This is a genomic window from Pseudomonas sp. P7758, from assembly GCF_013386485.1.
In the GTDB taxonomy this organism is placed as follows: domain Bacteria; phylum Pseudomonadota; class Gammaproteobacteria; order Pseudomonadales; family Pseudomonadaceae; genus Aquipseudomonas.
This window is the reverse complement of sequence record NZ_JACARS010000110.1, coordinates 1-46206: the sequence shown is the minus strand read 5'-3', so window position 1 is coordinate 46206 and position 46206 is coordinate 1. Positions and strand designations below refer to the sequence as shown.

The window sequence follows — 46206 nt, the reverse complement described above, 5'->3', positions numbered from 1 at the left end:
GGCCTCTTCGCGAGCAAGCCCGCTCCCACATTTGATCGCATTTCAACTGAAGAAACTCGCTCGAATGTGGGAGCGGGCTTGCTCGCGAAGAGGCCCGAGCGCGCAATAAAAAACCCGCGCCTGTCACCAGAACGCGGGTTTCTTATTACCAGCAGCGATTACCGCTCCAGCAAGATCCGCAGCATGCGACGCAACGGCTCAGCCGCGCCCCACAGCAGTTGGTCGCCGACGGTGAACGCGCCCAGGTACTGCGTACCCATGTTCAGCTTGCGCAGACGGCCAACCGGCACATTCAGGGTACCGGTCACCTTGTTCGGGCTCAGTTCCTGGATGCTGATATCACGGTTGTTCGGCACCAGCTTGACCCAAGGGTTGTGCTGGCTGATCAGCCCTTCGATATCGGCGATCGGCACGTCTTTGTTCAGCTTGATGGTCAACGCCTGGCTGTGGCAACGCATGGCGCCGATGCGCACGCAGATACCGTCCACCGGGATCGGGCTCTTGAAGCGACCGAGGATCTTGTTGGTCTCGGCCTGGGCCTTCCACTCTTCACGGCTCTGGCCGTTAGGCAGTTCCTTGTCGATCCACGGGATCAGGCTGCCGGCCAATGGCACACCGAAGTTCTCGGTCGGGTAGGCCTCGCTGCGCATGGCCTCGGCCACACGGCGGTCGATGTCGAGGATCGCGCTGGCCGGGTCAGCCAGTTGATCGGCGACAGCGGCGTGGGTCGCGCCCATCTGCTTGATCAGTTCACGCATGTTCTGCGCGCCGGCACCGGAGGCCGCCTGATAGGTCATGGCGCTCATCCACTCCACCAGGCCGGCTTCGAACAAGCCGCCCAGGCCCATCAGCATCAGGCTGACGGTGCAGTTGCCGCCGATGTAGTTCCTGGTGCCCGCGTCCAGTTGCTGGTCGATCACCTTGCGGTTGACCGGGTCCAGCACGATCACCGCGTCATCCTGCATGCGCAGGCTGGAAGCGGCATCGATCCAGTAGCCCTGCCAGCCGGCTTCGCGCAGCTTGGGGAAGACTTCGCTGGTGTAGTCGCCACCCTGGCAGGTCAGAATGACGTCGAGGGTCTTCAGTTCTTCAATGTTGTAGGCGTCCTTGAGCGGAGCAATGTCCTTGCCCACGGACGGCCCTTGACCACCTACATTGGAGGTGGTGAAAAACACCGGCTCAATAAGATCGAAATCCTGCTCTTCCAGCATCCGCTGCATGAGCACGGAACCGACCATACCGCGCCAACCGATCAGACCTACACGTTTCATCGCAACTACACCTTGTTCAAAAGTGGGCCGCCTTGCAGCAACATCTGCAAGCGGGCCCGAGAGATTACAGATTCCGCAGCGCGGCGACTACTGCGTCGCCCATTTCTTGCGTACCGACCTTGGTGCAACCCTGGGACCAGATGTCGCCAGTGCGCAGGCCCTGGTCGAGCACCAGGCTCACGGCCTGCTCGATGGCATCCGCGGCGTCGGTCAGGTTGAAGCTGTAACGCAGCATCATCGACACCGACAAAATGGTCGCCAACGGGTTGGCAATGCCCTGCCCGGCGATGTCCGGCGCCGAACCGTGGCACGGCTCGTACATGCCCTTGTTGTTGGCATCCAGGGAGGCCGACGGCAGCATGCCGATGGAACCGGTAAGCATCGAGGCCTGGTCGGACAGGATGTCGCCGAACAGGTTGTCGGTGACGATCACGTCGAACTGCTTCGGTGCACGCACCAGCTGCATGGCGGCGTTGTCGACGTACATGTGGCTCAGCTCGACGTCCGGGTAGTCCTTGGCGACCTCCTCGACGATTTCACGCCACAGCTGGCTGGACGCCAATACGTTGGCCTTGTCCACCGAGCAGACTTTCTTGCCACGCACACGGGCCATGTCGAAACCGACACGGGCAATACGGCGGATTTCACTCTCGCTGTACGGCAGGGTGTCGTAGGCCTGACGCTCGCCATTTTCCAACTCACGCACGCCCCGTGGCGAGCCGAAGTAGATACCGCCGGTCAGTTCGCGGACGATCAGGATGTCCAGGCCCGCGACGATTTCCGGCTTGAGGCTGGAAGCGTCCGCCAGTTGCGGGTAAAGGATCGCCGGGCGCAGGTTGCCGAACAGGCCCAGTTGCGCACGGATCTTCAGCAGGCCGCGCTCAGGGCGGATGTCACGTTCGATCTTGTCCCATTTCGGGCCACCCACGGCGCCCAGCAGCACGGCGTCGGCTGCGCGGGCACGCTCCAGGGTTTCGTCGGCCAGAGGCACGCCGTGCTTGTCGATGGCCGCGCCGCCGATCACGTCGTGGCTCAGTTCGAAGCCCAGGCTGTACTTGGCGTTAGCCACTTCCAGCACCTTGACCGCTTCGGCCATGATTTCCGGACCAATGCCGTCGCCAGGGAGAATCAGAATCTGCTTGCTCATGGGTTCCTCATTTCATCAAGCGACCCGCCCGTGGGCAGGTCGGGAAAAATTAATCAGCGTTCGGCCCACACCACCAGCACGTCGGTGCTGAAGGTGCCGTCGGCTTGAATCTCGAAGTAATCGCGCACTTCCTGGCCCATTGCCTTTTGCAGCTCCAGGATCGCGGCACGCAATACCTCTGGGGTGCGCATGCGCTCGACCCACGAGGTGTATTCCAGGCGCAGGCGCTGGCGGCTGCTGTTGCGCACATGCAAACCGGCTTCGCTGAGCTGGCGCATCCACTCGCCGGCGGAATAGTCACGCACATGGCTGGTGTCGCGCAGCACTTCGACGGTTTGCAGGTAAGTGTCCAACAGCGGGCTGCCCGGTGACAAGACGTCCACGAAAGCGGCCACGCCACCCGGCTTGAGCACCCGGCGCACTTCACGCAGGGCCAGGCCCAGGTCGCTCCAATGGTGCGCCGAGTAGCGGCTGAACACGAAGTCGAATTCGCCATCGGCAAACGGCAGGCGCTCGGCGGCGCCGTGCACGGTGCGGATGTTGTCCAGGCCACGGTCCACGGCAGCGGCGGCGACCACGTCAAGCATCTGCCGGGACAGGTCGTACGCCACCACTTCTTTAACCAACGGTGCAACGTTGAAACTCACGTGACCGGCGCCGCAACCCAGGTCCAGCAGTCGTGCAGCGCCCTGCCCGGCCAGTTCGGCCTGGAGCAACGCGAATTCGGTGCCTTGAGCATGTACTGCGCTGCTCAGGTAGGCCGAGGCCTGTTCGCCGAATTGTTTTTGCACGACTTGGGTGTGGGCAGTGCTGGTCATGATGATGTCCCTGGTTTTTGTGTTGCTGTTGCTGGCCCTTTCGCGAGCAAGCCCGCTCCCACATTCGACCGAGTTCCTTCAGTTGAAATGCAATCAAATGTGGGAGCGGGCTTGCTCGCGAAGGGGCCAGTCCGGTCTACATGGAATCAAGCGTCGCGAAACAACCAAGGCTGGCTGGCCCGGTGTTTGGTTTCAAACGCGGCAATCGCATCGCCGTCCTGCAAGGTCAGGCCGATGTCGTCCAGGCCATTGATCAGGCAGTGCTTGCGGAAGGCGTCCACTTCAAAGTGATACACCTTGCCGTCCGGACGGGTCACGGTCTGCGCCGCCAGGTCGATGGTCAACTGGTAGCCCACATCGGCTTCCACCTGCTGGAACAACTCATCCACTTCGGCATCGCTCAAGATGATCGGCAGCAAGCCGTTCTTGAAGCTGTTGTTGAAGAAGATGTCGGCGTAGCTCGGCGCGATGATGCTGCGAAAGCCATATTCTTCCAGGGCCCACGGCGCGTGCTCACGGCTGGAGCCGCAACCGAAGTTTTCCCGGGCCAGCAATACACTGGCGCCCTGGTAACGCTCGGCGTTGAGCACAAAGTCCTTGTTCAGCGGGCGCTTGGAGTTGTCCTGGTAGGCGTAGCCCACGTCCAGGTAGCGCCACTCGTCGAACAGGTTCGGGCCAAAACCGGTGCGCTTGATCGATTTCAAGAACTGCTTGGGAATGATCTGGTCGGTGTCCACGTTGGCACGGTCCAACGGCGCGACTAAACCGGTGTGTTGAGTAAAAGCTTTCATCGGGTATTCCTCAGATCAATTCGCGAACGTCGATGAAACGACCGTTGACGGCAGCCGCAGCAGCCATGGCCGGGCTGACGAGGTGGGTACGGCCACCGGCGCCCTGACGCCCTTCGAAGTTACGGTTGGAGGTGGACGCGCAATGCTCGCCCGACTCCAAACGGTCCGGGTTCATCGCCAGGCACATCGAGCAACCCGGCTCACGCCATTCAAAACCGGCTTCGAGGAAAATCTTGTCGAGGCCTTCGGCTTCAGCCTGGGCCTTGACCAGGCCCGAACCTGGCACCACGATCGCCTGCTTGATGGTCGAGGCGACTTTGCGGCCCTTGGCGATCACCGCCGCAGCGCGCAAATCCTCGATCCGCGAGTTGGTGCAGGAGCCGATGAATACGCGATCCAGCTGGATGTCGGTAATCGCCTGATTGGCTTTCAAGCCCATGTACTTCAAGGCGCGCTCGATGGAACCACGCTTGACCAGGTCGGTTTCCTTGGCCGGGTCCGGCACGTTCTGGTCAACGGCCAACACCATTTCCGGCGAGGTGCCCCAGCTGACTTGCGGCTTGATCTGGGCGGCGTCGAGGGTGACCACGGTGTCGAATACGGCATCGGCGTCGGACACCAGGTCTTTCCAGGCTTCGACTGCGGCGTCCCAATCGGCACCGCTCGGTGCGAATGGGCGACCCTTGACGTAGGCAATGGTCTTTTCGTCCGCCGCTACCATGCCCACACGGGCACCGGCTTCGATGGACATGTTGCAGATGGTCATGCGGCCTTCGATGGACAGGTCGCGAATCGCGCTGCCGGCGAATTCGATGGCGTGGCCGTTACCGCCGGCGGTGCCGATCTTGCCGATCACCGCGAGGACGATGTCCTTGGCAGTGACGCCGAAAGGCAACTCACCTTCCACCGACACCAACATGTTCTTCATTTTCTTGGCAACGAGGCACTGGGTGGCGAATACGTGCTCCACCTCGGAAGTGCCGATGCCATGCGCCAAAGCGCCAAACGCCCCGTGGGTAGAGGTGTGGGAGTCACCGCAGACCACGGTCATGCCGGGCAAGGTGGCGCCCTGCTCCGGGCCGATCACGTGAACGATGCCCTGGCGCACGTCATTCATCTTGAATTCGGTGATGCCATATTCGTCGCAGTAATCATCGAGGGTCTGCACCTGGAGGCGCGACACGGTGTCGACGATGGCGTCGATCCCGCCTTTACGCTCCGGGGTGGTCGGCACGTTGTGGTCCGGGGTGGCGATGATCGAGTCGACGCGCCAAGGCTTGCGCCCGGCCAGTCGCAGGCCTTCGAACGCTTGGGGCGAGGTCACTTCATGGATGATGTGACGGTCGATGTAGATCAGCGACGACCCATCATCGCGCCGTTTCACTTCATGGGAATCCCAAAGCTTGTCGTAAAGCGTTTTGCCGGCCATCACGCGGTCCTCATCAGGTGTTTCTATGCCCCGGGCCTTGAACGATTCAATAACCCTTTGGCTTGTGAGGCTGATGGTATGGCGCTACATTAAATAACTCAAATTCATATTTTTTATGCTTTGGATTACCAACTGGAATAGCACAATGGACCTGGCCAACCTCAATGCCTTTATCGCCATCGCCGAGACCGGCAGCTTCTCCGGTGCCGGTGAACGCCTGCACCTGACCCAACCGGCCATCAGCAAGCGCATCGCCGGCCTGGAGCAACAATTAAAGGTGCGCCTGTTCGACCGGCTGGGGCGTGAAGTCGGCCTCACCGAAGCCGGACGGGCGCTGCTGCCCCGGGCGTATCAGATTCTCAATGTACTGGACGACACCCGCCGCGCCCTGACCAACCTCACCGGCGAAGTCAGCGGGCGCCTGACGCTGGCCACCAGCCATCACATCGGCCTGCACCGCTTGCCACCGGTCCTGCGCACGTTCACCCGGGAATACCCGAATGTCGCGCTGGACATTCAGTTTCTCGATTCGGAAGTGGCCTACGAAGAAATCCTCCATGGCCGCGCCGAAGTGGCCGTGATCACCCTGGCGCCGGAACCCCACACGCTGGTGCGGGCCACCCCGGTGTGGGACGACCCACTGGATTTCGTGGTGGCGCCGGAACACAGCCTGATCAGCAACGGCAGCGTCAGCCTGGCGGACATCGCCCGGCACCCGGCGGTGTTTCCCGGCGGCAACACCTTTACCCACCATATCGTGCAGCGGCTGTTCGAGGCCCAGGGCCTGACGCCAAACATCGCCATGAGCACCAACTACCTGGAAACCATCAAGATGATGGTCTCCATTGGCCTTGCCTGGAGCGTGTTGCCGCGCACCATGCTCGATGACCAGGTGGCACGCATCGCTTTGCCGGGCATACAGCTCAGTCGCCAGCTAGGCTATATCGTGCACACCGAAAGGACGCTGTCGAACGCTGCGCGGGCTTTCATGAGCCTATTGGATGCACAGGTCGATCTGCCAGGGAATCAGGCTTGAATCGCCGTGGCCCGTAGACCGTGGAACCCGCGCCGAACGCCCATCGAGCCAAGGCCCTTTGATAATGCGCAACCCCGTCGATACCGTGCCACCCCTGCCCCGCATCTACGCCCTGGACCCACAGGAGGCGGAGCAAAGCTGGGACAGCGCGCCGCAACTGCTGGCGGCGCTCAACGCTGCCCGGCTGGGCGCCTGGAGCTGGGAAATCGATACCGGCCGGATCAGCTGGTCCCGAGGCACTCAGGCCCTGTTCGGCTTCGACCCGCGCCAGCCGCTGCCTGAAGACCTGGAGTACCTGGACCTGCTGGCCCCCGAGGACCGCGCCAAGGTGGTCCGGGCCTTTCATGCGGTGCTGGCCGGCGAACCCGCTGTCCAGGCCATGCACCACCGTATCCAATGGCCCGATGGCAGCCTGCACTGGCTGGAAATCAACGGCAGCCTGCTACCGGACAAGGCCGGGCGTCGGCGAATGATCGGGGTGATCCGCGAAATCACCCACCAGCGCGAGCGCGAACACGCCCTCAGCCATTCGGAAAAGCGCTTCGCCACCCTGTTCCATTTGTGCCCGCTGATGGTCCTGCTGACCCGCCAGGCGGACGGCCTGATCAGCGAAGCCAACCAGTATTTCGAAAGCCTGTTCGGCTGGCCGTTGGCCGATGCCATTGGCCGCAGCACATTGGAGCTGGGCCTCTGGGTACACCCGGAACAACGCGCGCATCTGGTCAAGGCCACCCAGCGCAAAGGCGCCCCCATCACCATGGAAGTGCAGTTTCGCGCCAGCAACGGGCAGGTCCACGATGGCACCCTCAGCGCCCAGAAAGTCGAGCTGGACGGCGAGGACTACCTGATCAGCACCTTCCTCGACACCACCGAGCGCAAGAATGCCGAGCAGGCCCTCAAGGACAGCCAGGAACGCCTGGACCTGGCCCTGGACTCGGCGCAACTGGGCACCTGGGACTGGCACATCCCCAGCGGCATGCTCTATGGCTCGGCCCGCGCCGCCCAACTGCACGGACTGGAACCCCAACCGTTCCACGAATCCTTCGAGGCCTTCTTTGAAGGCATGCCCCAGGAAGAGCGCGAGAGCATGCGCAACGCCTACCGCACCCTGCGCGAAGGCCCGGCGGGCAACTACCAACTGACCTACCGCGTGCAACTGGAAGACGGCAGTTCGCGCTACCTGGAAAGCCGCGCCCGCCTGTATCGCGATGACACGGGCGTACCGTTGCGAATGGCCGGGACCCTGCTCGACATCACCGACCAGGTTGAACGTGAGCAGCGCCTGATCGCATCCGAAGAAAAATTCGCCAGCCTGTTCCTCGCCAGCCCCGACCCGATCTGCGTGACGCGCCTGGAGACCGGCCAGTTTATCGAGATCAACCCGGCCTTCACCCAGACCTTCGGCTGGACCGCCGCCGAGGTGCTCAACAACAACGCCGAGCAGATCGGCTTGTGGGAGGAGTCCAGCCAACGCCTGCAGCGCATCGAGCAGGTGATCCGCGAACAATCCCTGAGCAACGTGGCAATCACCGTTCATCACAAGAACGGCCAGACCCTGAACTGTGTGATATCCAGCCGCCTGATCCAGGTCAGCGACCAACCCTGCATCGTCACCACCCTGCGGGACATCACCCAACAACAGCGCTCGGAAGCGGCGCTCAAGGCCAGCGAAGAGAAGTTCGCCAAGGCCTTTCATTCCAGCCCCGATGCGGTGTCGATCACCGAGCGCGATACCGGGCGCTACGTGGAGGTCAATGACGGTTTCTGCCGCCTCACCGGCTACCGCGCCGAAGAAGCGATCGGCCTGACGCTGTACCAGATCGGCATCTGGGCCGATGAAAACCAGCGCGCGGCGTTATTGGCCGAGTTGCAGATCAAGGGCCGCATTCATCACCTGGAAATGCTCTGGCACAACAAGCGCGGCGAAGTGCTGGCGGTTGAAGTGTCGGTGGAGCCCATCACCCTCAATGAAACCCCCTGCCTGTTGCTGACCGCCCGGGACGTCAGCCTGCTGAAAAACGCCCAGGCGCAGATTCGCCACCTGGCCTATCACGACCCCCTGACCAACCTGCCCAACCGCGCCCTGCTGATGGACCGCCTGAGCCAGCAGATCGCCCTGCTCAAGCGCCACAACCTGCGGGGCGCCCTGCTGTTTCTTGACCTGGACCATTTCAAGCACATCAACGATTCCCTCGGCCACCCGGTCGGCGACACGGTGCTGAAGATCGTCACTGCACGCCTTGAAGCCAGTGTGCGCATGGAAGACACCGTGGCACGCCTGGGCGGCGATGAGTTTGTGGTGCTGCTCAGCGGCCTGGAAGGCACGCGCCCGCAAGTCAGCACTCAGGTCCAGGAGCTGGCCGATACCCTGCGCGAACTGTTATCCGAACCGATGTTCCTGGATGGCCACCGCCTGCAAGTCACCCCGAGCATTGGCGTGGCGCTGATCCCCGATCACGGCTCAACCCCGGCCGATTTGCTCAAGCGCGCCGACATCGCCCTGTACCGGGCCAAGGATTCAGGGCGCAACACCATCCAGATGTTCCACAACAGCATGCAGAAAACCGCCAGCGAGCGGCTGCGCATGGAAACCGACCTGCGCCTGGCCCTGTCCCGCGGCGAGTTCAGCGTGCATTACCAACCCCAGGTGGATGCGCGCGGCAACACCATCGTCGGCGCCGAGGCCCTGGTGCGCTGGCAACATCCGCAGTTGGGCGCACAGTCCCCGACGGAATTCATCAAGGTCCTGGAAGACAGCGGCCTGATCCTTGAAGTGGGCACCTGGATCCTCGACGAAGCCTGCAGCACCTTCGCGCAGTTGATTGCCGAGGGGCTGGTAGATCCGCTGAACTTCAGCCTGTGCGTCAACATCAGCCCGCGGCAGTTTCGCCAGAATGATTTTGTCGAACGGGTAGAACGCAGCCTGCGCAACCACCACCTGCCTTATACCCTGCTGAAGCTGGAAATCACCGAAGGCATCGTGATCCAGAATCTGGACGACACCATCAGCAAAATGCGCCGCCTGAAAAAGCTCGGCGTGAGTTTTGCGATGGATGATTTCGGCACCGGCTATTCGTCGCTGACCTACCTCAAGCGCCTGCCGGTGGATGCGCTGAAGATCGACCAGTCGTTTGTGCGCGACGCCACCCATGACCCCAACGATGCGGAGATCATCCGTGCCATTGTGGCCATGGCGCGCAGCTTGAACCTGGACGTCATTGCCGAAGGTGTGGAAACCCCTGAGCAACTGGCGTTTTTGCAGGGGCTTGGGTGTCATTTGTATCAGGGGTATCTGCACAGTCGGCCCTTGCCGGTGGAAGGGTTCAGGCAGGTACTGAAGCGAATGCCTCAGGCCACTTCATCGGAATAAGTTGCACCGGATTTTCCTGATGGGCAGCTGCTTTTTGAGCCTGTAGGTTCAAGTGCTTTCCATTTTCGGACGCACCGACCATGCAGGATGCAAAGCACTCCCCGGCGCTGCTGGGCGGCGCGACGCGTATGCCTGCGGTGCAACGGATGGTTACCGCATTGTTTGGCCGTCTCCCCTACCGTCACCCATTGATGGTAGGCCTCGTTGAGGTGACGTGCATGGCCGTTGTCCGCCAGGGACAACATGCCGAACAACTGGTCGCGATCATTGATTCCCCAGCTGCCGTCGAGATCAATAGGGGAAGGACCCGCATAGAAAGCCGGCTCGAGATAACCGGCGCCAGGGTTGATGGACACCATGGGAGCAGACAGGGCATACAGCCAATGCTGTTGAATTTCATCCATGAGCAGGAGGTTCCAGAGTCGATGAGAGTAGCCGAGGCCAACTACGTATGCGGACACAGATTGCAAGGCATATGCAGCCGGCCACCATCGGACTTGTCTTTTCTGCGCGCAGAAAAAAGACCACGAGATCTCGTGGCCTGTGTTTCTCAAACTTTGCACCTTTGAACCTAAACCAGCGTTAGCGCGGTGCCCTCTTCATCCATCCAGCTTGATGATTTCAGTGGGTGTTTATACCCGTAATCATCAAAAGCCCCATCAACGACGACAACAGAATGCATGAAGTTCGCCAACGTGCCGGTTGCACCATCTGCCAGCGCCTGGACGCTGCTGCTTCGGGTAAAGGCGAACAAACCCAGACGCCGCAGTGCATCACCGGGGGTCTCGCCATCATTGAGCGTACTCATCGCCGCTTCAAAGCTCTCGCCGGCACGAAACTCGTGGTTCTCCATTTGCGCCCGCTTGGCGCTGACGGCGTACAGGAAATTCGCATCCTTGAGCAGGCCGGCGTCGGTGCCTTTGAAATTCGAGTGTTCCCGGGCTGTTTTCAGTTCTGCATGGGTCAAGCTGACCTTGCTGGAATCGCGCATCGTCACGGTGTAACCGTCGCGGGTCTCGGTGATGTTTTTATAGATGCCCCGGGGACTTTGCCCATACTTCATCATCGCCGCCTTGATCGCCGATACCGTGACACAGTTCCCCTCGACACCTTGATAGAATCCACGCCAGATATCCCCAGGCTTGACCCCGACCGGTACATTGGAAATAGGCGGGGGCCGCGAGCTTGAACCAACGGGCACTCCGTCCGGTACCTCCTCGGCGAGCATGTAGCCATAAGATTTGACGATCGATGGCTTGTCACCATTGCTGTGCTGCAGGCCATCCAGTACCAAGGCACTCGAATAGCCAAAAGTACTGACCACCCCCACCGCGCCCTGCTCCTGCATCTTGGCGGGTGGCACGATGCGCAAGAAGCCAGTCATGCCCAAGCCCTTCAACACGCGGTATTCCGTATCGCCTTTGAGCGTGTTCGATAAAACCTTTTGAAACGATGCCCCAGGGTCCTGGTCACCGCGGGTCATCTGCTTGCGCTTCGTGTACGCCGCCAGCATGAAGTTGGCCTGCTTCACCGCGTCGGGGTTGTTCCCAGCGAAACGCGAGGCCGTGGTCGCTTGCTGCAACTCTTGCCGGGAAAAATGCAGTTCGAAACCGTCCTTCATCGTGATGTCATAACCGTCTCCCGCCGGGGTGACTTTCTCGAACATATCCGTGGCGTCTGGACCAAACCTCATCATCATCATTTTTATGACGCAGGCATGGCTGCTGCCATCAACAACCTCACCGAATCCTCGCTCGGCCGCGTTAAATCCGCTGAGAATGTCAACGGGATTGCGGCCACGCCGGGTGGACGGCGTATCGACGTGGGGAACATCGACCGGAGCAACCGGCACATCTCGCTTGACCGGCTTAGCCGTTTGCCCCTCCTTGTCCAGCACGTAGACGTAGGGACGGTCGGGGCGATATTGACGGTCAAACCGATGCGCCACCCCATCCCGAATCAACGCGGCACCGAAGTTATGCGCCTCCATGACGCCGACGGAGTTCCTGCCGACGAGTTGCTCCGAAGGGATCTGCTGCATAAAACGGCCCATGCCCATGCCCTTGAGCAGGTTCGATGCAGTCTCACCCTGTAAGGACGTGGTCAAGGCCTCGTTAAAGCTGCTGCTGATACGGCTGTCGGAACTGGACAATTGTTTGCGCTTGACGAAGACAGCCAATGCGAAATTCGCGTTTTCCACTGTATTGGCATCACCACCGACAAATCTCGACGCTGAGGCAGTGCCATGCACTTCATGATCGGAAACATGCAACTTATAACCGTCTTTCAGCGTAACGTCATACCCCGAGCCAACGCGCCTTACTTCATCAAATAGATCAGCGCGCGCAGGACCGAAGGTCGATATCATCATCTGGATAACAGCAGAATGGCTGCTCGTATCAAAATGCTCACCGAACTGTCGCTCGGTAGAATTCAAAGTACTTACACTGTCGACGGATTTATTTTCACCCCCGTATACACGCGCAGGATGATGGACCGCCGTACTCATTGCATAACCCGTATTCATCGCAATCATGGAGCACTCCTTTAAAGGGCGAACACACAATAGCCCGTGGTAAACGCTGCCACCTGCACGTTGTGTTCAGGCATAAAAAGAAAGTGCATGAACACGGCATACAGTATTTTCTGCACGCCATGAACTGCACTCAGTCAGATAATAAGTTCAACAAGATCTAGTTATAGATTTAACGTGTTGCGCAGCAACGATCATCTTCTTATTGTTTTATGGACGCCCCGTTAGCCAACCAATGCAATAGCCCGTCCAAACCGCGGTCTTCCCGCTTTAGTCCCATACATCTCCTCACACCCATCAACCACTGCTACAGAGTGCCTGCTCCTGTTGACCATACCGATCAATGATTTATCAGCAAACGCACTGACCGGAACTTCTTTCATATGCTGGCGCAAGCCCAGACGCTTGAAGCCTTCCCCGGGGCCCGTTTCGTCTTCACCGTCGTTGAGGCTGTTTATTGCGGATTGAAAGCTCCTGCCTGCAGTCCCGTCATTGTTTTCCAGCATCGCTCGCTTGGCGCTGACGGCAAATAGAAAGTGCGCATCCTTGAGCATGCCGGGATCGCGCATCGGGACAAACTTCGAGCCACGCCTGGCCTGGGCCAATTCATCCTTGCTCAAATCCAGCGCGTACCCGTCACGCATGACAACGTGATAGCCATCACCCTTGGCTTGAACAGACTTGAAGATATCGGTCGGGCTTTGACCGAACTTCGCCATCGCCGCCTTGATCGCCGAAATGGTCACGCAATTACCGTCAGGGCCCTGGCGAAAGCCGTTCCATATATTTGCCGGCTTGGCGCCGTTGCGCTTATCGGACAGATCAGGAAGCGGCTGCGGTGTTGGATCCGGCAGGGGGGCATCCGGCTTGGGCAGCACTGCCGGCGGGGGCGCAGGCGTTACCTTGGTCGCAACTGTATTCGCCAGTTCCTTGCCCGCCAGCAGGCCTTGCAACTGTGTAAAAAACTGGGTGAACAGTTCGAGGAGCTTTGCTAACAGCGGGGTGTCGCTGGCTGTGTTCCCAACGGTACTTTGATCGTTATTACCGAACGATGAGAGGACTTGGTTATTAACGAATACCGGCTGCACGGGAACCGATCGTCCTGGTGTGTTGCCGGTTTGCGAATGTTGATAATAGTTTCTGACCGCGCCCGCATTATTGATTTCTGAACAAGACATATAACCATCCTTCATCAAGGGCCCCCGACGTTTTTTATCGGGAGCGCCTTGTTGAAAAAAACTGAGGAAGTGGCCGACTTACCTGCTTATCCGGCGGCCGGGATTAAACCGCCAGTCGTTGTCGAACGCTCGACGCCTGCCGCTGGTTTCGAACTCAAAGAAATCCTCAGACGGCCCTGGCGAAGTGATGTCCGGCTCCGGCTTATCCGGCTTCGGAGTATCTGGTTTAGGCGCATCCGGCTTCGGTGGGACCGGAGCGTCTGGCTTCGGCGGGACCGGTGCATCGGGCTTCGGCGGAACCGGCACATCTGGCTTCGGCGGGACCGGTGCATCGGGCTTCGGCGGAACTGGCACGTCTGGCTTCGGCGGGACCGGTGCATCAGGCTTCGGCGGAACCGGCACGTCGGCCTTCGGCGGAACCGGTGCATCTGGCTTAGGCGGAACCGGCACGTCCGGCTTCGGCGGGACCGGTGCATCGGGCTTCGGTGGGACTGGCACGTCTGCCTTCGGCGGAACCGGTGCATCGGGCTTCGGCGGAACCGGTGCATCAGGCTTAGGCGGGACCGGTGCATCGGGCTTAGGCGGAACCGGCACATCTGGCTTCGGCGGAACCGGCACGTCGGGCTTAGGCGGGACCGGCTTCGTTGCATCCGGGTGAGGACAATGGCAGTTCATCACTTGGACCGTGACGTTCACGTCGGAACTGCTCCGGCTGTTCGGCTGCACGTCCTTGCCCGATGCGGGGTCTGGCCTGCGGGGTTCTGGCAGGGGTTTAGGCGTTACCTTAACCTCGGAACTCGGGACCGCTGGATTGTTTGCTGGCTTGTCTTTCTGTACCGACACCTCAGAATTGGTCCCGGACTTGTCCTTGAGTGCAGTGTTCAATACCGGCGAGTTGGTCTCGGCTTTGTCCTTGGCTACAGTGTTCGGCACTTGCGAGTCAGTCCCCGCCTTGTCCTTGGCCGGAGTGTCCGGCACATTCGATTTACTGTCCGCCTTATCCTTCACCGGAGTATCGCTACTCTTCTCGGGTTTAGGCAGCGGGCCAGCATCGGGTACCAACTTGGGCATCCCGCCCTGTCCGGACAGCATGTTCCGTATGGCCTTGAATGCATATTCAAACAACTCGAACAACTTCTCGAGTGCATCCTTGTTGAAGGTGACGGTTCCATCCGTCACTACGGCGGGATTGTTTTTCAATACTGTGCCGGGCGTATTCGCCCGGATTTCGCCGGCGCTCTTGTCGACAGACTTTGGCAGGTCTGCATTCTGCTGATTGAAGTCATTAGTCAAGCGAGGGAAATTATTGACCGACAAATTAGACATAAACAAATCCTTATTCAGTGATTGCCAAAACTCCTTCAGCGGTCTGCAAACAGACCGTCCAGGTTCTGGACTGGAAACAAACCCGAGTGCTGCACACTCCCTACTTTCGTGGGTGTTGCGAGCATCGGGTTCCGAAAATCGGCCTTCACATAAGGAAATCAAATGAAAATAGAGACTTTATCCTATGGACTTTCCGTAAAACATCATGCTTACCCGGTGGTCGCCGTGGGCAAAATGGATATATCAGGCAACAGTCAGCCGTTAAGGCAAATTGATGAAATCACTCACCCACGCCAGTCATTCATATCTGTGTTATTGCGCGCGCCCCTCATACTCCAACTAACAAAACTTAAAAATATGCGCCGCTGACACCGCAAGACTCTGTAGCAAACAAGAAACTTGCTCACATATATAAAGCAATCAAAAAGCTCTAGTCACGTGCCCACAAACACTCGCGGTTAACGATCCGTGGCCTTATTTCAAGCAAAAAAAAGGGCGCCCACGGCACCCTTTCCTACTGAATTGAAACGCTTATATATATGTACTCAATTTTGCAGCGCAACCGAATCAGGCACCCCTAACAATCGTCCTACCTGCTCCAGGTCGGTTTCCCGCCGCATCAGCGTAAATAGTTCAACTGCTTCGGGATAGTTGCGGGTCAGCATCGCCAGCCATTGCTTCAAGCGTCCCGGCGCCTGGCGCTCGGTCAATTGCTCAACGGATTGCCGCCAGAATTCCTGGAGCATGGGTTGCATCTGCGCCCAAGTCATCTCGACCACCTCTTCCCCGGCCCGCGCGGCAGCAATCTGCCGGGCCAGGTCGGGACGAGCCACCAGGCCGCGACCGAGCATGATGTCTTCGACACCACTGATTTCGCGACACCGCCGCCAGTCTTCAACGCTCCAGATATCACCGTTGGCGAACACTGGCACCTTGACCACCTCTTGCACACGCGGGATCCACTCCCAGTGCGCCGGAGGTTTGTAGCCGTCAGCCTTGGTGCGGGCATGCACCACGATATGCGCTGCGCCGCCTTCGGCCAGGGCCGTGGCGCACACCAGGGCACCGTCGGGGCTGTCGAAGCCCAGGCGCATCTTGGCCGTGACGGGAATATGTGCCGGCACCGCACGCCGTACGTGTTCGACGATCTGGTTAAGCAGCTCCGGCTCCTTGAGCAGCACCGCACCGCCACGGGACTTGTTCACGGTCTTGGCCGGGCAACCAAAGTTGAGGTCAACCACCTGAGAGCCCAGCTCACACGCCAGGGCGGCGTTTTCCGCCAAACACACCGGGTCTGAACCGAGTAACTGCACACGCAGCGGCACGCCGGCAGCGGTCTTGGCACCGTGCAGCAACTCAGGGGCGAGTTTGTGGAAATAGGCAGGCGTCAGCAGGCGGTCGTTGACCCGGATGAACTCGGTCACGCACCAATCAATACCACCGACCCGGGTCAGCACGTCCCGCAGGATGTTGTCGACCAACCCCTCCATGGGCGCCAAAGCAATTTGCATGGAAAACACTCAACGAAAAACGTGGCGCAGTTTACTGGTTTCAGACGCTGGCAGGTAATTCGCCTTGCAGCGCAGGGCCATAACCCTCAAGAAATTCCGACGGCATGCGCTTGGGCTTGCCGCTGGACAGTTCGATGCAGACAAAGGTGGTTTGCGCTCGCAGCAAGGTAGCGCCATCACGCGGGCGTACCAGCTGGAAGCGTCGGGTCATTTTCAGGCGCTGGTCCCAGTCGACGATCCAGGTCGCCAACTGCAGCTCATCGCCCTCGTAACCGGCGGCGAGGTAATCGATCTCATGACGCACCACGGCCATCGCGCGATCCAGCCTGCGGTACTCGCTAAGGTCCAGCCCCAGGCGCTGGGAATGGCGCCAGGCGCAGCGTTCGAGCCAGGACACGTAAACGGCGTTGTTGGCGTGCCCCAGACCGTCGATGTCGTCGGCACCGACCTGCAGATCAATGATAAACGGCGTTGCCAAATCCCAGCCCATGGGGTGCTCCCGGTCGATTAATGTCGGCGGCGAGCAGTGTAACCCATGGCTCAGGCGGTTTGGCGCTCCGGCACGTGGCGGCCGGCCAGCAGCGCCAGCACGCCCTCGATCACACGCGGATCCGCCAGCACTTTCTGGTGCCCGCCCTGCTCCAGGCGCAGCAGGCGGCTGTCGAACCAGGCGTCATGGATGACCTGGCAAGCCTTGACCGAGACGAAGGTATCGTCTTCGGCATGCACGATCAGGCCCGGGATATTCATTTGATAGTGGGCGACATCGAGGTGCTTGAGGGGCATGCCCATCGTCAGCTCGACCTCCTGGATAAACGCCGAACGTGCTCGCGCCGGCAAACCGACCATGCCGGCAAAGCCGCGCAGTACGTCGAGAAACCGCGAGGGTGCGGCGATGCTGACCAACGCCTTGGTGCGCAAGCCCAACTGCACCGCCAACATCGCGCTGGCCCCACCCATGGAGTGACCGACAACCGCATGCAGCGGTGGCAGTTCGGCAGCCGCTTCCAGCATGGCACGGGCAAACAGCAGCACATGGGCTTCGCGCCCCGGCGAACGCCCGTGAGCCGGACCATCCAGCGCAACCACCGAATAACCCGCCTCCACCAATGCGCTGATCAGGCTGGCGAATTGCGTTGGGCGCCCTTCCCAGCCGTGCATCAACAGCACCGCAGGGCCCTGGCCCCACTTCAGCGCCGACAGGCCGAAACGCAAAGTGATGCGCTCGGACTGCGCCAGCAGCGGCAGCTCCCAGTCACGGGGCGGCAAATCGCGAGGCGTCATGAACACCCGACGCATCTTGCTAGCCACCGTTTGCGGCGCCAGCCGGCCCAAGGTGCCATTGACGCCACGAATCCATTTCAACGTGCCCATCGCTCATCCCTCAGGCCAGAAGCCGTTCTTAACGCACTGCGGACTTGGCCGCACGCAACACACGATCCGATAACTCACCCGGGCCCAGGGCGCGGGCCAGCGACAAGCCACCGATCATCAGTGCCATGTCGGCCAAGGCCTTGTCGGTGTCTTCCGGGCTGGCGGCCAGCTGTGCTGCCATCAGTTCGCAGTGTTCGTTCAAGGCCTGGCGAAATTCGTCCGGCAGGCGGCTCATCTCGCCCACGGTGGACGGGATCGGGCACGCCTGGCTGGTGGAGTCACGGTGTTTACGCGACAGGTAGAACGCTGCGACCAGCGCGCGACGCTCTTCACCGGTCAGCGAGGAGTCCATGTCATCGACGGCGGCGCGACGCCGGGCCAGCAACTCGGTGAAGGCCTCCAGCATCAGTGCGTCCTTGCTTTCAAAGTGCGCGTAGAAACCGCCGACGGTAAGCCCCGCCGCGCCCATGACTTCGCCCACACTCGGCTCGGCCGGGCCGCGTTGTACCAGGGCGGCGCCGGCCGCTTGCAGAATGCGTTCGCGGGTTTGCGCTTTTTTATCGTTCATCGTTGCCTCCGAATCTCATGCTTCGAATATTATTACCATAATAATATTTCGCAAGCCACAGGCATGACCATTGGTCAGAAGAACATTCAGGGAAAAAGGAAGGAGGGTTGGCCAAACGCCAGACAAACAAAAGGGCCATTCAATAATTGAATGACCCTTAAAAATCCCGCAGAGCGGGTAATCGTGGCGTCCCCTAGGGGACTCGAACCCCTGTTACCGCCGTGAAAGGGCGGTGTCCTAGGCCACTAGACGAAGGGGACACAAACCTTCTGTACAACTGATCAGCGCTGAGGACTGATCGAATTCAAGGACGGTGTGGCCAGACCTTGAACCTGTAAATTGGTGGAGCTAAACGGGATCGAACCGTTGACCTCTTGCATGCCATGCAAGCGCTCTCCCAGCTGAGCTATAGCCCCGGATTTTTCGCCTCGCGGCGCAGCAGACCTTTCGAACTGCTTGTTGAAACTGGCGTCCCCTAGGGGACTCGAACCCCTGTTACCGCCGTGAAAGGGCGGTGTCCTAGGCCACTAGACGAAGGGGACACAAACCTTCTATACAACGTGATCAGGCTGAGTCTGATCGAATTCAAGGACGGTGTGGCCAGACCTTGAACCTGTAAATTGGTGGAGCTAAACGGGATCGAACCGTTGACCTCTTGCATGCCATGCAAGCGCTCTCCCAGCTGAGCTATAGCCCCTCGTCGGTGAGGACGGGGCGAATCTTAATGGCGTATTCGAAACGTGTCAAATTTATTTTCAACAATTTTCAAAATTTTTTGCCGAGATAACAATCACTTACCGAGCAAACCCCGGAAAACCGGGGTTTGGCCGTTACAACAGCGTGCTTAAGCGATAGCGCCCAGCAGCTTTTCCCATTCCTTGTTTTCTTTCTTCGACACACCACCAAGCAAATCAAGGGCTTGGCGCAGACGGAAGCGAGTCAGGTCCGGGCCCAGAATTTCCATCGCATCGAGCACCGACACCGAACTCGCCTGCCCGGTGATCGCGGCAAACATCAGCGGCATCGCATCGCGCAATTTCAGTTCCAGGGATTCAACCACCGCCTGGATAGTCGCGGTAATCGCATCCTTCTCCCACTGGCGCAGGCTTTCGAGCTTCCACAGGATCAACTGCATCAACTGGCGAACCTGGTCACCCGAGAGTTTCTTCGACTCAAACAGCTTCACGTCCGGGTTCACGCCACCGGCAAAGAAGAAACTCGCCAACGGTGCGACCTGGCTGAAGGTCTCCACCCTGCCCTGCACCAGCGGCGCGATCTTCATCATGTACTCGGGGTTCAACGCCCACTGCTGCACGCGGCTGGCGAACTCTTCCACCGGCAGGTCACGCAGCCACTGGCCGTTGAGCCACGAGAGTTTCTCGATATCGAAGATCGGCCCGCCCAGGGACACACGAGACAGGTCGAAGTTATCGACCATTTCCTGCAACGAGAACTTCTCGCGCTCGTCCGGCATCGACCAGCCCATGCGGCCCAGGTAGTTGAGCATCGCTTCGGGCATGAAGCCCATGCGCTCGTAGAAGGTCACCGAGGTCGGGTTCTTGCGCTTGGACAGCTTGCTCTTGTCCGGGTTACGCAGCAGCGGCATGTAGCACAGCTGCGGTTGTTCCCAGCCGAAGTACTCGTACAACAGGATCAGTTTCGGCGCCGATGGCAGCCACTCTTCGCCACGCAGTACGTGGGTGATGCCCATCAGGTGGTCGTCCACCACGTTGGCCAGGAAGTACGTCGGCAGGCCGTCGGTCTTCATCAGCACTTGCATGTCCATGCGGTCCCACGGGATCTCGACGTCACCGCGCAGCATGTCCGGCACCACGCACACGCCTTCGCTCGGCACCTTCATGCGGATGACGTGCGGCTCGCCGGCAGCCAGGCGCCGGGCCACTTCTTCCTTCGACAGCAGCAGCGCGCGACCGTCATAGCGCGGGGTTTCGCCACGGGCCTGTTGCTCGGCGCGCATCTGGTCCAGCTCTTCGGCGGTGCAGAAGCACGGGAAGGCGTGGCCCATGTCGACCAACTGCTGGGTGTATTTTTTGTAGATGTCGCTGCGCTCGCTCTGGCGATACGGGCCGTGTGGGCCGCCGACATCCGGGCCTTCAGCCCAGGTAATGCCCAACCAGCGCAGGGCATCGAAAATCTGCTGTTCCGACTCACGGGTGGAGCGCAGTTGATCGGTGTCTTCGATCCGCAGGATGAATTCACCGCCATGCTGCTTGGCAAAGCAGTAGTTGAACAAGGCGATGTAAGCAGTACCTACGTGGGGATCCCCAGTAGGCGATGGCGCGATGCGCGTGCGGACGGTGGTCATGGCGGGTCTCGAATTGGCGATAAAACTGAAAATGAAACAAGGGGCGAATGGTAACAGCCCCAAGCCCTTGGGCTCCAGCGTGGGGAGGCGAACAAAGGGCATATGAGACAAGCTCCGGTCTCAAGTCTCGACATGGCTATTTGCCAGACCGTTCGCTGGCTATATTCCATTACCTTTTGTCGACGACATCATCGCCATGCCTGCCCCGCTCAAACGCCGCCTGTTTATCTTCCTGTTTATCGTGGTCCTGATCGCCGCGAGCTTTTTCGCCCAGTGGTTCTTCAAGGGCCGTTTTTATGAAAGCACCGACAACGCCTACGTCCAGGGCGAGATCACCCGGGTCTCCAGCCAACTGGGTGCGCGCATCGTCGAGGTGCTGGTGGGCGACAACGAGCACGTGGAAAAAGGCCAACTGCTGGTCAAGCTCGAAGGCGACGACTTCCACCTCGCCGTCGACCGCGCCAACGCCGCCCTGGCCATGCGCGAAGCCGAACGTGTGCAGGCCCAGAGCAAACTGACCCAGCAAGCCAGCCTGATCGCCGCCGGTGCAGCCAAGGTCTCGTCCAGCCAGGCCACCCTCGGCCGCTCGCAGATCGACCTGAACCGCGCACAAACCCTGCGCAAACCCGGCTATGTCTCCGAAGAACGGGTCACCACCCTCGACGCCGACAACCACATCGCCCGCTCCCAGGTGACCATGGCCCAGGCCGACCTGCAGGGCCAGCGCCAGCAGGTCAACGCCCTGAACGCCGAGATCAAGCGCCTCGACGCGATGATCGCCAACGCCAGGACTGACCTGGCCCAGGCCGAACTAAACCTGACCCGCAGCGAAATCCACGCGCCCATCAGCGGCCTGATCGGCCAGCGTGCCGCGCGCAACGGTCAATACGTACAGGCCGGCGCCTACCTGCTGTCGATCGTCCCGGACCAGGACATCTGGGTGCAGGCCAACTTCAAGGAAACCCAGATCGGCCACATGCAACCCGGGCAAAAGGCCGAGCTGACATTCGACGCCTACAGCGATACTCCAATCGAAGGCCGCGTCGCCAACCTGTTCGGCGCTTCCGGCGCGCAATTCAGCCTGCTGCCACCGGACAATGCCACGGGCAACTTCACCAAAGTCGTACAACGGATTCCGGTCAAACTGACCTTCGCCGCCGACAACCCGCTGCAAGGCAAAATCCGCCCGGGCATGTCGGTGACGGTCAAAGTGAACATCCAAGACCCGCAAGATGGCCGGTGATCAACTGCTGCCGCCGGTAGGCGAGCCGAGCCGGCGCGACTGGATAGCAGTCATGAGCGTGATGCTCGGCGCCTTCATGGCGGTGCTCGACATCCAGATCACCAACTCCTCCCTCAAGGACATCCAGGGCGCGCTGTCGGCCACCCTGGAAGAAGGTTCGTGGATTTCCACCTCCTACCTTGTGGCCGAAATCATCATGATCCCCCTCACCGCCTGGCTGGTGCAGCTGCTGTCGGCGCGTCGGCTGGCGGTGTGGGTCTCGGGCGGGTTCCTGATCGCCTCGCTGATGTGCTCCATGGCCTGGAGCCTGGAAAGCATGATCGTATTCCGCGCGCTGCAGGGCTTTACCGGCGGCGCGCTGATCCCCCTGGCGTTCACCCTCACGCTGATCAAGCTGCCCGAACATCACCGCGCCAAAGGCATGGCCATGTTCGCCATGACCGCCACCTTCGCCCCGTCCATCGGCCCGACCATTGGCGGCTGGCTCACGGAAAACTGGGGTTGGGAATACATCTTCTACATCAACATCCCACCGGGCCTGATCATGATCGCCGGGCTGCTGTACGGCCTGGAGAAAAAGGACTCCAACTGGGACCTGCTCAAAAGCACCGACTATCTTGGCATTGTCACCATGGCCGTGGGCCTTGGGTGTTTGCAGGTGTTTCTGGAAGAAGGCCATCGCAAGGACTGGCTGGAATCCAGCCTGATTGTCAGCTTGGGCACTGTCGCCCTGCTCAGCCTGATCACCTTTGTGATCGTGCAGATGTCCAAGCCCAACCCGCTGATCAACCTGCGCATCCTCGGCAATCGTAATTTCGGGCTATCGAGCATTTCGAGCCTGGGGATGGGCGTGGGGTTGTATGGCTCGATTTATCTGCTGCCGCTGTACCTGGCGCAGATCCAGAACTACAACGCCCTGCAAATCGGCGAAGTGATCATGTGGATGGGGGTTCCGCAGCTGTTTTTGATTCCGCTGGTGCCCAAGCTGATGAAGTACGTGTCGCCCAAATGGCTGTGCACCCTGGGGTTCGGGCTGTTCGGGTTGGCGAGTTTTTCATCGGGGGTGCTGAACCCGGACTTTGCCGGCGACCAGTTCAACCGCATCCAGATCATCCGTGCGTTGGGGCAGCCGTTGATCATGGTGACAATTTCGTTGATTGCCACGGCGTACATCATGCAAAAAGACGCGGGGTCGGCGTCGAGCCTGTTCAATATTTTGCGAAACCTGGGCGGGGCGATCGGGATTGCGTTGCTGGCGACGCTGCTGGATGCGCGCACCAAGACCTACTTTGATTACCTGCGTGAGGCGATTGTGCCGACCAATCCACAGGTGGCGGAGCGCATGGCCAGGCTGACGGAGACGTTTGGCAGTGAGACGGCGGCGCTGGGCAAGTTGAGTGAAATTGCCCATCAGCAGGCGCAGATCATGGCCTACAACGATGCGTTTCACTTTGTGGGGTTGGCGTTGGGGATCAGTATGGTGGCGATCTTGTTGACCAAGGCGTTGCCGGCGGGGCTTAAGGCTGGGGAAGCCCACTGAAATAACCTGTGGCGAGGGAGCTTGTTGTGGCGAGGCTGCGAAGCGGCCCCAAAATTCTGGGAGCGCTCCGCACTCCAGCGGGAGCAAGCTCCCTCGCCACAAAGAGCTTGAAGATCGTTCCCACGCTCTGCGTGGGAATGCCTCACTGGACGCTCCGCGTCCGCTCTTGGGATGCAGAGCGTCCCGGGCTGCTTTCCCACGCAGAGCGTGGGAACGATCATCAGACCGCCAGTAACCGCTCCCGCAACTTGCCAATCTCATCGCGCATCTGCGCCGCCGCTTCAAACTCCAGATCCCGCGCCAACTGGTACATCTTCTCTTCCAGCTGGCGAATACGCTTGGTGATCTCGCTCGGCGAACGCAATTCCGCTTCGTACTTGGCATTCTCCTCCGCAGCCTTGGCCATACCCTTGCGCTTCTTGCTGCGCGAACCCGGCACCGTTGCGCCTTCCATGATGTCGGCCACGTCCTTGAACACACCCTTCGGCGTGATGCCATGCTCAAGGTTGTAGGCAATCTGCTTGTCGCGACGACGCTCGGTCTCGCCAATCGCCCGTTCCATGGAACCGGTAATCCGGTCCGCATACAGAATCGCCCGGCCATTCAGGTTGCGCGCCGCCCGGCCAATGGTCTGGATCAACGAGCGCTCGGAACGCAGGAAGCCTTCCTTGTCCGCATCCAGAATCGCCACCAGGGACACTTCCGGCATATCCAGGCCTTCACGCAGCAGGTTGATCCCCACCAGCACATCGAACGCCCCCAGGCGCAGGTCGCGGATGATTTCCACGCGCTCCACGGTGTCGATGTCCGAGTGCAAATAGCGCACGCGCACGCCGTGGTCGGCCAGGTAATCGGTCAAGTCTTCGGACATGCGCTTGGTCAGCGTGGTGACCAGCACCCGCTCTTCCAGGGCCACGCGCTTGGTGATCTCCGAGAGCAAGTCATCCACCTGGGTCAGCGCCGGGCGGATTTCGATTTGCGGGTCCACCAGGCCGGTCGGGCGCACCAGTTGCTCAATCACACGCCCGGCATGTTCGGCCTCGTAGTTACCCGGCGTGGCCGAGACAAAAATCGTCTGCGGGCTGATGCCTTCGAACTCGTCAAAACGCATCGGCCGGTTATCCAGCGCCGATGGCAGGCGGAAGCCGTATTCCACCAGGGTCTCTTTACGGGAACGGTCACCTTTGTACATCGCGCCCACCTGCGGCACGCTGACGTGGGACTCGTCGATCACCAGCAAGGCATCGTCCGGCAGGTAATCGAACAAGGTAGGTGGCGCCTGCCCGGACTCGCGGCCCGAGAGGTAGCGCGAGTAGTTTTCGATGCCGTTGCAGTAGCCCAGTTCGAGGATCATCTCCAGGTCGAAGCGGGTGCGCTGTTCCAGGCGCTGGGCTTCCACCAGTTTGTTGTTGGAACGCAGGTATTCCAGGCGCTCCACCAGCTCAGCCTTGATGCCCTCGATGGCGCCCATCAGGGTTTCGCGCGGGGTCACGTAGTGGCTTTTCGGGTAGAAGGTGAAGCGCGGCAGCTTGCGGATCACTTCGCCGGTCAACGGGTCGAAGGCCGACAGGCTCTCGACTTCATCGTCGAACAGCTCGATGCGGATCGCTTCCAGGTCGGATTCCGCCGGGTAGATGTCGATCACATCGCCGCGCACGCGGAAGCTCGCCCGGGCGAAGTCTATGTCGTTGCGGGTGTATTGCAGGCTCGTCAGGCGACGCAACAGTTCGCGCTGGTCGAGTTTGTCGCCGCGGTCGACGTGCAGCACCATCTTCAAATAGGTTTCCGGGCTGCCCAGGCCGTAGATGCACGACACCGTGGTGACGATGATCGCGTCTTTACGTTCCAGCAGCGCCTTGGTCGCCGAGAGCCGCATCTGCTCGATGTGGTCGTTGATCGAGGCGTCTTTCTCGATAAAGGTGTCGGACGACGGCACGTAGGCTTCCGGCTGGTAGTAGTCGTAGTAGGAAACGAAGTACTCCACCGCGTTGTTCGGGAAGAACGCCTTGAACTCGCCATACAACTGCGCGGCCAGGGTCTTGTTCGGCGCCAGCACCAGGGTCGGGCGGTTCACCTGGGCGATCACGTTGGCGATGCTGAAAGTCTTGCCGGAGCCGGTCACGCCGAGCAAGGTCTGGTGCGCGAGGCCGGCCTCAATGCCTTCGACCATCAGGCGGATGGCTTCCGGTTGATCGCCGGCGGGCTCGAAGCGGGTGACTAGCTGGAAATCCGACATAACGTACCTCTTGAGTCACCCCGGGGCCGGAAAAAGCAACGGGGACGAAAAAGACCGCGACCCGCGACTGTTCGGCGCAGGTTGCAGGAAAAAACCATGATAGCTGTAGAAGTGGAGGCGAATGTGACGGGTTTCAAGGCAATCGTCCTACATGCCGTTGGTCACCCATGTTGCAATAAGACTAACGGTCGGTAAATAAACCGAAAAACTTGGCCGAAAAGCCGTTTCGGCTGTCGCCGTGAGCAGTGATGGCCTCTATACTAGCTCCCCGTTTGTGCACCGCTCTAGTGCATTCGGCTGGAGCGCGACACGTCCCTCCACTCTCTATAGAGCTGCCGCAAAAATGAGCCTGTTCTCCGCTGTCGAAATGGCACCACGCGATCCAATCCTGGGCCTCAACGAAGCATTCAACGCCGATACCCGAACCACCAAGGTGAACCTTGGCGTGGGCGTTTACTGCAACGAGGAGGGGAAGATTCCACTCTTGCGTGCCGTTGCCGAAGCGGAAGCCATTCGTGTGGCGCAACACGCCGCCCGTGGCTACTTGCCGATCGACGGTATTGTCGCCTACGACCAGGCCGTGCAAAAGCTGCTGTTCGGCGCGCAATCGCCGCTGATCAGCTCCGGCCGCGTCATCACCGCCCAAGCGGTCGGCGGCACCGGCGCCCTGAAAATCGGCGCTGACTTCCTCAAGCAACTGCTGCCCAACGCCGTCGTCGCCATCAGCGACCCGAGCTGGGAAAACCACCAGGCGCTGTTCGAAAAAGCCGGCTTCCCGGTGCAGACCTATCGTTACTACGACGCCGCCACCCACGACGTAAACCGCGCCGGCCTGCTGGAAGACCTCAACGCCCTGCCGCCACAGTCCATCGTCGTGCTGCACGCCTGCTGCCACAACCCGACCGGCGTCGACCTGAGCCCGGCCGACTGGCAACAAGTGCTGGACGTGGTCAAGGCGAAAAACCTCGTGCCGTTCCTCGACATGGCCTACCAGGGCTTTGGCGACGGCATCGACGAAGACGCCGCTGCGGTGCGCCTGTTCGCCGAGTCGGGCCTGACTTTCTTTGTGTCCAGCTCGTTCTCCAAATCGTTCTCGCTGTACGGCGAGCGCGTGGGCGCCCTGTCCATCGTCACCGACTCCAAGGAAGAAAGCGCGCGCATCCTGTCCCAGGTCAAGCGCGTGATCCGCACCAACTACTCCAACCCGCCGACCCACGGCGCGGCGATCGTGGCAGCGGTGCTGAACAACCCTGAGCTGCGCGCCCAGTGGGAAGCGGAACTGGCGGAAATGCGCCTGCGTATTCGCGGCATGCGCGAGCAGATGGTGGCTGACCTGGCCAAGGCTGCACCGGGCCACGACTTCAGCTTCGTCGGTCGCCAACGCGGGATGTTCTCCTACTCCGGCCTGAGCGTTGAGCAAGTGACGCGCCTGCGCAGCGAGTTTGGCATCTATGCGTTGGATACCGGCCGTATCTGTGTGGCGGCGTTGAACCAGAACAACATTGATGCCGTGACCAAGGCCATCGTTCAGGTGCTGTAAGCCTGTTGTGATGCAAAAAAAGGGGAAGCCAATGGCTTCCCCTTTTTCATTCTGAAAACCGCGCCCCCTGTGGCGAGGGAGCTTGCTCCCACTGGGCTGCGAAGCGGCCCCAAAACCTGCCACCGTGAACTTTATGAATGAATGCGGTGCCTGAACTGGGGCTGCTGCGCAGCCCAGCGGGAGCAAGCTCCCTCGCCACAGGGTGGGTGGTTTGCCTTCAAGAGCGGGTGTTCAGCCCCTAAAAATTCGCTGCTTTCAGTCCGCTGCCCCTAGACTGACAGCAAGACAGTCCCTTCCCCTTGAGTATCCTATGAGAAACGACGACCTGGACCTGCGTGCCGACCGCGACGAACTGGACCACTTCACCCCGCGCCCACCCCCCGTCAAGCGCCAGAAAAGCCTGGTGCTGCAAGTCGCGCTCGGCGTATTCCTCGGTGGTTTGGCCTTATGGCTGGTGCAACTGGGCGCCGGCGCCCTGATGGCCAAGCTGGCCATGGGCACCTTCCAGTTCGGCGGCTGACAAAGATCAAATGTGGGGGCCGTCGAGCTTTAGCGAGGCCGCGATAGTGGTGGATCAGGCACCATCAATGTCGACTGTGCCGACGTCATCGCAGCCTCGCTGAAGCTCGACAGCTCCCACAAGGGATCTACTCCCGCCTTCAGTCCGCGCTCGTGTGGCTGGTTCAACTCGTGCAAGCAGACACCTGCAATTTGGCGGCTGACAAAGATCAAATGTGGGAGCCGTCGAGCTTTAGCGAGGCCGCGATAGCGGTGGATCAGGCACCCTCAATGTCGACTGTGCCGACGCCTTCGCAGCCTCGCTGAAGCTCGACAGCTCCCACAGGGGATCTACTCCCGCCTTCAGTCCGCGCTCGTGTGGCTGGTTCAACTCGATCCAAGCAGTCCCCCTGCAATTTGGCGGCTGACAAAGATCAAATGTGGGAGCCGTCGAGCTTTAGCGAGGCCGCGATAGCGGTGGGTCAGGCACCATAAATGTCGACTGTGCCGACGCCATCGCAGCCTCGCTGAAGCTCGACAGCTCCCACAGGGGGTCTACTCCCCGCCTTCAGTCCGCGCTCGTGTGGCTGGTTCAACTCGATCCAAGCAGTCCCCCTGCAATTTGGCGGCTGACAAAGACCAAATGTGGGAGCCGTCGAGCTTTAGCGAGGCCGCGATAGCGGTGGGTCAGGCACCATAAATGTCGACTGTGCCGACGCCATCGCAGCCTCGCTGAAGCTCGACAGCTCCCACAGGGGGTCTACTCCCGCCGTCAGTCCGCGCTCGTGTGGCTGGTTCAACTCGATCCAAGCAGTCCCCCTGCAATTTGGCGGCTGACAAAGATCAAATGTGGGAGCCGTCGAGCTTCAGCGAGGCCGCGATAGCGGTGGGTCAGGCACCCTCAATATCGACTGTGCCGACGCCATCGCAGCCTCGCTGAAGCTCGACAGCTGCTACGGCTACGATGCCAGGGCCAGGCCACGCTCTTCCAGCAACTGCACAAAACTGTTCAGGCTCTGCGACACCGTACCCCGGCGCCAGATCAGCCAGGTATTCAGAATCCGGAACGTATCGGTCAGCGGCCACACACTCACCGCCGTAAACCCCGGCATGCTCTCCAGCATGCTCCGCGGCATCAGCGCCAACCCGGCACCGGCACTCACACAGGCGAGCATCCCGTGGTAGGACTCCATCTCGAAGATCTTCCCCGGCACCGCGCCATCCTGTGAAAACCAGCGCTCGAAGTGATGCCGGTACGAACAGTTCGAACGAAACGTGTAGATGCTCTCCCCGCTCACATCCCGCCCCCGGGTGATCGGCGCGTGATGCAACGGCGCAATCACCACCATCTCCTCCTCGAACACCGCCACGCCCTCCAGCGTCGCGTGCAGCACCGGCCCATCGACAAACGCCGCTGCCAGCCGCCCCGACAACACACCCTCGATCATCGTGCCGGACGGCCCGGTGGTCAGGTCCAGCTCGACCTTGGCGTGCTTCTGGTTATACGCCGCGAGCAATGCCGGGATGCGCACCGCCGCCGTACTCTCCAGCGAGCCCAACGCAAAAGCGCCCTGGGGTTCCTCCCCCGCCACCGTCGCCCGTGCCTCTTGCACCAGATCCAGAATGCGCCGGGCATACCCGAGGAAATTCCACCCGGCCGGCGATAACCGCAGCCGGCTCTTCTCGCGAATAAACAAGTCCACGCCCAGATCTTGCTCCAATTGCTTGATCCGCGTGGTCAGGTTCGACGGCACGCGATGGATCAATTGCGCGGCAGCGCTGATGCTGCCTTGCTCGGCAACGGCTTTGAAAATTTCCAGCTGGACCAGATCCAAGTCATTCTCCAAACGTGAACGTATTGCTTAATATTATTCAGTTTCCGAAAAAGATACAGCCCCGTACGCTGGCCTCCATCCCATTCACTGCGCAGGACGGTGCCATGAACTCCATTTCCTCCCAGACCCACGCGTTGTCGATCAACCCCGCCAACGGTGAAACGGTCGCCAGCTACCCGTACGAAACCGAGGCGCAGCTGGATGCCGCCCTCACCCGCTCGATCAACGCCTTCCGCAACGGGCGCAATACCCCCGTCGCCCAGCGCGCCGAATTGCTGCTGGCCCTGGCCAGCACCCTGCGCGACCAGGCCGAAGAAATGGCCCAGATGATCACCCTGGAAATGGGCAAACCCATCGCCCAGGCCCGTGGCGAAATCGAAAAATGCGCGCAACTCGCCGAGTGGTATGCGGCCCACGGCCCGGCCATGCTGGCCCCGGAAGCCACCCTGGTGGACAACGGCTCCGCCCAGATCGAATACCGCCCGCTGGGCCCGATCCTCGCTGTAATGCCGTGGAACTTCCCGGTGTGGCAAGTGCTGCGCGGCGCGGTGCCAACCATGCTCAGCGGCAACACCTACGTGCTCAAGCACGCGCCTAACGTGATGGGCAGCGCGTACCTGATGAAACAAGCCTTCCAGCGCGCCGGCTTTGCCGATGGCCTGTTCGAAGTGATCAACGTCACCCAGGACGGCGTGTCCAAAGCCATCGCCGACCCGCGCATCGCCGCCGTGACCCTCACCGGCAGCGTGCGCGCCGGCATGGCCATCGGTTCCCAGGCCGGGGCCGCGCTGAAAAAATGCGTACTGGAGCTGGGCGGCTCCGACCCGTTCATTGTGCTCAACGACGCCAACCTCGACGAAGCCGTGCAAGCCGCCCTGATCGGCCGTTTCCAGAACTCCGGCCAGGTGTGCGCCGCCGCCAAGCGCCTGATCATCGAAGAAGGCGTGGTGGAAGCCTTCACCGCCAAATTCCTCGAAGCCAGCCGCAACCTGGTGATGGGCGACCCGACCGCCACCGAGACCTACATCGGGCCGATGGCCCGCTTCGACCTGCGGGACGAACTCGACGGCCAGGTCCAGGCCACCCTGGCCGAAGGCGCCACCCTGCTGATGGGCGGCAGCAAAGTCGAAGGCGCGGGCAACTACTACGCCCCCACCGTGCTGGCCAACGTCACCGACCAGATGACCTCGTTCAAACAGGAACTGTTTGGCCCGGTCGCCTCCATCATCACCGCCCGCGATGCGGACCACGCCGTGGCCCTCGCCAACGACAGTGAGTTCGGCCTGACCGCCAGTGTGTTCACCACCGACCCAGAAAAGGCACGCAGCATCGCCAACCAACTGGAAACCGGCGGGATCTTTATCAACGCCTACAGCGTGTCCGATCCCCGGGTCTCGTTTGGTGGTGTGAAAAAGAGCGGCTTCGGGCGGGAGTTGTCGCACTTTGGTGTGCGGGAATTCTGCAACGCGCAGACCGTGTGGCTGAACCGCCGCTAAGGCAAGCGCTGCAAACGATGGCCCGCCCTGCGGGTCATCGTGCTGTCTGGTTCAGCACCGTCACGTACGCACCGAACATATCCGCCATGGCGTCCGCATAGGCGGTGATTTGCGCCTCGGTGCGCGGGCTTCCCGAGAATTCCTTTGCCACCGAACTGAAGGTGGTGGCGATCAAATCGCAGGCCAGGGCGCGGGTGGCTTCAGGCACCTGCGGCAGCAGTTCCAGCATGAACGCCTGGAAAATCTGTTGCCCTTCTGCGCGAACCTCATGGGCTTCGGGCGCATCACGGTACAGCGGCGCGGCGTCGCTCAGGGCGACACGCATCTGCGCCTCCTCACACTCCGAACGAATAAACGCATGCACCAACGCCCGCAACCGCTCAAGGGCCGGCTGGCTTACGTCCTGCAGAATGCGGCTGAGCATCTGCGAGGTTTGCTGCCACTCATCCGTCTGCAGCCGAAACAGGATGGCCGCCTTGTTGGGAAAGTACTGGTACACCGACCCCACGCTGACACCGGCCTTTTCCGCGACACGGGCGGTGGTGAAACGGCTGGCGCCTTCCTTGGCCAAAACCTGAATAGCCGCTTCGAGAATGGCCGTCACCAACCCGGTGGATCGCGCCTGTTTGGGCTCTTTGCGTGAGGAAATCTGCGAGGTCTGGCGATCGGTCATGGGGCGTTCCTGCTGCCGTTGGAATGCGAATAGCGAATGTGACGAATTGTTCGCATACTTTAAATGCGACGAATCATTCGCATACTAGCCCGGCGCCTCACGGCGCTCAACCTGCAGCAGGACATCCCCATGAATACGCTTACCTCGGCCCCGATGGCGGCCCTGATTGAACGGCTGTACACACAGGCCGATGCCGCCACCAGCCCCATCATCAACACAGTGACCCACGAAGAACGCGACCGCCTGATGCGCAGCAAGACCGACTACCTGGCACTCTACGGAATGCTGAAAGACCTGTGGTTGCCCGTCTCCCGCGACACCGGCACCCTGCTGTACATGCTCGCACGCAGCAGCAAAGCGCAGGCCATCGTCGAGTTCGGTACTTCGTTCGGCCTGTCCACCCTGCACCTGGCGGCCGCCCTGCGGGACAACGGCGGCGGCACGCTGATCAGCAGCGAGTTCGAGCCCTCGAAGATCGCTCTCGCCCGGCAACACCTGGAGCAAGGCGGCGTGAGCGACCTCGTGGAGATCCGCCAAGGCGATGCTCTGGTTACCCTGGCCACCGGCCTGCCCGACAGCGTCGACCTGCTGCTGCTCGACGGCGCCAAGGCGCTGTATGGCGACGTGTTGAACCTGGTGGAAAGCCGCCTCAAGCCCGGCGCGCTGATCATCGCCGACAACACCGACTACTGCCCCGACTACCTGGCCCGGGTGCGTTCGCCAGCAAACGGCTACCTGTCGGTGCCGATCGGTGACGACGTCGAGCTTTCCGTTCGCCTGGGCTGATGCCCGTCAGAGGATTCAACTCATGTCTGGATTGGTAAGCCCAGTGGTACTGAAATTACTGCCTATCACCCTGGCGGTGTTTGTCGGGTTCCTGATCATCGGCATGCAACTGCCGGTGCTGCCGCTGCACCTGCACAACACCTTGGGCATGGACCCGCTGGTGGTGGGCGTGGTGATCGGTGCGCAGTTTGCCGGGGCATTGTTGTCGCGGTCCTGGGCCGGCAATTTTGCCGATATGCGCGGCCCCAAGCGCGCCATGCTTGTGGGCATGCTGGTGGCGGCCAGCTCCGGCTTGATCTACCTCGCGTCCCTGGCGTTTGTGGCATCACCGGTCATCTCGGTGTGGGTGTTGCTCGCCGGTCGCGTGGTGCTGGCGCTGGGGGAAAGCCTGATCGTGACCGGCTCGATGGGCTGGGGTGTCGGGTTGGTGGGGCCGCAAAATACCGGCAAGGTCATGGCCTGGATCGGCATCGCAATCTACGCCGCGTTTGCCCTGGGCGCGCCCCTCGGGGTGGCGGTGAATAGCCAGTGGGGTTTCAGCGGGATCGCCGTCGGGACCATGGTGATTCCGCTGCTGGCACTGGCCATCGTCGCCGGAGCGCAAGGCGTTGCGCCGACCAGTCAGCGGCGCACCTCGTTTTTCAAGGTGCTGCGCTCGGTGTGGGTACCGGGGTTGGGCCTGGCCTTTGCAAGCGTCGGGTTTGGCGTGATTACCGCGTTTATCGCGCTGCTGTTTGCCACCAAGGCCTGGGGCAATGCGTCATTGGCGTTTACCGCCTTTGGCCTGGCGTTTATCGGCGCGCGGATTTTCTTCGGGCACCTGCCCGACAAGATCGGCGGTGCCAAGGTCGCGCTGGTGTGCGTGATAATCGAAGCCGCCGGGCAGCTGTTGATCTGGGGCGCAGACAGCGCCTTGACCGCCTACCTGGGCGCGGCGCTGACCGGTTTCGGCTACTCCCTGGCGTTTCCCGGCTTTGGGGTGGAGGCGATAAAGCGCGCGCCGCCCCAATCCCGCAGCCTGGCGATGGGTGCGTATGTGGCGTTCCTGGATATTTCGCTGGGGGTCAGCACCCCGCTGATCGGCGCCTTGGCCGGCGTGGCCGGAGTGGCATCGGTGTACCTGGCGGGCGCAGTGGCCGTGGCGCTGTCGGTGATCGTGGCGCTGGCGTTGCTTTTCAAGGCGCCAGTGGCGGAGCGCGAGGTTTATACTTCGCCACCTCGCCCTTAACCCACATCACCCGAGATTCCCGATGAGCCTTTCCCTGTCCACAACCCCAGCGCGCAAGCCGGTCGCACCATTGCTGGCGTTTGCCATCCTGCTGTTCGGCGCCGTCTTCCTGCAAAACAGCGTCGGCTCGCGCCAGGTGCTGTTGCTGGTGGTCGGCGCCGCACTGGGCCTGACGCTGTACCACGCTGCCTTCGGCTTCACCTCGGCCTGGCGAGTGTTCATCACCGACCGGCGTGGCGCGGGCTTGCGTGCGCAGATGGTGATGCTGGCGATTGCCGTGGTGCTGTTCTTCCCCGCGCTGGGGGCCGGCACCCTGTTCGGCCAGCCCGTGGTCGGGCTGGTGGCACCGGCCGGGGTTTCGGTGGTGTTCGGGGCATTCATCTTCGGCATCGGCATGCAGCTGGGCGGCGGTTGTGCGTCCGGCACCCTGTTCACCGTGGGCGGTGGTAACGCGCGCATGCTGGTGACGCTGTTCTTCTTTATCTGTGGTTCGTTGATCGCGACTCACCACGTCGACTGGTGGTTCTCGCTGCCTTCGTTCCCGGCGGTTTCCATCGTCAAAAGCTTCGGCGTGGTGCCGGCCTTGCTGCTGAGCCTGGCCGTATTTGGCATCATCGCAGCAGTCACCGTGCGCCTGGAAAAAGGCCGTCACGGGCAACTCGAAGCCGGCGTCACCAGCCAGCACCAGGGCCTGCGCCGCTTCCTGCGCGGGCCATGGCCATTGGTGTGGGGCGCAATTGGCCTGGCCCTGCTCAACTACGCCACCCTGGCACTGGCCGGGCGGCCATGGGGTATCACTTCGGCGTTCGCCCTGTGGGGCGCCAAGGTTGCCGGCGGGTTGGGCGTGGACGTAGGCAGCTGGGCGTTCTGGCAAATGCCGGGCAATGCCAAGGCCCTGGCGGCGCCGGTGTGGGAAGACGTCACCAGCGTGATGGACGTCGGCATCATCCTTGGTGCGCTGTTGGCTGCGGGATTGGCCGGGCGTTTCGCTCCAAGCCTGAAGATTCCGGCACGCTCGCTGTTCGCCGCGGTGATCGGTGGGTTGCTGCTGGGTTATGGCTCGCGACTGGCGTACGGCTGCAATATCGGCGCGTACTTCAGCGGGATTGCCTCAGGGAGCCTGCATGGCTGGGTGTGGTTGGTGGCGGCGTTTATCGGCAATAGCGTGGGTGTGAGGTTGCGGCCGTTCTTCTTTGCAGGTGAGCGTCCGCAAGTGGCATTGAGCGGTTGCTGACTCGTTCCCACGCTCCGCGTGGGAATGCCGCCTGGGACGCTCTGCGTCCCGCTGTTGGTGACGCGGAGCGTCACGGGATGCATTCCCACGCAGAGCGTGGGAACGAGCAGCATCACCGGCTTTTTGAAATCGCTCCGCTCATGTACTCGTTCAAATCGCGGAAGTCCTGAACTTTCCAGGTGAACGGTGACAACTTCACACCGTTCTCCCGCAACGTTCTGGGAATCAGGTCGCCATTTGGACGAAGAATGACGGACGACACGATAACGCCCGGATAATCACTCAAGCGTTTTTTGAAAGTAGCCGTTGTCAGGTCAGGCGTAGGCGGATTGCTTTTATTCGCCAAGGGTCCCGTGCCTTTGATATCCGCGCCGTGGCACATGGCGCAGCGCTGCAGATAAATGTTTTTCCCGTTAGCGTTGTCCGCAAAGGACAGTGATGTTTGAACCAGCGATAAAATCCCCAGCGACGCGATGAACGACTTTCTTATTTTCATCTTTCCATGTGGCCTTGTTGTAAAAATCCAATATCAACCAACCGAGCGTAAACGACCCTTTATCCACTCGCGGCTGTAAGCCAGCACGCGGCCCGACATCGCCGTCGGAAAATGAATAAACCCATGAGCTGCCTGCGGTAACAAAAACACCTCGGACCCCGCCCATCGCTCGGCCATCTGTAGCGTGTCGTCCAGCAACGGGTCCAGATCCCCCACAAACATCAGCGCCGGCGGCAGCCCGGCAAGGTCGCCATACAACGGTGACAACGACGGCTGCCGACGCTGCTCATCACTCAAGCCCGGCGTCAGCAAGCGCAGCGCCTCCACCATGCCCGGCCCGTCCAGCAACAGTGTTTCCCGCCCCGCCGTGCGCACGCTCGGCGTACCGGTCAAATCGTAGACGCCGTAATACAGCACCGTCCCGCTCACTCGCGCCAGCAACTCGGGCCATTGCTTCAGTGCCAGCAACGTAGCCGCCGCCAGATGCCCACCGGCAGACTCGCCGACAACGATCACCGGCAGGCCGGCGAACTCCTCACAGTCCCCGAGCAACCAGCGCGCCGTGGCCAGGCAGTCTTCCAGAATCCCTTCGACCGGCGTATTCACCGCCAGCCGGTAATCCACCGACACCACCGCCACCTCGCACGCATTCACCATGGCCACGTTGAGGTCGTCATTCATCTGCGCATTGCCGATCACCCAGCCGCCGCCATGGATATCCAGCACCACGCCCCTGGCCTTGCCCTTCGGCCGGATGATGCGCACCGGCACCGAGCCCACCCGCCGGCTTTCAGCGTGCAGGCCATGCTTGAGCAACTTGTTGCCGGCCACCATCTGGCTGGAGCGCAACAGCGCCTGGATCACCCGGGGCGTCACGCGGTTGCGGATGCGAAAACGCGGCATCCAGGCGAGCTTCTGGTTAAAGCGCTGCATTTGCGCCAGTTCATGTTCTTCAGCAGGCCACAGCGTGTGAGTTCCCAATTCGATATTCCCTCTATCTCTAAAAGAGATGTTCACCTTGGCCAGTGTGCGTGGGCATCATGGCAATGATGTTTCCGCCCTCTGCCCACGCTGCCAGGCTCAGCGGTTATTGCGCAGGATGGAGAAATTCAACGCAGCCGCAACGCTGAGCCACACCAGGTACGGGAACAGGATCAGCCCGGTGATCAAATCCAGACGCACCGTCAGCAGCACCATGGCGGCCACTACCAGCCACAGCAGCGTGATGATCACCATCCCGGCGAAAATCCGGTGGGCGCCGAAGAACACCGGCGTCCACAGGGTGTTGAGTGCGATCTGTGCAGCCCATAGAGCCAGCACTATTTCACTGCCGGGAATCAGGGTCAGCCGGTAGCCAGCCCAAGCCAGCAGCAGGTAGATGATTGTCCAGGCGACCGGGAACAGCCAGTTGGGAGGGGTGAAGCTGGGTTTGACCAGGGTGGCGTACCAGTCGCCCGGTTTGAAGATGATGCCGGTGCTCGCAGCGGCACCGCAGGCCAGAAGAAAAATAAGGAAGGTGATCATCGCGTGTCCTTGGCTCAGGGTTCGTTACAGCTTGGACGCCCTACACACCGGTAAAAGTTCACACGGCCCTGTAGGAGCAAGCTTGCTCGCGAAAAACGTCAACGATAACGCGGGGCAACGGGGTAAATCCGTCATTTTGAAAGACAACACCACCTTGCTCCATTGCCTACGCTTACGTCAGAATCCGCCGGCTTGTGCACCTGGGTGGTCATCTCTAAGGTTGCTCGGTCGCTGAAAACTCAGTGATCGGGTTTAGTAGCCCTAGGGTCAATTACACATAGTGCATGAGCTGCATCTATCAGACGTTCCTGTCTGTGCTTGATGGTGGCTGTGCGTAGGGCGCCTTCGGGTGCGCCGGTTTTGTGTAATTCCCCGGTCTACTAACCTGCGTACAGCTGCCACCCTATTGTGTAGTAGCGAAAGGGTGTCGGCCCCATTCAGGAATTGCACCATGTTCAAAGTAACGCCGAATCCTCCTAACACGCCTGATCAAAAACTCCACCAGGCTGCCCAGCGCGCCATTGATCACTACCTCAATCCCGGCACCGATGCCGAGACAGTCCCAGAGACAACCGCCCTCTTCAGCGTCACCTCCGGCGTCAGCAGCGAAATCCTGATCGCCAACAGCTACGAAACCGTTTCCTCCGTCAGCGTCCTGCTGCTCGACCTGTCCGACGAACTGACCGGCAAAGACCGCGACGTGGCATTGGCCATTCACCAACTGAGCGAATTGAGCGTACTGCTGATCGGCAAACTGATGGACCGCGAAACACCTCGAGCATAGAGCCCAACGCGGTCCAGCGGGACTAGCCCTTCAACTCACCCAACCGATTACTCGCCGCGTCGTCGTATGCCACATACAACGACTCGGCGATTTGGCTTTTGATGGCCTTGGCGCTTTCCAGACCCAATACAAAACCTTCGGCCTTGCCGCCTGCGCGGTTGAGGTCTTCTTTTGTGTCAGCACCGGTGATGGCGTCGAGGAGCTTGATGGCTTGCGGGCCTACGCCTTTTGGGAGGCTGATTTGGTCGATGCTCATTGGAGTGCCTCGGATGGGGTGCGGAATGGGGTGGTGCGGGTGAACGAGGTCATGGGCGATACCTTGAGATTGAGGTCGGTAGCGCGTGGAACCACTGCCGGGGGTGGCATGGTAGACCGGTATGGGAGTTAAAGGGCCGGTTTCGGCCAAAAGCGGACTTTGATGGCGTGTTCGCTCTAGATAGCCTACGCAAGCTGGTACTGGCAGAATGCATCCACGTTTTGACAAGGACAGGTCCTATGCAAGTTACCAAGCAGTCGTCCCCCATCTGGCACGCTTCACCCCGGTGCGAAACAATCCGCTTCGTCTATCGTCACCGATAGTCCTGGCGATCGGGCCGTTTTCGCCGCGGAAGACATCTGAATATGTAGCCAAGAGCTAGAAAACATTACAAACAGCAGGCTCTTGCATCACTACACGACACCAAGCCAGCATCACCCGCTAACCGGAGGGAATCATCGATGAACAACCTAATTCCAAAACCACAAATGCAGCTAGTTGACCCACAAGCACAGATGATCGTTGAGGTCCTGCAAAGCATTGGGCTCCCACATGACAATATTATTGCGTCCGCTGAAGACAGAGCCATTATTGGGCATAGCTTGCTGGCACTTATTGAGTCACTTCCTCCCGAAGCGAAGCAAGGAGCTAGATATCTCTCAAAATTTGTGGTGGGCGCAGGATTCGGTCTTTTCGATTACTCCCTCAATGCGATCTGGAACGAAGTAGTCCTAGACCTTCACAAAAAAGTCGTAGCTTACGGTCTTGATATATTCTACGACGCAGCTATTGGCGGGAAAAACAGAGAGTTTTATCAAACAGAGGAGGATCTTCGCTCTGTAAAAGATTCAACCCTACTTGATACCTGTCGTAAGCTTGAACTAATCAGCGAGACCACATCAAAAAAATTAAAGCATATGCTCGATATGCGAAATGACATAGGTATCTCGCACCCCACTAATTACACCATCAATGCCTACGAACTATTAGGCTGGCTAACAAACTGCATCAAAGACGTCCTGAAAGACCGACCTACAGAGTCGGCACTACAGGTTCAGGCATTTATTCAAAATTTACGCAGCTATACGCAACCATTAGACGCCGCCAATCTTGCAGGAATAACTGGAAAAATCAACGAACTCGCTTCTCACCACTGTGGGAACGTACTGAGAACAATGTTTGGGATATACGTAGCTCAGGATACGGATCCACAGGTCCGAAAAAACATTTCACTTTTATCTGTATCTGTTTGGCAAGCGAGCAATGACGATTTCAAATACCGCTTAGGCCTAACATTAGAAGGATATAATACAAATCTTCACAAGGATAAATATGATCTCGGTGCTCAGTTTTTCCAAGTCGTTAACGGTAATGCCTTCCGCTCCAACGCAGAGCGGGCAATAATAGTTGATGGTCTGGTCGATACATTGCTAGAAAAACATCATGCTTGGGATAACTATCATCATGAAGCACCCGTAGCTGCCGAAATCATGTCGTATATCCACAACCAGCAAGATATCCTGCAAAATTTTGGCCCTAAACTCATAAAAGTATTTCTCATGTGCCGTATCGGAAATGGACGAGCCTATTACAACGGGGTTTCACCAAGAGGTGCAGGGTATTACGACCAGCTTCTTGTTTTACTAGGCGACACGTGGGCTCCATCAGCACTGGTTGCTTTAACCTCCTACGAAATACAGCTCCAGCTAAGCCAAGAAGTTTGCAGAAAACAAGCATGCATCGCGCTAGAAAAGCTAAAATCAGGTGTAGTCAATCAGCGATTACTTGAATGCATAGACTTCCTCATCGCCAATCTGCCTGGTAATGGCAAAGCTCCACTTGATAGCCGGTTCAAGCAGCTGACTGCGGGATACCTAACTTGGCCATAATGCTGTGTCATAAAAAAACAGCGCACTCACCTCAATAAAGCAATTTCAAGCGTCTCAACACAGCAATTGTGCTTTCGAATCATCTGGAAAAGCCTCTCAACCCATTGAAAACTGGTGCGAGAGACTTTTCTTTCCACCAGCACATGTGGGCTCCGATTTGGCATGGGTTGGTCTTGCCATAACTGCTTAACGACCGAATCTGTTCTACCTCTCTGATAACCGAACATCGCAACACCGCGTCTGAAGTGATCCTAAATTCATCGCCCGTTTTTGGCCGAATGCTGCCTTTCGCGAAGGGCAGATTAGGGTCGATTGTGTTGAAAAAGTCGGCTTTCCCGAAACATTCGAATATTGAGGGATGAAAACACCTCAGTTGCACGCTGCTACGCGAAATCCGAGTCCTCAATCTTCTGCCAAAAATTCAGATTTCAATCTCAGGCGTATGCTTTTCTGGCGCGGAATTTGAAGCCGACTTTTTCAACAGAATCGGTCGTTAGCGGCCAGTTGTGAATTAGTGCTTTCGTCCCTCCAGCCGTGCGAGCGACTGGTCATATCGAATGCAAATGACTGGTCCGCATCGGTGAGAATCACTGGGGAAGTGCAGGGTCAGTTCCCAATCTGCACGCTGCACTTGCTGCTTAACCCGCGGCCCCCATTTTCCGTCGCTATTGCGTAGCTCAACCGAAATAGGATTCCATCCACATATCAAGGATGGAGACCCTCATGTACCTAGCTGAACTCACCATAAAAAACTTCCGTAAGCTGCGTGACGCCAAGCTGAAATTTCAGCCTGGACTGAATGTTCTCGTCGGTCCCAACAACGTGGGCAAAAGCGCCGCTGTAGACGCGCTTCGGACTCTACTGGCCGGGCATGAGGAGCCGTATCCACGTCTCGATGTCGCTGACCGCCATAGACCTAAAGCAGGCGAACCAGCAGGCGACATCAGCTTCCACTTCATCTTCAAGGAGCTAAGTCACGACGACGAAGCCGACTTCATCGCGGCTCTGCAGCCCAGTGCTGACAACACCATGGAAGCGCACATCCACGTCAGATACACCGATGCCGATCAGACCGGCCGCTTCCGGGTGAAACGATGGTGCGGGAATCATCAAGACATCCCGCTCACCTCGGACATGATGGAAAATCTGCGCGGCGTCTATCTACAACCTCTTCGTGACGCCGCACAAGGGCTGCGTCCAAGTCGTAATAGCCAATTGGCTCGCCTGCTTCACCTCCTGACCGATGATGAAGGGCGTGAGGCGATCAACACTGCGTTGAAAGAACTAGATGAGCAGTTGCAGCAGAACGATGCGATCAAAAGTACCCATGCAGCGATCTCAACGCGGCACGGCTCCATGATGGGTGAGCAACTGGCGCAGGTACTGGCTGTCGGGCTTAGCGCAACCGATTTCCAGCGCCTCTCTGCCCGCCTCTCTCTGACTGCTCAGTCCATGGAAATTGAGCAAAACGGCCTTGGCTTCAACAATCTGATTTTCATGGCTGTAGTGCTCAGCGAGCTGACTAAGAATCCTGAAGCCGCGTACCGAAGTTTGATCGTGGAGGAACCGGAGGCCCACCTCCACCCCCAACTGCAACGCATTCTTCTGAGCTACCTGGCCGGCATTCCGACCAAAGAAGGTGAAAAGACAGTGCAATTGTTCGTCACCAGCCACTCGCCGAACTTCGCCAGCAATTCGAAGCTTGAGTCCTTGGTATGCTTAATCGAAAACGAAGCCGGAGTGGAGACCTTCTTTCCACGTGATGTCCAATTCGCGAAAGGCAAGCGGGAAAAACTGGAGCGCTACCTGGACGTGACTCGAGCTGAGCTGTTCTTCGCCCGCCGCGTTATTTTCGTAGAGGGTGCAGCAGAACTCATGCTGGTCGACGCGCTCGCGAAGATCTTGGGATTCGACTTGAGGGAATATGGCGTCAGTCTCATCAGCGTCGAGGGGCTAAATTTCGACTCGTTCCTGCCGCTGTTTGGAGAGAAAGGGCTGCGCATCCCGGTCTCGGTCATCACCGATGCTGACCCCTTCGAAGAAGAAGTGGTACCTGAACTCGCTGAGGGTGACCGACCTGCCGAGGAGATTCAGGAGGAGCTGCTTGCGGAGGCAGCCTACCTCGAGGAAGCAGATGCAGAAAACGGGGATAAAGCCGAAAAGCTGGCCTACGAACGTGGCGAGCCGAAGAAAAAGAAGAAGCTAAAAGCTGCATACCCTGCGCTCGGTGAAAATGTTCGGATATCGAGCAACACGCTGAAAATGAAGGAATCCGAAGATCAGTTTGTGAAGGTGTACCACGGAGTGAAGACCCTTGAATACGACCTGGCGTTACAGGAGGAAAATCGGGAAGCCATGCTGAAAGCATTAGCTGAACTTCATCCTAGGATCTCTGTGGCGCTGCGGAAAATCGTAAGTGGCGCGCCGGACAACACTACCAGAGCCAAGACACTGTTCTGCGGGATGTTCGAACGTAAAGACACCAGTAGCAATGTGCAGAAGGGAGGTTTTGGCCAAGCGCTTGCTGAACAGATTGCTTTGACGCCCGAATTCAAGGTCCCAGAATACCTCGCGCAAGCGATCCAGCACGTTTGCCAGGGAGCGGACAAGCCATGAAGCTATCCGATGAGCAGAAAGCTGTAATCGAAGCGCCCTTAGAACCGATGGCTGTCACTGCTTGCGCCGGCAGTGGTAAAACAGCCACCGCTATTCGGCGGTTGATCGCCATTCGGCAAAAGCTGGCTGATCACCGCGGCCGCGTTGTGCTGTTGTCTTTTTCCAATGTGGCCGTGAATACCTTCAACAAGGGCTACGCAGAGCTCGCTTCGGATCTGCCGGACGATGCAAATCGCAAGCGCGTAGAAGTTGACACGCTAGACGGATTTTTCACCCAGCATGTTCTGCGCCCCCATGGCTACCGCACCATGGGAGCGACGCGAACCCCCTATCTTGTATCGGGTTCGGAGCCGTTCTTAAGTAGCTTCCAGTACTGGAAAAGCAAAACCGAACGCCCAATCCCGATCAAGGATGTGCAGGTGGGCGTAGAGAATCGAAAGTCGGTCTTCTTCGTCGGCACCAAAGGAGGGGTGGAACAACTTGATCACGGGAAGGCCAAGGAGGTCATCGAAAAGCTGGGGCGCACTGGCGCATATACCCATGACCTCGGGCGCTATTGGGTAATTCGAACGCTGCTCCATCAACCTGCCATTCTTAAGGCATTAGCCACCCGCTATCCGCATATTCTGGTCGACGAATCGCAGGATCTGGGCACGATGCACAAAGTGACCTTGGAAATACTCATGAAGGCGGGCGTGCAGATTTCACTGATCGGTGACGTTAACCAGGGCATCTTCGCCTTCGCTGGCGCTGATGGCATGTTTTTGAAAACCTACGCCGACCGTCCGGGAGTGAAAGACTACAAGCTCACCCGCAACTACCGCTCCCTCCCGCCCATCACCGATATAGCGAACCGCCTATGCGGGCGAACCGATGAGCCAGACAGGCAACCCGGTCAGGGTGGAGCATTTTTCGTAGGGTACAAGGACGCCGAGCATCTTAAGCTGATCAGCTCTTTCCAAGTTCGACTTGGGGAGCTGGGTATACCGGCAGCAGAAGCAGTCATTCTCAGCAGGAACACGGATCGCGCCGCCAAACTTGCAGGTACAACAGCCGCCCCAGGACAGGGAGTTGTGAGCATTTTTGCAGAGGCTGCATTGGCTCGCGATCAGCAGAACCGCTATCAGGAGGCTTTCCATCTGGTATGCAAGGCGGTTGTGGAGCTTATCAATGAAGCACCGCCTGGACTCAGCTCGGCGCTGCAGGGCTCGCCTCATGAAGTCTGGATGATGAAACTAAGGCGGCTACTATGGGCGTTTACACGCAATGCAGAGATGGGGCTTCCGCCTTCTTCGCTCGAAGCCAAAGCAGAGTGGCATCCGAAGCTGGTCGCAAATCTGCGCGCCTTACTTACCCAAATGGATCAACTATTCGGGCTGAAAACAGTCGCTACGTTCGGAAATAAGATGGCCAAGAAGCGCTTGGAGGACGTTGCGCTCAGCGGTGCCAAAGCTGATGACCAGGGAGCTCATGGCTTAAGAGTTGAAACTATTCACCAGGTAAAAGGCGAATCCATCGACGCAGTGCTCTACGTGGCGACGAAGGCCAACATCACAGCATTGCTGGCTGGCACGGGTACGGAAGACGGCCGGATCGGCTACGTGGCACTGACAAGAGCGAAAAACCTCTTTTGGCTTGCCGTCCCCCACAGCTGCTTGGCTGAAATGCGCGCAGACTTGATCCAAGCTGGCTTCATCGAGGCGGCAACATATTAATATTGAGCTATCAGATAGCTGAACATGAATAATGAATAATGAATAATGAACAATGAACAATGAACAATGAACAATGAACAATGAACAATGAATGCAATCAGAAACATGTGACGAAAATATTATACTATGTCTTTCATCAACTTATAGCTAGGTAATTATAATGGACTCAGATTTAAGCCTTGTGAAATACTATAGAAGGCGCATCCTTGCCTTCAAAAACAAAATTGACAATATAGATTCTGAGTCATCGGATTTTCAACCCCTATTGGATTTTCAGCTCTATCTGATCAAACAAATTATTAGGGACGAGGGAAGATTAAGGAGAAAAAAAGATGAACTTGTGGGTTTGAAGCGCAGCTTAAGAGATAAGACTTTAGGAAAACAGGACTCAAGAGAGTTAAAGGAATTAATTGTCAGAAGAAAGGAATCGGTAGCTGGCAACAAATACCTACTCTATCTTTGGCGATGTTTTGGGGATGGACTGGTCTTTAAGTTTATAAGCAAGTGGAACCTGAAACGTTTTCTATACGAAGCCGATTCGGCTGAAATAAAGCAGAAGTCGGGATATATTCATGGGAAAGATGGCATTGAACAAGAGCTGGCTCTTCTAACGCATGCGATCAACAGTAACGTTCCGGCTGTCCTTTGCGATCTTACAAATGTAATACGACATGGCGACCTATGCCTCCTTGGAGCTTCCGATCCTGTAGTCATTGAAGTAAAAAGCAGCAAAAACAGAAACAAGAGAGTTGAACGACAGCTAGCCTCCATAAACAAGTTGCAAAAATATCTTGAGGAAGATGTTGGGGATGTTGGCGGAGTTGAAGGTATGCGACGTATTGAGATACATGGTGAAGAGCGACACCATGGAAAAGCTTTCAACAAAGCACTTGATCTGTCAAAAGATCGTCCCTACGCAAAATTAAATCCCGAAAAAGGCCTATTTTATATTGCATTAAATACTGAGTATGAAAAGGACTTCAGCGAAGTATTTCAAGGCATTGAGAATCCCATAATATATATGCTCAATCAAGCGAAAACTGAGCAGCGCTGGGATAATTATTATCCCTTTGTTTTATCTATTGAAGATCCTGTTAATCTGTATAGATTCATCGCTGGCGAAGTTTATGTGGTAGTTTTAATTAACTGCAATACACTTAAAGAATTGGCTTCCGATATTGGATATGATCTAGAATTTTCCAATTTTGAAAACGAGGCGTTTATATTTAGCAAGTCGCTCGTTGGTAGTGATGAGCCGTTTAGAGCGATTGTTTCCGAGCACTTTTCAGGGAGGCTTGGCTTCGAGTTCATGACTCTAGAGTGGTTCTTTGAAAATGAAAAGACACTATTGTTGCAAATGGAAAAAGGTATTGATGCAATCAGAAACCCATAACCAGCGTATGTTGTCAGACTGGTTTCACTGCTCCCCAAACCAGTTGCGAATGCGTGCGTTAAGCGCCTACGCCGGATTCATTGCCTTTTTTCAGCAAAGTATTACCACGCAACAGAAGGATTTTCCCTTTTTTATATCCCAGAGAGTGGTTGCTTTTGGCCGATTTCTGCCTGTGGCCACCGACAGCTTTTGGCCGAAAGCGATCTTTCGCGAACAGCCGTTCTCGACCATCACGAATTATTCGATTTATCTCCATTTGTTGGGACAAAAGCGATCTATTCCAAACCAAAAATCCGTCCCTTTCCGACCTAGTTGCCGAAGGCACGCTGGGACGCTTCCGTCAAACGACTCATACGACCTCCTCCTATTGACCAGCTGAATCATAACTATCCGTCCCAGGCCCGGCTCCCCCTACGAATTTCAGTGAAAGCTGCTTCAGTAGGGACTCTTAGCCAATCAAACTAAAACAACCCCTTGCCCCCTCCCACCAAACACGCTACAAATCCCACCTCCAAGTTGTACGACAACCTAAAACCCCATCCTCGA

36 protein-coding genes, 4 tRNA genes and 1 pseudogene are annotated in these 46206 nt (G+C 58.8%); 17 read left to right on the top strand and 24 right to left on the bottom strand.

Going from position 1 to position 46206, the window contains the following annotated elements:
* Window positions 1-158: 158 nt before the first annotated feature.
* From asd to leuC, 5 genes are all read right to left on the bottom strand, one after another.
* The gene (gene asd / locus HX873_RS22965; protein WP_003212667.1) at window positions 159-1271 is read right to left on the bottom strand and encodes an aspartate-semialdehyde dehydrogenase; all 1113 of its coding nucleotides are present in this window, start codon (window positions 1269-1271) and stop codon (window positions 159-161) included.
* Between the two features lie 64 nt (window positions 1272-1335).
* Window positions 1336-2418: a 3-isopropylmalate dehydrogenase gene (gene leuB, locus HX873_RS22960; protein ID WP_003212664.1), complete on the bottom strand. Its 1083-nt coding sequence runs from the start codon at window positions 2416-2418 to the stop codon at window positions 1336-1338.
* Between the two features lie 53 nt (window positions 2419-2471).
* Complete coding sequence (locus tag HX873_RS22955) at window positions 2472-3236, bottom strand: class I SAM-dependent methyltransferase (protein ID WP_177123249.1); 765 nt, start codon at window positions 3234-3236, stop codon at window positions 2472-2474.
* Window positions 3237-3382: 146 nt separating this feature from the next.
* Window positions 3383-4027 (bottom strand): 3-isopropylmalate dehydratase small subunit, encoded by a 645-nt coding sequence (gene leuD, locus HX873_RS22950; protein WP_003212660.1) that lies wholly within the window; start codon window positions 4025-4027, stop codon window positions 3383-3385.
* Between the two features lie 10 nt (window positions 4028-4037).
* Window positions 4038-5456, bottom strand: a complete 1419-nt coding sequence (gene leuC, locus HX873_RS22945; protein ID WP_003212658.1) for a 3-isopropylmalate dehydratase large subunit — start codon at window positions 5454-5456, stop codon at window positions 4038-4040.
* 145 nt (window positions 5457-5601) lie between these two features.
* Between leuC and HX873_RS22940 the strand changes: the two genes are divergently transcribed.
* From HX873_RS22940 to HX873_RS32130, 3 genes and pseudogenes are all read left to right on the top strand, one after another.
* Window positions 5602-6492 (top strand): LysR family transcriptional regulator, encoded by an 891-nt coding sequence (locus HX873_RS22940; protein WP_003212656.1) that lies wholly within the window; start codon window positions 5602-5604, stop codon window positions 6490-6492.
* Between the two features lie 64 nt (window positions 6493-6556).
* Window positions 6557-9862: a bifunctional diguanylate cyclase/phosphodiesterase gene (locus HX873_RS22935; RefSeq protein WP_102368522.1), complete on the top strand. Its 3306-nt coding sequence runs from the start codon at window positions 6557-6559 to the stop codon at window positions 9860-9862.
* Between the two features lie 107 nt (window positions 9863-9969).
* A pseudogene (locus HX873_RS32130) lies at window positions 9970-10047 on the top strand (Hsp70 family protein); the annotation flags it as partial.
* Between the two features lie 386 nt (window positions 10048-10433).
* Here the strand turns inward: HX873_RS32130 and HX873_RS22925 are convergent.
* The 3 genes from HX873_RS22925 to HX873_RS22915 all read right to left on the bottom strand — a co-directional run bounded on the left by HX873_RS22925 (window position 10434) and on the right by HX873_RS22915 (window position 14899).
* The gene (locus HX873_RS22925) at window positions 10434-12398 is read right to left on the bottom strand and encodes a hypothetical protein (RefSeq protein ID WP_177123247.1); all 1965 of its coding nucleotides are present in this window, start codon (window positions 12396-12398) and stop codon (window positions 10434-10436) included.
* Window positions 12399-12619: 221 nt separating this feature from the next.
* Window positions 12620-13588, bottom strand: coding sequence for a hypothetical protein (locus tag HX873_RS22920; RefSeq protein ID WP_256349653.1), 969 nt, complete (start codon window positions 13586-13588; stop codon window positions 12620-12622).
* A gap of 63 nt (window positions 13589-13651) precedes the next feature.
* Entirely contained in the window at window positions 13652-14899 is a 1248-nt protein-coding gene (locus HX873_RS22915; protein ID WP_177123246.1) for an adhesin, read from the bottom strand.
* 162 nt (window positions 14900-15061) lie between these two features.
* On the opposite strand from HX873_RS22915, the gene HX873_RS22910 reads away from it, so the two are divergent.
* Entirely contained in the window at window positions 15062-15268 is a 207-nt protein-coding gene (locus HX873_RS22910; protein WP_134326072.1) for a hypothetical protein, read from the top strand.
* Between the two features lie 176 nt (window positions 15269-15444).
* Here HX873_RS22910 and HX873_RS22905 read toward each other — a convergent pair whose 3' ends face one another.
* The 9 genes from HX873_RS22905 to gltX form a co-directional block, all read right to left on the bottom strand.
* Window positions 15445-16410, bottom strand: coding sequence for a tRNA-dihydrouridine synthase (locus HX873_RS22905; RefSeq protein WP_003214454.1), 966 nt, complete (start codon window positions 16408-16410; stop codon window positions 15445-15447).
* Window positions 16411-16450: 40 nt separating this feature from the next.
* Window positions 16451-16900 (bottom strand): thioesterase family protein, encoded by a 450-nt coding sequence (locus tag HX873_RS22900; RefSeq protein ID WP_003214456.1) that lies wholly within the window; start codon window positions 16898-16900, stop codon window positions 16451-16453.
* Between the two features lie 50 nt (window positions 16901-16950).
* Window positions 16951-17784, bottom strand: coding sequence for an alpha/beta hydrolase (locus tag HX873_RS22895; protein WP_003214459.1), 834 nt, complete (start codon window positions 17782-17784; stop codon window positions 16951-16953).
* Window positions 17785-17812: 28 nt separating this feature from the next.
* On the bottom strand, window positions 17813-18352 hold the full coding sequence (locus HX873_RS22890; protein ID WP_003214462.1) for a TetR/AcrR family transcriptional regulator: 540 nt from the start codon (window positions 18350-18352) through the stop codon (window positions 17813-17815).
* A gap of 184 nt (window positions 18353-18536) precedes the next feature.
* Window positions 18537-18612: transfer RNA gene (locus HX873_RS22885), tRNA-Glu, on the bottom strand.
* A gap of 80 nt (window positions 18613-18692) precedes the next feature.
* Window positions 18693-18768: transfer RNA gene (locus tag HX873_RS22880), tRNA-Ala, on the bottom strand.
* 50 nt (window positions 18769-18818) lie between these two features.
* Window positions 18819-18894, bottom strand: a tRNA-Glu gene (locus tag HX873_RS22875).
* Between the two features lie 79 nt (window positions 18895-18973).
* A tRNA-Ala gene (locus HX873_RS22870) sits at window positions 18974-19049 on the bottom strand.
* Window positions 19050-19196: 147 nt separating this feature from the next.
* Window positions 19197-20678: a glutamate--tRNA ligase gene (gene gltX, locus HX873_RS22865; RefSeq protein WP_177123245.1), complete on the bottom strand. Its 1482-nt coding sequence runs from the start codon at window positions 20676-20678 to the stop codon at window positions 19197-19199.
* A 196-nt stretch (window positions 20679-20874) separates the two neighbouring features.
* Here gltX and HX873_RS22860 point away from each other — a divergent pair, with 196 nt between their 5' ends.
* Entirely contained in the window at window positions 20875-21921 is a 1047-nt protein-coding gene (locus tag HX873_RS22860; RefSeq protein WP_177123244.1) for an HlyD family secretion protein, read from the top strand.
* Window positions 21911-23461, top strand: a complete 1551-nt coding sequence (locus HX873_RS22855; protein WP_008438772.1) for an MDR family MFS transporter — start codon at window positions 21911-21913, stop codon at window positions 23459-23461. The genes HX873_RS22860 and HX873_RS22855 overlap by 11 nt, the downstream gene beginning before the upstream one ends.
* Window positions 23462-23681: 220 nt before the next feature.
* Here HX873_RS22855 and uvrB read toward each other — a convergent pair whose 3' ends face one another.
* Window positions 23682-25697 (bottom strand): excinuclease ABC subunit UvrB, encoded by a 2016-nt coding sequence (uvrB, locus tag HX873_RS22850; RefSeq protein WP_008438773.1) that lies wholly within the window; start codon window positions 25695-25697, stop codon window positions 23682-23684.
* Window positions 25698-26040: 343 nt separating this feature from the next.
* Between uvrB and HX873_RS22845 the strand changes: the two genes are divergently transcribed.
* Window positions 26041-27237: an amino acid aminotransferase gene (locus HX873_RS22845; protein ID WP_177069234.1), complete on the top strand. Its 1197-nt coding sequence runs from the start codon at window positions 26041-26043 to the stop codon at window positions 27235-27237.
* 310 nt (window positions 27238-27547) lie between these two features.
* Window positions 27548-27757: a hypothetical protein gene (locus tag HX873_RS22840; RefSeq protein ID WP_003214473.1), complete on the top strand. Its 210-nt coding sequence runs from the start codon at window positions 27548-27550 to the stop codon at window positions 27755-27757.
* A gap of 937 nt (window positions 27758-28694) precedes the next feature.
* Here HX873_RS22840 and HX873_RS22835 read toward each other — a convergent pair.
* Entirely contained in the window at window positions 28695-29570 is an 876-nt protein-coding gene (locus tag HX873_RS22835; RefSeq protein WP_003214475.1) for a LysR family transcriptional regulator, read from the bottom strand.
* Window positions 29571-29674: 104 nt separating this feature from the next.
* On the opposite strand from HX873_RS22835, the gene HX873_RS22830 reads away from it, so the two are divergent.
* The gene (locus HX873_RS22830) at window positions 29675-31066 is read left to right on the top strand and encodes an aldehyde dehydrogenase family protein (protein ID WP_177123243.1); all 1392 of its coding nucleotides are present in this window, start codon (window positions 29675-29677) and stop codon (window positions 31064-31066) included.
* 34 nt (window positions 31067-31100) lie between these two features.
* Here the strand turns inward: HX873_RS22830 and HX873_RS22825 are convergent, their stop codons facing one another.
* A complete protein-coding gene (locus HX873_RS22825; protein ID WP_087694346.1) occupies window positions 31101-31739 on the bottom strand; it encodes a TetR family transcriptional regulator in 639 nt (212 codons plus the stop codon).
* A gap of 129 nt (window positions 31740-31868) precedes the next feature.
* Here HX873_RS22825 and HX873_RS22820 point away from each other — a divergent pair, with 129 nt between their 5' ends.
* The 3 genes from HX873_RS22820 to HX873_RS22810 are packed head-to-tail and all read left to right on the top strand — an operon-like array spanning window position 31869 to window position 34987.
* Window positions 31869-32525 (top strand): O-methyltransferase, encoded by a 657-nt coding sequence (locus HX873_RS22820; protein ID WP_003214482.1) that lies wholly within the window; start codon window positions 31869-31871, stop codon window positions 32523-32525.
* A gap of 22 nt (window positions 32526-32547) precedes the next feature.
* Complete coding sequence (locus HX873_RS22815; protein WP_177123242.1) at window positions 32548-33753, top strand: arabinose transporter; 1206 nt, start codon at window positions 32548-32550, stop codon at window positions 33751-33753.
* 22 nt (window positions 33754-33775) lie between these two features.
* Window positions 33776-34987: a YeeE/YedE family protein gene (locus tag HX873_RS22810; RefSeq protein ID WP_177123241.1), complete on the top strand. Its 1212-nt coding sequence runs from the start codon at window positions 33776-33778 to the stop codon at window positions 34985-34987.
* A gap of 112 nt (window positions 34988-35099) precedes the next feature.
* On the opposite strand, the gene HX873_RS22805 is transcribed toward HX873_RS22810, so the two are convergent.
* The 3 genes from HX873_RS22805 to HX873_RS22795 form a co-directional block, all read right to left on the bottom strand.
* Entirely contained in the window at window positions 35100-35483 is a 384-nt protein-coding gene (locus HX873_RS22805; protein ID WP_177035782.1) for a cytochrome c, read from the bottom strand.
* Window positions 35484-35516: 33 nt separating this feature from the next.
* Complete coding sequence (locus tag HX873_RS22800) at window positions 35517-36416, bottom strand: alpha/beta hydrolase fold domain-containing protein (RefSeq protein ID WP_177123250.1); 900 nt, start codon at window positions 36414-36416, stop codon at window positions 35517-35519.
* Between the two features lie 147 nt (window positions 36417-36563).
* Window positions 36564-37004, bottom strand: a complete 441-nt coding sequence (locus tag HX873_RS22795) for a TspO/MBR family protein (RefSeq protein ID WP_087694353.1) — start codon at window positions 37002-37004, stop codon at window positions 36564-36566.
* 454 nt (window positions 37005-37458) lie between these two features.
* Here HX873_RS22795 and HX873_RS22790 point away from each other — a divergent pair, with 454 nt between their 5' ends.
* The gene (locus HX873_RS22790; protein ID WP_177123240.1) at window positions 37459-37791 is read left to right on the top strand and encodes a DUF6124 family protein; all 333 of its coding nucleotides are present in this window, start codon (window positions 37459-37461) and stop codon (window positions 37789-37791) included.
* A 22-nt stretch (window positions 37792-37813) separates the two neighbouring features.
* Here HX873_RS22790 and HX873_RS22785 read toward each other — a convergent pair whose 3' ends face one another.
* The gene (locus HX873_RS22785) at window positions 37814-38047 is read right to left on the bottom strand and encodes a hypothetical protein (protein WP_003214497.1); all 234 of its coding nucleotides are present in this window, start codon (window positions 38045-38047) and stop codon (window positions 37814-37816) included.
* A 461-nt stretch (window positions 38048-38508) separates the two neighbouring features.
* Between HX873_RS22785 and HX873_RS22780 the strand changes: the two genes are divergently transcribed.
* From HX873_RS22780 to HX873_RS22765, 4 genes are all read left to right on the top strand, one after another.
* Complete coding sequence (locus tag HX873_RS22780; protein ID WP_177123239.1) at window positions 38509-39936, top strand: hypothetical protein; 1428 nt, start codon at window positions 38509-38511, stop codon at window positions 39934-39936.
* 723 nt (window positions 39937-40659) lie between these two features.
* A complete protein-coding gene (locus HX873_RS22775) occupies window positions 40660-42552 on the top strand; it encodes an ATP-dependent endonuclease (protein WP_177123238.1) in 1893 nt (630 codons plus the stop codon).
* The gene (locus HX873_RS22770) at window positions 42549-44267 is read left to right on the top strand and encodes a UvrD-helicase domain-containing protein (protein ID WP_177123237.1); all 1719 of its coding nucleotides are present in this window, start codon (window positions 42549-42551) and stop codon (window positions 44265-44267) included. Before HX873_RS22775 ends, HX873_RS22770 begins: the two co-directional genes overlap by 4 nt.
* Window positions 44268-44427: 160 nt before the next feature.
* A complete protein-coding gene (locus HX873_RS22765; protein WP_177123236.1) occupies window positions 44428-45660 on the top strand; it encodes a hypothetical protein in 1233 nt (410 codons plus the stop codon).
* Window positions 45661-46206: the final 546 nt, after the last annotated feature.

Excerpts from the sequence above, each read along its gene's own strand:
- HX873_RS22905 (WP_003214454.1), bottom strand. The coding sequence starts at position 16,410 with ATGCAAATTGCTTTGGCGCCCATGGAGGGGTTGGTCGACAACATCCTG.
- HX873_RS22830 (WP_177123243.1), top strand. The coding sequence starts at position 29,675 with ATGAACTCCATTTCCTCCCAGACCCACGCGTTGTCGATCAACCCCGCC.
- HX873_RS22805 (WP_177035782.1), bottom strand. The coding sequence starts at position 35,483 with ATGAAAATAAGAAAGTCGTTCATCGCGTCGCTGGGGATTTTATCGCTG.
- HX873_RS22940 (WP_003212656.1), top strand. The coding sequence starts at position 5,602 with ATGGACCTGGCCAACCTCAATGCCTTTATCGCCATCGCCGAGACCGGC.
- HX873_RS22765 (WP_177123236.1), top strand. The coding sequence starts at position 44,428 with ATGGACTCAGATTTAAGCCTTGTGAAATACTATAGAAGGCGCATCCTT.
- HX873_RS22810 (WP_177123241.1), top strand. The coding sequence starts at position 33,776 with ATGAGCCTTTCCCTGTCCACAACCCCAGCGCGCAAGCCGGTCGCACCA.
- HX873_RS22910 (WP_134326072.1), top strand. The coding sequence starts at position 15,062 with ATGAAAATAGAGACTTTATCCTATGGACTTTCCGTAAAACATCATGCT.
- HX873_RS22790 (WP_177123240.1), top strand. The coding sequence starts at position 37,459 with ATGTTCAAAGTAACGCCGAATCCTCCTAACACGCCTGATCAAAAACTC.
- HX873_RS22955 (WP_177123249.1), bottom strand. The coding sequence starts at position 3,236 with ATGACCAGCACTGCCCACACCCAAGTCGTGCAAAAACAATTCGGCGAA.
- HX873_RS22925 (WP_177123247.1), bottom strand. The coding sequence starts at position 12,398 with ATGATTGCGATGAATACGGGTTATGCAATGAGTACGGCGGTCCATCAT.
- HX873_RS22915 (WP_177123246.1), bottom strand. The coding sequence starts at position 14,899 with ATGTCTAATTTGTCGGTCAATAATTTCCCTCGCTTGACTAATGACTTC.
- leuC (WP_003212658.1), bottom strand. The coding sequence starts at position 5,456 with ATGGCCGGCAAAACGCTTTACGACAAGCTTTGGGATTCCCATGAAGTG.
- HX873_RS22895 (WP_003214459.1), bottom strand. The coding sequence starts at position 17,784 with ATGGGCACGTTGAAATGGATTCGTGGCGTCAATGGCACCTTGGGCCGG.
- gltX (WP_177123245.1), bottom strand. The coding sequence starts at position 20,678 with ATGACCACCGTCCGCACGCGCATCGCGCCATCGCCTACTGGGGATCCC.
- HX873_RS22860 (WP_177123244.1), top strand. The coding sequence starts at position 20,875 with ATGCCTGCCCCGCTCAAACGCCGCCTGTTTATCTTCCTGTTTATCGTG.
- HX873_RS22840 (WP_003214473.1), top strand. The coding sequence starts at position 27,548 with ATGAGAAACGACGACCTGGACCTGCGTGCCGACCGCGACGAACTGGAC.
- HX873_RS22890 (WP_003214462.1), bottom strand. The coding sequence starts at position 18,352 with ATGAACGATAAAAAAGCGCAAACCCGCGAACGCATTCTGCAAGCGGCC.
- HX873_RS22815 (WP_177123242.1), top strand. The coding sequence starts at position 32,548 with ATGTCTGGATTGGTAAGCCCAGTGGTACTGAAATTACTGCCTATCACC.
- HX873_RS22855 (WP_008438772.1), top strand. The coding sequence starts at position 21,911 with ATGGCCGGTGATCAACTGCTGCCGCCGGTAGGCGAGCCGAGCCGGCGC.
- leuB (WP_003212664.1), bottom strand. The coding sequence starts at position 2,418 with ATGAGCAAGCAGATTCTGATTCTCCCTGGCGACGGCATTGGTCCGGAA.
- HX873_RS22920 (WP_256349653.1), bottom strand. The coding sequence starts at position 13,588 with ATGAAGGATGGTTATATGTCTTGTTCAGAAATCAATAATGCGGGCGCG.
- asd (WP_003212667.1), bottom strand. The coding sequence starts at position 1,271 with ATGAAACGTGTAGGTCTGATCGGTTGGCGCGGTATGGTCGGTTCCGTG.
- HX873_RS22845 (WP_177069234.1), top strand. The coding sequence starts at position 26,041 with ATGAGCCTGTTCTCCGCTGTCGAAATGGCACCACGCGATCCAATCCTG.
- HX873_RS22775 (WP_177123238.1), top strand. The coding sequence starts at position 40,660 with ATGTACCTAGCTGAACTCACCATAAAAAACTTCCGTAAGCTGCGTGAC.
- uvrB (WP_008438773.1), bottom strand. The coding sequence starts at position 25,697 with ATGTCGGATTTCCAGCTAGTCACCCGCTTCGAGCCCGCCGGCGATCAA.
- HX873_RS22825 (WP_087694346.1), bottom strand. The coding sequence starts at position 31,739 with ATGACCGATCGCCAGACCTCGCAGATTTCCTCACGCAAAGAGCCCAAA.
- HX873_RS22900 (WP_003214456.1), bottom strand. The coding sequence starts at position 16,900 with ATGGGCTGGGATTTGGCAACGCCGTTTATCATTGATCTGCAGGTCGGT.
- HX873_RS22785 (WP_003214497.1), bottom strand. The coding sequence starts at position 38,047 with ATGAGCATCGACCAAATCAGCCTCCCAAAAGGCGTAGGCCCGCAAGCC.
- HX873_RS22820 (WP_003214482.1), top strand. The coding sequence starts at position 31,869 with ATGAATACGCTTACCTCGGCCCCGATGGCGGCCCTGATTGAACGGCTG.
- leuD (WP_003212660.1), bottom strand. The coding sequence starts at position 4,027 with ATGAAAGCTTTTACTCAACACACCGGTTTAGTCGCGCCGTTGGACCGT.
- HX873_RS22770 (WP_177123237.1), top strand. The coding sequence starts at position 42,549 with ATGAAGCTATCCGATGAGCAGAAAGCTGTAATCGAAGCGCCCTTAGAA.
- HX873_RS22800 (WP_177123250.1), bottom strand. The coding sequence starts at position 36,416 with ATGCAGCGCTTTAACCAGAAGCTCGCCTGGATGCCGCGTTTTCGCATC.
- HX873_RS22780 (WP_177123239.1), top strand. The coding sequence starts at position 38,509 with ATGAACAACCTAATTCCAAAACCACAAATGCAGCTAGTTGACCCACAA.
- HX873_RS22935 (WP_102368522.1), top strand. The coding sequence starts at position 6,557 with ATGCGCAACCCCGTCGATACCGTGCCACCCCTGCCCCGCATCTACGCC.